We start from the raw sequence: 55,639 nt of genomic DNA on the forward strand, positions 1-55,639 counted from the left end.
AGGGGTTCGGCGGAGACCGGACGGTGCGCAGCAGCGGCCCTGGCGGAGTGGGGCTCGACGACTGAACCGCGCAGCGGGTCAGGAGCCGAAGGGGGCCATGTGTAATATTCCGGAGAATTTGCTGATCGGGTTTCACTGCCCGGGCCGGCCCGCAAACCCGGGCAAACGGAGCCTGCTGGCCTTCACACCCTGCAGATCAGCAAATGACAGGATTTCCGGCAGATACGGCGTTGTTTTTACCCTCACATAATTTACCCGTATGAGTCTGCTGTTGTTCCGGACTCCGGGCGTAGATGCAGCGCCGCACGCGCTGTCACTTCAGCCCGTCAGCCCGCAGGGATGACAGGGTTTTCAGCGCGCGAACAGGCGGAGCTGTAACCCCGCCCTGCTGTTACTGTTTGTCGCCCTGCCCGCCCTGAAGAATAAAATGACCGCATAAGTACACGGAACACTGGCGGGTTGCGGATTCACACAATTCTTCCACCACTTTTGCGGTAGTAACCGGGCTGAGTCCCAAATCACGTCGTCTGGTGTTGATCAGGGCTTTGTACTGCCGCAGGATATTGCGTGTTTCGGCTGATAATTGCATTACGTCTCTCCTCTTCTTTCAGGTTACCGGGCGGCAGCGCCGCCCGCGGTCATTCAGTCCAGGGCACGCCAGATGGTTGCGCTTTCCGGGTGAGTGTCAGCAAACGCCATCAGTTGATCATGGCGGCGGCAAAAGTGGCGACACAGTTCTTCGTGGTCATGGTTGCTGTGGTGCCAGCTCCGGTGATTAAGAACCAGCGCAGTGAGGATGATCCCCGCCACTTCCCCGCTGACGGTCTGCTCAAACCAGTTTTCCGCATTGCAAAACGTCAGGCTCTCCATGTCGGGCGCCATAAATCCGCCCCCGTCCGGCAGACGGTAAAACTGCCAGAATCCCCCCACATAGTCGGGACAATAGCGTCTGGCATAGGCATAGATGGATGCCTCGGACGTTATAAAATCGCCGCCAAACACATCCGGTAAGAAAGTCAGACGCTGCGCGCCCTCAAGACGAACGGCATCACAACGAGTCAGGGTCTGGTTCATACATCCTCCACGGTTAACATATTCTCGGTTCCGGCATCGCCGTGACGACACAGAAGACCGGCGAAAAGCGGAGGACGCAGGGGCGACGCCGCAAGCCGCAGCGCAAAGCCTTCACGGGCTGAATGCACCGTGAAGGGTGCGAACGGGTGAGGACGGCGGCGAAGCGAACCCTTGTGGCCGATGCGGCCGGGCTACAGTGAAGTCACGGCGCATGCCGCCACCGCACGGTATGTCAGAGGAGTTTTACTGCCCCGACGCGGCCCGGCGGGCTGCGGCGGATAAAAGCGGAAGGCACTGACATCCTTTTTCGCAGTGGATGGCCACTGGCAAGCCGGGGGCATTCCCCCGGCTCGCTATCAGGCAGCAAGCGCCTCTTTCAGCCGGTACACGTCGTTTCTCGCCTCCTGTACGGCCTGCGGCTCGGGCCGGCCCGCCTCCCATGCCTGACCCGCCCGGTGCTCCAGCTCACACTCATAGTCCTGCAACACGCGTGTGAGCAGGGCCGCCGGCACGCTTACCTGCCGGTTTGCTTCTTCCCGGTGTTGCGTCAGCATGTCATTCACGCTGACCTGTGTGACGCCCTTAATCTGGTACACAGCCATATGCGTGTCACCGATCGCTTTCATTATCCTGCGTGCCTCCTCTTCAGTCGGGAACTGGTTGTGTTTCCGGCACGCCGCTAATACCGCGTCCGTTGTCCAGACCAGCAGGGTCAGCGGTTCACAGGCAGTGAACATGTTTTCAAGCTTCACACAAAGTTCTTCACGGGTTCCGTACATGTTTTTACTCTCTTATCGGGTTAACAGGCCGGGCATCGCCCGGCAGGGTCAGTCAGTCCTGAAAGGTTTCGTCCAGCACCAGGGCTTCGCGGTACGCTTCCAGTAAAAGGGTGTTTATCCGGCGCAGGGTCTGCGCGGCCATACGTTCAGCCAGCGTGGCCGCATCGTGCCTGTGCTGAGATTCGAGGCGGTTCAGCAGCATCCGCACATCACACATGGCATTGCTGAGGGTGGCGACGTCCGTGCGCAGATCCTCAAGTCCCGCATAGTTCATGCTGCCTCCGGATAGTCGGGATAAAAGGCCCCATCATTTGCGGCCGGCATTCTTCTCGACCTTTCAACCTGCGCCAGGCGACGAACGCCGGCGGCGTGATACTCTTCAAGCATCTCGATCCCGATATAGCGCCGGCTGGTTTCGGCGGCCGCCACGCAGGTGGAGCCGGAACCGGCGAACGGATCCAGAATAATGGCGCCCGGTCGGGTCAGGGATTCAATAAGCGGGCGCAGGCTCTGCACCGGCTTTTCAGTCGGGTGGTGACGGTTGCCCGTATATTTCCAGGGGATCACATCCGGGATGGGACGGTCCGGCGTCTGTGGCCGGCCCTTCGCCAGCAGGTAGGCACTTTCGTGGGCATAGCCGACAAATGTTGATTTCGACGTATACGATTTTGCAAAAACGATATGCCCCACAATCCGGAAGCCAGCCGTTTTCCAGGCATTAAGAAACAAATCTGCCCGGTTCCAGGCGTAGAAGCTCACCATCAGGCTGTCGTTTTTCAGGACGCGATACATCTCATGACAGGCCGGTTGCAGCCATTCCGGCGTGTTGTCGCCGGCAAGGGTACGCCCGGTGCGATCCTTATAGCCGACCAGGTACGGCGGATCGGTCAGAATAAAATCCACTGCACGCGACGGAAAACGGGACATGACCTGCACGCAGTCACCCAGGATAAAACGGGACATGGCACTCTCCTCTCTGATATACGGCACCCTGTTGCGCCGTGCCGCCACAAAAACCCGGCGTAAAGCGGAGGGCGCAGGGGCGATGCCACAGGCCGCAGCGCAAGCCTTTCACGGGCTGAATGCACCGTGAAAGGTGCGAACGGGTGAGGACAGAGACGAAGTGAACCCTTGCGACCGTAGCGGCCGGGTTAGCGTGAAGGCACGGCGTTGAATATGCCGCCGGCAGGCGGCCATAAGGCGGAGGGAACCGACATCCTTCGGTACCGGTTCTGATAGCTTATGAGTCCAACAGGGGGATATTCAGTGATGGCAGATTCGTGCCTTTTTCTGGCATGTTTGCCTTCGATTTCAGGACACCCGCCTCCCCGGAGGGTGTCCTTCTTTTTCGTCAGCGCCCCTTCACCCTGTCAATGGCAAACTGCAGCGTGTCCCAGTTAAATCCGATTCCGGCATCGTGGCTGTGGTCGCAGATACGCATGGCTTCTGCAATTTCCTCTTCAGACAGACTTTCATCGAGCGTCAGAAAATCGTCTGCAAGCCAGAATGTCCCCATACACAGCGCATCCTGCGGATACTGCTGTAGTCTGGCGATGAGCGCCGCCACCGTCATATCATCGTGGCAGGCAGGTAGCGACGGCAGCACGCGATCGGCGATGTCGTTCCAGCACCAGTCATCGCCCTCCGGCATAGGTTCATGCAGGGTCTGTGATTCCACGCCCGGGAGCCGGGAAAGCTGCTCCTTAATCTCGCCCATGCAGAGTCGCTCACTACTGGCATCCTCGCTCCCCAGATAATGGTTGTTGATATATACGGCAAACTCGCCATTAATGAGTTCAATACAAGTCAGTCTGAACATAGTTGTGTCCTCAGCATCCGGCACCCTGTTGCGCCGTGCCGCCACAAAAACCCGGCGTAAAGCGGAGGGCGCAGGGGCGATGCCACAGGCCGCAGCGCAAGCCTTTCACGGGCTGAATGCACCGTGAAAGGTGCGAACGGGTGAGGACAGAGACGAAGTGAACCCTTGCGACCGTAGCGGCCGGGTTAGCGTGAAGGCACGGCGTTGAACACGCCGCTGGCAGACAGCAGGAAGGCGGAGGAGACCGGCATCCTTTATTTGGTCACAGTCTGCTATGTGCCAATAGCGGACGTTGTTAAGCTCATGCAGTATGGATTCACGAAGAACAGACGTTATATTTTGTCCTGATTGACACGGGATGAAAGCTCCTGATGGCTCTCTTTTCGCTCGCTGTAACGATCCGCAAGATAACCGGTTTGTCCCTTAAGCAGCAGTGTGATTTTAAACAGCTCCTCGGCTACATCGACGATGCGGTCGTACCATGACGAAGGTTTCATTCGGCCGTTTTCGTCGAACTCTTGCCATGCCCTGGCTACGGAAGACTGGTTGGGTATCGTAAACATCCGCATCCAGCGGCCCAGAATACGCATCTGGTTCACTGCATTGAAGGACTGGGAACCACCGCAGACCTGCATTACCGCAAGTGTTTTGCCCTGCGAAGGACGAACCGCGCCTTCACTTAAGGGTATCCAGTCAATCTGCGCCTTCATAACTGCGCTCATAGCCCCGTGCCGTTCCGGAGAACTCCACACCATCCCGTCACACCATCTGACCAGACCGCGCAGCTCGGTGACTTTAGGGTGCGTGTCCGGCGCATCATCCGGCAGGGGTAAACCGGAGGGGTTAAAGCGTTTTACCTCCGCGCCCATCGCCGTCAGCAGGCGACCAGCTTCTTCCGCGGCAAAACGGCTGTAGGAGCGCTCTCTTACTGAGCCATACAGAATCAGAATCCGTGGTGGCTCCTGCAGGTGCAGACGTTCAGCGATGTGTTGATCAAAGCATTCGGTGTTCAGGGCAGGAAATTTTTCCATTTTTCTCCTCCGGACAGACCAGATGATTTCAAAGTTAATACATATGATTTACCATATGTATATTCTAAAGGGAATGGAGTGACAAATGCTACAACCTGTTCAGCTTTTCAAAATCCTGTCGGATAAAACACGGCTCACCATCGTCATGCTTCTCCGGGAGTCCGGTGAACTGTGCGTCTGCGATATCTGCGCGGCCACCTCTGAATCACAGCCAAAAATCTCGCGACATATGGCTATCCTTCGTGAGGCCGGGCTGGTACTTGACCGTCGTGAAGGCAAATGGATCCACTATCGTCTGTCACCCCACATACCAGCGTGGGCAGCTGAGACAATCACAACGTCCTGGCAGTGTATGCGGGAGGATGTGCGTGAATGGCTGGATAAATCAGCCTGCACCTCCTGCTGAGGCAGGAAGATATTTACATAATCATATATGATGGAGTCTGAGATGCTTCTGGCAGGGAGTATATTTTTACTGACGCTGGTACTGGTGATCTGGCAACCCAGAGGCCTGAGTATTGGCTGGAGCGCGAGTATCGGGGCAGTGCTGGCGCTGGGAACCGGTGTCATCCATGTCGCTGATATTCCCGTTGTCTGGAATATCGTCTGGAACGCGACAACGGCATTTATTGCGGTCATCATCATCAGCCTGCTGCTCGATGAGTCCGGCTTCTTTGAATGGGCCGCACTGCACGTCTCCCGCTGGGGTAACGGACGTGGCCGCCTGCTGTTCACCTGGATAGTCTTGCTCGGTGCCGCTGTTGCTGCGTTGTTTGCCAATGACGGCGCCGCGCTGATCCTGACGCCGATTGTGATTGCGATGCTGCTCGCACTGGGGTTCAGCCAGGGCACGACACTGGCCTTTGTCATGGCTGCAGGGTTTATTGCAGATACGGCCAGCCTGCCGCTCATTGTTTCTAACCTGGTTAATATCGTCTCGGCGGACTTCTTCGGTCTGGGCTTTACGCAGTATGCTTCCGTTATGATCCCCGTGGATGCGGCAGCGATTGCGGCCACGCTGACCATGCTGCATTTCTTCTTCCGCAGGGATATTCCGGCAACGTATGACGTTTCGCTGCTGAAGAAACCAGCCAGTGCGATCAAGGATCCGGCAACCTTCAGGGCGGGCTGGATTGTCCTGTTATTGCTGCTTGTCGGTTTCTTTGTTCTGGAGCCGCTGGGGAGCCCGGTCAGTGCGATAGCGGCGGCTGGCGCAGCAGTGCTGTTTGTGGTGGCGAAAAGAGGCCATGCCATCAACACCGGGAAAGTCCTGCGCGGTGCGCCATGGCAGATCGTTATTTTCTCGCTGGGCATGTACCTCGTGGTCTATGGCCTGCGCAATGCAGGGCTCACGGAGTACCTGTCTGGTGTGCTGAATCAGCTGGCAGACAAGGGGTTATGGGCAGCGACGTTCGGCACCGGCTTCCTGACGGCATTTCTCTCATCAGTGATGAACAATATGCCGACGGTGCTGATTGGTGCGCTGTCGATTGACGGGAGTGCGGCGACTGGCGTCGTCAAAGAGGCAATGATTTATGCCAATGTGATTGGCTGCGATTTAGGCCCGAAAATCACCCCGATAGGCAGTCTGGCAACCCTGCTGTGGCTGCATGTGCTTGCCCGGAAAAATATGACGATCACCTGGGGATATTACTTCCGGACCGGCATTGTCATGACTGTGCCGGTGCTGTTTGTCACTCTGGCCGCTCTGGCGTGGCGGCTCTCTGTCACTTTGTAATGAGATACTGATATGAGCAACATTACCATCTATCACAACCCGGCCTGTGGCACCTCACGCAACACGCTGGAGATGATCCGTAACAGCGGCAACGAACCGACGATAATTCATTATCTCGATACGCCACCCACCCGTGATGAGCTGATTAAACTTATTTCAGATATGGGAATTACGGTGCGTGCATTACTGCGTAAGAATGTTGAGCCTTATGAACACCTGGGTCTTGATGAAGAGAAATTTAGTGATGAGCAGTTGATTGATTTCATGCTTCAACATCCGATCCTGATTAATCGGCCGGTTGTCGTTACGCCGCTTGGCACTCGTCTTTGCCGCCCTTCAGAAATAGTGCTGGATATTCTACCGGAAGGCCAGAAAGGAGCGTTTACCAAAGAGGATGGCGAGAAGGTCATTGACGAAACGGGGAAGCGGATTAAGTAATCTGCCCACTTCAAAATATCGGACGCCTGTTTACGCTATGCGGGCATCCGATTTTCGCTCATATGGGACAACCATAATCACATCTCCTAACCCAAAGGAGAATGAGCATGACAACATCCCCCTGGAACAAAGGCCGTATTATTGGCCAGAAACGGCCTCTTCAGATCTCTCATATCTGGGGAATCCGTATCAGACTTGAGATGGAAGGAAAAGTACGCGATTTAGCTCTGTTTAACATGGCTCTGGACAGTAAACTTCGGGGCTGTGATCTGGTTAAGCTAAAAGTTTCTGATGTGGCCTATGGGCACTCTGTTTCGGGCAGAGCGACAGTGCTGCAGCAAAAAACGGGAAGCCCCGTTCAGTTTGAACTGACTAAGGGAACCAGAGAGGCTGTAGCAGCATGGATCAAAATGGCTCATCTACGTAGTAGCGACTATCTGTTCCAGTCCCGCGTCGGTTCTTCACGACATATCTCAACCAGGCAATATAACCGTATTTTTCATGGATGGATTGATAAGCTAGGTCTCGACGAGACTCTGTACAGTACGCATTCTATGCGAAGAACCAAGCCATATCTGATCTATAAAAAAACGAAGAATCTTCGAGTGATCCAGCTATTGTTAGGTCACAAAAAACTTGAAAGTACAGTCCTTTATCTCGGTATTGAAGTGGATGATGCCCTGGAGATATCTGAGTCTATTGAAGTTTAATTTGTGAGGGCTGCAACAGCAGCCCTTTGCCAGAAGCGGAATTTTATTACATCTCTATTGAATTTGTTAATGCTGAGCAGGTCAATACATGCAGGAAGTTCCGGCTGTTTCTTTGAAGTTAACGAACCAAGTAGAGTAAGCGTCGACGCGGAAATCGTCTTTGGAAAAAGCTAAGGCATTGACCAGAATTTTTTGATCAATACATAAAGTTAGGGCGGTTTCGAATGTGTGGTTGTATTCTTTACGAATTGCTCCTGCGGCAAGGTTTCTGGGCGGCGATGAACCAAATACGAACATTAGAAAAGAAAAGACGATATTTACCGTTACTATTTCCCTTCATTTTCAAAGCACAGTAAATCAAAAATTAATTCCATATTGTTACTTTTTAGAATGTCAACATCTTTATATATTTTTTCAGACGCCCCTCCTTCATCTTCCCATTCGTTAATGGAATACTGCCATTCTTCTTGCATCAACCTGACATCTGCGGTTGGGATCTCTAAATAAGTTAGCATAGTCTACTCCGGCATCCTATCTTTATGAGGTTTTAATAGTATAGGGTACCCTACACTGTAACGCCGATTAGGTTTGCATATACTCATTAAATATATAAAAAGCACTGTAAGAAAATAATAATCTAAGTCGTGTTATTTAGCTGCAACTTTTTATTTTCCTAAGGGTGTTGACTATACTTAAATAAATAATTTCAAACCGGAGAGTGCCATGTTTAACCATTCACCTGAAAAGTCTGAAAATGAATTTAAGGAAACAGTAAAAGAATACGCTACTAAAACCGATGATGCGTTACGTAGTGGGGCTAACAGCATGAAGAATAAAGTTGAGTCATATCCTGCGACAAGTATTCTCATAGCAGTCGGTATAGGCTTCGCTTTAGGTTTTATCTCAGGAAGAAGATGATTATCTTCGAGATGAAATTTAACTGTATCTCCTTACTTCATGAGTGCATTATTTAACAAAAATAAGATAAGTATTGAAAATATTATAGTCATTAAAGAAATCACCAATTTGTAAAAAGTGAAATCCTCCTTAAAAGAAGCACCGAACTCGGAAAGGAAGTAACTAACCATTATAGTTGCCAGACATATTGCTGGACTAAATATATAACAATCTTTCAATAATTCTTACAAAACAAGAAGCATAAAACATCCAGAGAAAAATCCTCTGCTGCATCGCTTGATGCTTATGAATATGATGCCGATGCCTCCCGGTAAGCCTTTGGGTATCCCTATGACCCGCTGCTTCGTTCGTGCATGATGAACATTCCATTAGAAAATTCATCAGGTTAATTTGCCCTGCCGCTCAGAAGGATTCATCATAAGAGGCAAAATAGCATGAAGGGAGGTAGAGGGCCATCTGTATTTTGTCAATGCACATAGTGTGACCTCCTGATTTGACAGCGATTTTTAAAAGAATGTGTTGAAAAAAAAGCCTGCGGTTAGCAGGCTATAAAGTTTTTTTACTTATTTTTTTTGTTTGTATCTTATAAATAGGGTAGGTACGCAATTAAACATGAAGCAGAGAAGGTAATGAAACTGCTATAAATATTTCCTGGCAGCATCGAGTATCTCCTGCGACGTTAACTGCCTGTCAGAAGCCACGTAAACAACACCATGATCGCCGGTTAATGAAGGAAAGCCAGCGGACATAATCCGAAGATGTGCTTCATCACCGTTCGGATATTCTCGTCTGATAGAGGATATACCCTCCAGAACGGTCATGACTTTACAGGGTTCGGCATTAAAGAAAACAAGAATTTTTATCATATGCCACCATGAATCTGTTAATCTTTTCTCTCAGTGATGTTTACTGGTAGATGCCACTAAGGTAAAAATAAAGACGTGATGCTTTCGGAGGCAGCCTCGCCCCTTACGCACTTTATTATTTAACAAGCAGTTAGCTTCTGTTTTGAAATTTTTATGCAGCAGTCCTGCACCTCATCAAATCGGTCAACACATTCATACATATGCAAAAATATGCTGACCTGATATTAGGATTAAACGGCTTTTATCACATTTAATTTATGGGTATGTCTACTCAGGAATAATCCTTGATCGTTGTCGCAGATCCACAAACATTTATTTATCGCAAAGTATTACGTTTGCAGCAGCAGGACCTTTGTCACCGCTGTGAATGGCGAATTCAACTTTCTGTCCTTCAAATAAAGTTTTAAAGTTGTCGCCGCTAAGCGCAGAAAAATGGACAAAGATATCTTTACTGCCATCAAGAGGAGAGATGAAGCCAAAACCTTTGTCTCCGTTAAACCATTTTACCAGGCCTTTAATTCTTGAGGTCATACTGACTCCCGTTATAAATGATTGTATTGATAGCAAACATATCGTATTAAACGTTTGGACTCAAAAGGAGGGGATATCAGAGATAGCGCCTGGTAATGAGGACTTCCCGAAAAATGTTAAACGTTCGTTTTTACATCGAACTGATGGGATTCATTAAGGCACGGTAAATAATAATAAGCAAATTATATTTTAGCCGTCCAGAGATCCTGCAAGGAAAACAAAAGTGGCAGCGTGCTATTTTCAATGTATACTATTTACGTGTTTTCAATAAGGAATTGACTTGTCCCATAAAATGACCGGAATTGTCAAAAGTTTTGACATTCTCAGCGGTAAAGGCCTCATCATCCCCTCTGATGGCCGAAAAGACGTCCTGCTTCACATTTCAGCCGTTAACTCCCGCGAATCAGAATTACTCATCCCAGGAAGCCGCATAGAATTTTGCCGGATCAACGGTAACAGGGGGCCTGTGGCTGCGAACATTTATCTTTCCTGAATTTCTGTGCCTCAAAATATATAGATTAAAACTTAACCATATGTGATACGGTGAAGCTCATTCATTGAAAGGTTAATGGTCATGTCTGTTATCAATTACGCAATGAAACTCTTCAGCAGTGCGTCTACTGCCACTGCTGCCTGTCCTGTTTGTGGCTTAAAATCAGCACAGCCGTTGTCAAAAATCCGACTCAACCAAGCCATGCTTTGCCCCGGATGTAAAGCTCTGTTTATCTCCCGACGCTAGCTCGACCACAACCGCAGATCAGAGCCCATGTCCTATACTTATGTTAGATTCCGGCAGCTGTTAAATCCCTGATGCCTGACGCCCATCCTGAGAGAACGTTTCTGAACTGATTTCGCAACTGCTCCTGCGTGCTAACGTTGCATCAGAGCAATGCTATGAAAATGAACCCCAAAGTGTGGTTTAACCGCTCCCGTATTCCGAGGAATGCTGCTGAAAACGTAACGTTTTCAGCGAACGATCCTGCCGGTGAAAGTCCTCCGCGGTTAGAACTCTTTTCGACCGCCCAGATGGAGCGCTACGGTCAGAAGCTGGCGCGAACCCATAAATTATCACCGGATAAACATCCTTATTATCTTCTGAAAAGGCTTGGCGACAATGAGGCTATCATCACTCAAAACTGCTATGAGCTTAACGCGGGTAAAAAGACCAGTATCATGCCCGCCGGAGAGTGGTTGCTGGACAATTACTATCTGATTGAAGAACAGATACGCACTGTCCGCCAGCACTTACCAAAAAGCTTTGGTAAAGGACTCCCGTCGCTGATGTCGCCGCTGAATTGCCCACGAATTTACAACATTGCATCAGAGGCTATTGCTCACGGTGATGGCCGCTGGGATGCCGCCAGTCTGACCAGCTATCTCACAGCTTATCAACAGGTGACACCTCTGACATTAGGTGAAGTCTGGGCATTACCGGGAATGCTGCGCCTGGCGCTGATAGAAAATCTCCGTCGTATAAGCGTGGAAGTGGTAAAAGCGCAGCAGGACAGAAATCTGGCCGATACGTGGATAACAAGGATTTTCGAATGCGCCGAGAGTGCGCCTGGTGATTTAATCATGGTAGTTGCCGACATGGCACGCTCCCGGCCTCCTTTAACCAGTGCGTTTGTCGCCGAACTGGTGCGGCGCCTGCAGGGGCATGGTAACGCGCTGTCGTTACCTCTGAACTGGGTTGAACAGAGCCTTCGGGAACAGGGGATCACCTCCGACGTTCTCATACATAACTTTAATCAACAGCTTGCCGCCAGCCAGCTGTCTGTCAGCAACAGCATCGCGGGTCTGCGGTTACTGAGTGAAACGGACTGGGCTGATTTCGCCGAAACGATAAGTGTCGTCGAACAGGCTTTACGTAATGATCCTGCCGGGATCTACCCCCGGATGCACTTCAATACCCGGGATCATTACCGACACGTTGTTGAGGTCCTGGCCAGAGACAGTGGTCTCAGCGAGCCAGAGGTTGCTGACAGAGTACTGCGGCTGTCAGGAAAGAATGCTCCCGATACACCGGAACATCATGTTGGTTATTATCTCGCAGGCGAAGGTCGACAGGCGCTGGAAATTCATCTCCTGGCAGATACTTCAAGTCTCATACGCTTGCGGCACAGTTTCAACAGAATAACCCTGCTGTCATGGCTTGGAAGCCTGGCGTTGTTGACCACCGCAACAACCGCGGCAATTTTGCACGAAACTGCCATGCAGGGCGCACAGTGGCTGTTGATCGCAGTGATACTGCCTTTGATTATCGCTTTAACTCAGTTAATAAGTGATTTACTCAGTGACGCAACCACCCGCTTTCGTGTTCCTCGCCCGTTGCCGGGAATGGATTTTTCAACCGGTATTCCCGCTGACAGCGCCACCCTGTTAGTCATCCCCTGCATGCTGACCAGCCACCAAAGTTTCACTAAGCTCCTTACCAGCCTTGAAGTCTGTTGGCTGGGGAATGAAAACGAAAATCTCAGGTTCGCGCTGCTCACTGACTTCGCTGATTCTGAAAATGAACCCTCGCCAGAAAGTCACATACTGCTGAGACAGGCGATCGCCGATACGCAGGCGCTGAACCGCCGCTATCCCTCCGGGCGGCCACGTTTTTATCTGCTACACCGCCAGCCTGAATGGAACTCCGCTGAAGGAACCTGGATGGGCTATGAACGCAAGCGGGGAAAGCTGGCGTTACTGAACAGCTGGTTACGCCATCCGGGGACACAATTCGTCAGCGTAGCAGACATGCCTACCCACCTTTTACCAGGTCACATTAAATACGTTATTACCCTGGACAGTGATACGTTGCTGCCGCGCGATACGGCACACAAACTGGTCGCGGCAATGGCACATCCGCTGAATACGCCAGTATATGATCCAGTAAGCCAGAGGGTTGTCAAAGGATTCGGCATTCTGCAACCCGGCCTTGCAGAGGAGATACCACGCAACGGTCAGGGGCGTTACGCAGCGCTGCGCAGCAGCATACCGGGCAATAACCCCTATTCGATGATGTCTTCGGATATTTATCAGGATCTGTTTGGGGAAGGATCGTTCGTGGGCAAAGGGATTTACGATGTTGATATTTTTATGCAGGCCACCGCCAACACCTGCCCGGAAAATCTGGTCCTCAGCCATGACCTCCTCGAAGGATGCTATGCCCGTTCGGGTCTGCTGAGTGAGGTGTTGCTCTACGAACAATACCCTAATAATTATTTGTCGGATGTTGCACGGCGTTCACGCTGGATCCGGGGTGACTGGCAACTGCTTAACTGGCTGAAACCACGCGTCAGAAAAGCCGATGGAACCCGAGACAGGAATCCGCTGACCGCGCTTTCTTACTGGAAATTACTTGATAATCTGCGGCGCAGTCTGGTCGCCCCCTCTTTACTGGTATTGCTGTTCTTTACCCTGCTTGGGGTACCCAATCCGGTTTACTGGCTGGGCGTACTTTCACTGATATGGCTATTACCATCCATCCTCTGCATTGCCCATGATCTTCTGCATAAACCTCTGCGTCGCCGCCTGAAGCCGCATCTGTTACTGGTGGGGGCGGGCGCGCTGAAGCGTTTGTCAGGTATCGGGATTAATTTTGCGGTACTGCCACACGAAGCCGGATATTCGTTGAAGGCGATTGCCGTGACGCTATGGCGACTGGGGATCAGCAGGCGTAGCCTCAGCCAGTGGGTCATTCACAGCCACGACAGCAATCAGTCCACACCCGCTTTTGCGCGGTTTTATCAGGCGATGTGGCTGAATGTAGCCTGTGGCGTGACGCTGATAATACTGACCGGACAATTTGCACCACAACTGCTGGGAATTGCGTTGCCGATCGGTATGTTATGGTGTGTGGCACCGCTGCTGATGAGCTGGCTGAGTCGCCAGCCCGTGCGTAAGGTGTTTTCGCCAAATCAGGAACAAAAACAGCTGTTACGCCAGACTGGCCGTGAAATCTGGGCGTTTTTTGAAACCTTTGCCACAGAAAAAGAGAACTGGCTTCCGCCTGATAACTACCAGGAACTACCGCAACCGAAGGTGGCCCATCGCACTTCCCCTACCAATATTGGCCTTTCCCTTATGGCTAACCTGACGGCATGGGACTTTGGCTATCTGCCCGGCGGAGAGGTGCTCCGGCGCGTGTCGCTCACGCTCGACACGCTGGATAAAATGGAGCACTACCGGGGCCATCTCTACAACTGGTATGACACCCGTACGCTGGCCCCCCTCAGCCCACGCTACATCTCGAGTGTTGACAGCGGCAACCTGGCGGGGCATCTGTTGACCCTGCGTGCAGGGCTGTCCGCCATGCGTCATCAGCCTGTTTTAAACAGCCAACAAATACTGGAAGGACTGAACGATACGCTGGGTATTCTGGAAAACCAGTGGGGTCAGAATCCCCCGGACAGCCTGCGGCTGCTGCGCAAACACTACCTGTTCGCGGTGTCGCTCTCTCCGCAGGCATTTTTCAGCGAGCTGAAAAACATGCGCACCCAGAGCAACCATCTGATCACGCAATGTCATCATGGAGCCCCCCTCCAGATGCGCTGGGCAGGACATCTGGAGCATCAGCTGGTTCAGCTTTGCCATGAGTGGTCGCTGCTGCTTGGCTGGTTACCTGCATCCTGGAACAAACAAACGCTGCCGACGCTGAGCGAGCTTGCCCGGGAGACATTTACCGGTAAAGAAACACCCTCTGCATCAGCGACGGGGCAGGCCCGGATGCGACTCAATATTATCACCGAGCTTGAACAGCGGCTGGATGAACATGCCCGGATGGATTTCGCCTTCCTGTACAACGAAGCAACCAGTCTGCTCAGTGTTGGTTATAACTGTGACACAAATACGCCTGACAAGAGCCACTATGATCTCCTGCCGTCTGAAATTCGCCTGACCAGTTTTCTTGCCATTGCGACTAATCAACTTCCTCTTAAAAGCTGGTACGCGCTGGGTCGACTTTTTACCACGATTGATAATGAAACTGCCCTGATGTCGTGGAGCGGATCCATGTTTGAATACCTGATGCCGAATCTTGTAATGCCTACCTGGCCTGGTAGCCTGCTCGATGAGATGAGTCAGTCGGCAGTTATGCGCCAGATCCACTGGGGGAAAGAACGCGGAGTACCCTGGGGGGTTTCAGAGTCTGGTTATCATGCTTTTGATGTTCAGTATAATTATCAGTATCAGGCCTTTGGCGTGCCGGGCCTCGGTCTGCGCAGGGGGCTTGCTGATGACATGGTTGTCGCCCCTTATGCCACATTGCTGGCGTTGATGGTCTCTCCACAGAAAGCCTGTGAGAACCTGTTCAGGCTGCAAAAAAATGGCGCACACGGCGAATATGGTTTTTATGAAGCGCTGGATTATACCCCCTCACGCCTCGCATCTGGTCAGCTCTATGCGGTGGTTCAGTCCTGGATGGCACATCACCAGGGCATGGCATTTCAGGCGTTGGCCCATGTATTGCTTGGGGCCCCCATGACTGAGCGATTTATGTCCAGTACGACCTTCCGTTCAGCGAGTCTGTTGTTACAGGAGCGCGTGCCGGATGCGCTCGATCTCTACAGCCCACGTCGTCATTTTGAATCTCATGAGGGCAGAGTCAAACCCGTTCGCTATGAACCCCGCATTTTCAATGGGGTGGACACGCCAGCTCCGGATATTCAGCTCCTGTCCAACAGTCAATATCATCTGATGTTGACGGTAGGCGGTGGCGGTTACAGTCGCTGGAAAAATATTGCTCTTACACGCTGGCGCAGTGATACCACCCGAGATAACTGGGGAGCATTCTGCTATATCCGCGATATGCAGACGGGCAACGTGTGGAGCAATACCTGGCAGCCGACAGGCAACGCCAGCGAACACGAAGAAGAAGTGATATTCACCGATGCGAGTGCTGAATTCAGACGTACCTTTGGTGGACTCAGCGTCAAAACTCAGATTGTTATCTCCCCGGAAGATGACATTGAACTGCGACGTCTCACACTCATTCATCGTGGACGCCAGCCCCGCTCTCTGGAGCTGACAACCTATGCCGAAGTGGTACTGGCCCCTGATGCCAGCGATCTGGCACACCCGGCATTCAGCAATCTGTTTATTCAGACTGAACTTGAACCTGAGCGTGACGCTATTCTTTGCCACCGGCGCCCGCGCACCCCGGATGAACCGAGTCCCTGCTTGTTTCACATGATGGTGGTGCATGGCGATACACTTCATACCGTCTCATTTGAAACGAATAGGGCAAAATTTCTTGGCCGTGGCAGAAGTCCTGCTGATGCCCTGGCAATAGAGGCTGGAGGAGCGCTTAGTAACACGTCGGGGTCAGTACTGGATCCTGTACTGGCGATACGCCATGCCATCATTATGCAGCCGGGGCAGACGGTCACGATTGATATCATTTATGGCATCAGCGAGACCCGTCAGCAAAGTCTGGCTCTGCTGGAAAAATACCGCGATTACCCTATCGCTGATCGCGTCTTCGAACTGGCCAGGTCTCACAGTCAGGTGGTATTACGTCAGATGAATGCCAGTGAAGATGATGCCACGTTGTTTAATCGTCTCGCCAGTGCAGTGCTTTACCCTGTCCAGGAGCTGCGAGTCGAGGGACAGGCGATCAGCCGCAACCGTCGCGGTCAGTCCGGTCTGTGGGGCTGGGCAATTTCAGGCGATCTGCCGATAGTGCTGCTGAGTATTACCAGCGAAGAAAGTATCGCTGCCGTGACCACTCTGATTCAGGCACACCGGTACTGGAGACAGAAAGGGCTGGAGGTGGATCTGGTGATCCTCAATAACAGTCCCGGCGGTTATCAGCAGGGATTACAAAATCAGATTATGGAGTTAATTTATGCCGGGGCTGAAGCCAGTCTGCTGGATAAAACGGGTGGGCTTTTTGTCCGTAATGGCGAGCATCTCTCCGCTGAAGATAAGTTGCTTTTGATGAGCGTGGCCTGTCTTTATCTTGATGATCGTGCAGGTGGAATTGGTGAGCAGCTTAATCAGCGTATTCATACTCTCAAACCTCCGGCCAGAGCATTCGTACCTCACGCAGTCCGGGAACGTAATCAGCACAAGGAGTGGAATCCCGATGTCGGTCAGTTACAACATTTCAACGGATACGGTGGGTTTTCTCAGGATGGTCGGGAGTATCAGATTGTCCTGCGGGAAAATGCGCTGACACCAGCACCATGGTCAAACGTACTGGCAAATTCCCGTTTTGGCAGTGTGATTTCAGAGGCGGGACAGGCCTATACCTGGTATGAAAATGCGCATGAATACCGGTTGACACCCTGGGAGAACGATCCGGTGAGCGATCGCAGCGGCGAGGCGTTTTATCTGCGCGATGAAGAGAGCGGCGAGTACTGGTCGCCAACGGTTTTGCCTGTTCGCGGACACGGTGATTACCTGACGCGCCATGGTTTTGGTTACAGCGTCTTTGCCCATCGTGAAAGCGGTATAGACAGCGAGTTGACTGTTCTGGTTGCCGAAGACGCGCCGGTTAAACTTGCACTCCTGACGCTCAGTAATACGTCGGGCCGGACACGCAAACTTTCCGTAACTGGCTATGTGGAATGGACGCTGGGTGAATCCCGACCTCGCTCGGCTCCTCACATTGTGACACAGGCAGCCAGTGTTCCTGGCGGCTGCGGGGTACTGGCGAACAACTTTTATGGTGATAACGGCGGTGACCGTACTGCATTTTTTGCCGTCAGCGGTAATGACTGTTCGCTGACTGGTGACCGCCGGGAGTTTATCGGTCGCAACGGCTCGCTGCACGCCCCGTCTGCGATGAAACTGCTCAGGCTATCAGGTAAGACGGGCGCCGGCCAGGATCCCTGCGGGGCGGTGCAATCTGCCGTCAAATTAATCGACGGCGATCAGAGGACCTTTATTTTCATCCTTGGCGCTGCTGAGAATCATGCTCGCGCTCAGGAGACGCTTGCCCATTATATGAACGAAGATGCGGTCCGCCAGGCGCTGAACCGGGTTCATATCCACTGGCACAATATGCTCGATAAAATTGTGGTTAACACCCCCGACACGTCCGTAAATTTACTGGTTAATGGCTGGCTAATGTATCAGACAGTAGCCTGTCGTCTTATGGCCCGCAGTGGTTACTATCAGTCTGGTGGGGCATTTGGTTTTCGCGATCAGCTGCAGGATACGCTGGCACTGAGCCATGCTGCTCCGGATCGAATGCGTGAACAGATAATGCTCTGTGCATCACGGCAATTTATCGAGGGTGACGTGCAGCACTGGTGGCACCCGCCACACGGAAACGGTGTGCGTACCCGCTGTTCCGATGACTACCTGTGGCTTCCTTTTGCTGTTTGCCACTATGTTGAAACGACGGGGGGTATGGATGCACTGGAAACACGCATTCCTTATCTTGAGGGACGGCCGCTTCAGCCGGGTGAAGAGTCAGTCTATGACACGCCGGTCATCAGCGGCACCGAAGAGACACTCTGGTTACACTGCGTCAAAGCTCTTCAGTATGGACAGCGGTTCGGGGGGCACGGCCTGCCGCTGATGGGGGCAGGTGACTGGAATGACGGGATGAACCAGGTGGGTATCGAAGGCAAAGGTGAAAGCGTCTGGCTGGGCTTCTTCCTGTACGATATTTTGCAGCGGTTTGCAGCGCTGGCGGAGCGCAGGATGGATGAGAATGTCGCCTCTATGTGCCGTGCACAGGCCCTGCGTCTGCAAAGCAATCTCGAAGCCCATGCCTGGGATGGTGAATGGTACCGGCGCGGGTATTTTGATGATGGTACTCCCCTGGGGTCGAAAGCCTCTCAGGACTGCCGGATCGATGCGATTGCGCAGAGCTGGTCTGTATTGTCCGGGGCCGCAGACCCGGGACGGTGCGCAAAGGCCATGCAGGCGCTGGATAAGCACCTTGTGGATAACGAAGGAGGGCTGATCAAACTGTTAACGCCTCCTTTCGACGGACACGGCCCGAATCCGGGCTACATACAGGGGTACCTGCCCGGCGTGCGGGAAAACGGAGGGCAGTATACGCATGGCGCCATCTGGGCAGTGATGGCCTTTGCCCGAATGGGGAATGCCGAACGAGCCTGGCAACTCTGGTCAATGCTCAACCCTATAAATCACACCCTGAATGCGGACTCGGTCGGGATTTATAAAGCTGAGCCTTATGTCATGAGTGCTGATGTCTACAGCGTCGCTCCCCATACCGGACGTGCAGGGTGGAGCTGGTATACCGGTTCCGCAGGCTGGGCCTGGCGTTTACTTACCGAGGAATTACTGGGGATAAAACGTTCCGGCACTGACTTTAGTGTTCATGCCAGGTTACCGGATGCGTGGTCGTCTTTTTCTATGGCATATCAGTATGGTGAAAGCCATTATCAGATTAGTGTTTCACGCGGCGATGCAGAATATTGCGTGACGCTGGATGGTGTTCTCCTCCCTGATGACAGAATACCGCTGAAGGATGATAGACAAAACCATACGGTTGAGATCATTCAGAACTGACGCTGATCCCGGAGGTGCATTAACGTCTGCCGTTAATGCGCTGATTATCCCTGAGAACGTCAATCGCTGTCTGCATGGCGATTTTGTCATCCCTTTTTTTTTGCCTGCCCTGCATGACCTGAAGGTATTCCAGCAAGGTTCGGGTATTAATCGGTCGGCCCTGTTTACCCACAGCCAGCACGGCTTCGCCAAGAATAATTTTTACTGGCGGTAGCTGGGACGGGTACCAGTCAAGGGTGTCTTCTGATTTCATTATAAATTTCTCATGGAAGGGTATTATATCATAAATCGGACGTTCAATTTTCAATATCTGCTATCGTGATTCAGTCATAAATCAACATAACTTAACCCGGCTGTTTTTAGAGTAAAGCGTATAATAATTAATGTATTCCTCAGAGAGTTATTTATGTCTTATACAAATGGGCTCAGGTATTTTAAAGAAAGACCGGTTCATGTTGCCTGCCCGGTATGCGCACACAGAGCCGATCAGAAAGCAGGTAAACTAAGAAAAGATGCGGTTCTTGAGTGCCCTGCCTGCGGACTGTTGTTCAGACCTTCAGAATGCTGGTGTATCGGCGGCTGATCAGCTTCTGCCACTTAACGTCAGTGATGTCGGGAAATGACAACATTTCTCCTGTACTGCAGTTGTCGAGGGTATGATAATGAAATCTAAAAAATCTGTTTTTATTGAAGGACATATCCTGTCAAACAGCTGTCACGGGCAGGCCGGTCAACCTTTCTGTATTCACCGGGTCAGGTTTAGTAATGGTAAATATGCGATTATTCGGATGGCATCCGGGATATGTTTCAAACCAGGCGAAATTATTCAACGAAACGATTGTGAGTGGTTTTATAAACTTACCAAAATTCGGCTTTTTTCTTTTGAGTACCTTGACGATGATGAATCAAGAAGACAATTCCTTGAGTATCAATGATAAAACCATGGATTTATAACAGAATAAATTTGCTGACTTACAATTCATTCCTAGCTCTTTAAATCCTTTACCAGGCATTGCAAAATTATTTTTTCTGAATTTAGATGGGTTTAAATTGTCTAAAACAAAATGTATCGCTAAAGACAAATTGCCTCATTGTTTTCCTTTTGCGTTATAACCTTCATTAGCATTAAGGAAATTTATGGCACAGACTTTTACTCATAATTTACTTCATCCTCGCCACTGGCTTACCTGGTCTGGTTTGGGTCTGCTGTGGCTTCTCGTTCAACTTCCTTACCCGGTTTTACATATTCTGGGCTCTGGCCTTGGAACAATATCCAGACCCTTTCTGAAACGCCGGGAAGGGATTGCGATTAGAAATATCGAACTGTGCTTTCCCGAGATGACACCGTTTGCCCGGAGCCAGATGGTCAATAAAAACTTTGCTTCTCTCGGGCTGGGACTGATGGAAACAGGAATGGCCTGGTTCTGGAGCGATGCGAGAGTCAAAAAATGGTTTGATGTCGAAGGGCTTGAAAACCTGACCGGTGCGACAAGAGGAGTAATGGTTGTCGGGATTCATTTTATGTCCCTTGAGTTGTGTGGAAGAGTAATGGGGTTATGCCATCCTATGATGGCAACGTATCGCCCACACAATGATCCATTAATGGAATGGGTACAGACAAAAGGGCGTATGCGTTCAAATAAGGCTATGATTAATCGACGTAATTTATCAGGTTTTGTTCATGCGCTAAAAGCAGGTGAAGCCGTTTGGTTTGCACCAGACCAGGATTATGGGTCTAAAGGAAGCGTTTTTGCACCTTTTTTCTCGGTAAAAAAAGCAGCCACGACGAACGGAACGTATGCTCTGTCAAAACTCGCTGGTGCACACTTGATCACACTTAGCATGATTCGACGTAGCGATAAAAAAGGTTATCACATGTATATCAGCAATCCGTTGTCAGGCTATCCAGGGGAAGACAAGGTCGCCGCAGCGGCTTATATGAACAAGATCATCGAGCGTGAAATTCTCCGTGCTCCTGAGCAATACCTGTGGATGCATCGCAGGTTCAAAACGCGTCCTGAAGGCGAAGTCTCTTTATACAAATGAACAACTCTACTTGTCATGAGCCAGAATCTATCTTTCTTGCCACTGCGTATTTGTAAAAATGCGATAAGGAATTTTCGATCGGATTCATGTTAACGATGGCTTGACTGACAGCCAAAGTTAATCAATTGAACCGGTTTGGATTTGAAGGTCCGTTTTTCGCTCATAGCGGACATAAGCTTGCGTGTCAGTCCGCTTTGTGCCAGTAGCAGACCCTTCGATTGTGCAGAACTGTGATGAAAGGGAAAAACTCATACCTCTTCCGTTTTGAGTATGCGGATATGATGCGCAGCACCTGCAAAAATGACCGTACATCTGCCTTTGTATCGGGTATTCCCGCAACCGCCCTGTATGTTATGTGCCCCCATAATACCGCAGCGGGAAAACAACAAATCAATTAACTCGCTGTTTTCACCTATTTTTCCGGAAAGAGCAGCCCATCTGAGTAGCAGGTGAGTTCCCCAGTGACGGTCCTCTGTTGGAAGTTCAATGGCCAGCTCATCTGGCAGGGTGTCCCTCAGTCGTGCCAGGATTTTTGGCTGCGAAGAAAGAGAAGCATCCAGGTCTGCCACTGGCAAATGGTCAGGGAATTCGCAGGTATAGACTCTGGGAGTATGAACAGGAAGACGCGATATCATATGAGCGTGGTAATCGGCACCGTCAAAATTATCAATAAACCAGAACGCCAATCCTGTACCTTCGCCTGTACCAAAAAACTGAGGGTCAAAGCTGTCAAATAACGCGCGTGAACCGTGATAAATTCTCACAATAGCTCCTGTCTGCTACCTGTAAATCAGATCGTTAATAATCTCGTTGATTACTGTTTTGACTACTTTATGTATGCAGGAATCCGCAGCATAAGGCATTAATTAGAGAAATTTTGCTTGAGGTTAAATTGTGATTTACATCACAATTTAAAACCCTATAATCGCCGGAAAATTGAGCATTTATTTTGACGGCAGGGATGAGGTGTCTTCCTGCCGTTTTTTTATTCCGTACTTATCGCGCGGGAGCTGCACCAATACGACGCAGCGCGTCCTGCACTTCATGTAATCCAAAAATATCATCCGGAGGCGGGGTTTTTCCGGCCAGCTGGCAGAACGTAAAGGCGGCATTGGATGCAGTTAACCGCTCGCGGTGCAGCGCCTGCAGGGCCACCACAACCAGCGTTCGGTCTTCATCTTTCAGTTCTTCGAGTCGCATACTGTTTCCTGTAGGTTGATGTTCATATCATGACCGTCCTTTTGCCGTTTTATTGTCAAAGGCCAGGATAACTCCGAGGCACATCAGACAGGCGTAGGCGATCTGCAGCACAATGGTCACCGGCAGGGGCATCGCATCGACGAGTAATAACGGGACGACCAACGCCACGCCCAGCAGGACCATTCCCCTGCCGGTCTTTTTGACGAGGTCCGCCCACTGGTCCTCTGGAACGTTTCTGGCACGCAGAACATGGCAGATCATGCGTTCAGCATGGTGCTTTACGAGTGACATAATGGATTTACCTTATTTATCCTTCGCGCCACCAAACATGGCCCGGGCATTGCTCAGGGTTTCATTGTCATCTTCCCGGGGCGCGGGCGGTGCACTGCCCTGCCCTTTTGCTGGCGTCTGCGCTGCCGGTCGGCGGTTGCCGAACGATTTCATTTCTTCCGGGAAAACCGCCTGCATCAGCAGAACCATCTCCTCGAACGTGGTCGATTCATTCAGCTGGGCTGCCAGCAGATGCGGCAGCCTTTCATCCTGTTTTCTCAGGGCAAAGCCGGACAGAAGCGCAGCACGCCAGACGTTCCCCCGCTCACCCTGGGGCAGCCTGTCTGTTTCATCGCAGACGTAGCGCTCAGCAGCGTTGCTTTCGGGGTTCAGGTAAAACGTAATTTTTCTACGGGTGTCCGGTTTATCCATCTCATTAACCAATTGCGAACATGCCATTGACCAGGTCAAACTGGGGATCTTCGCTCAGGTAAAACCTGTCATCGCGCACCCCACAAAATTGTCTGACCGCACTGGCGATGAGTTCGGCACCGCCACCAATTACCATAACATGAGAATAACTTTCAAAGCTCTTCACGGCATCGATCACCCGGTTCACAAGACGGTGATGTGAATCGCGAAGCGCTTCCTGCACGACGGCCAGTCTGGAGGCATCGTTAATGCGCTGCCGCATAAAATTCTCGTCTTCGCGGTGGATGATGAGTTCGTCAGCAAGATAGCTGCTGCCCCGCGTTCTGGCCACTGCCATCGCCGCCCTGACGTCCTGCGTCATCAGTGATACCCCCAGGCCGGAGTCGCCAAAGATACGCGAAATCCCCCGCATTTTGGCCCTGACATGTGAAATATCGAGCGTGGTGCCTCCCAGGTCAACAATGAGCAGTGAGTCAAGGTCGTCCAGTTTGCTCACCACATCAAAGCCTGCCGGAATGGACTCAGGCATGACGCGCACACTGCGAACGGTGAAGGCCAGTCCGTCATTCAGGGTGACCGGCCGCATCAGGTTTTCCTCTTTGCGCCGGATATTCTCAGCACAGGGTTGATTGTCACGGTTGTAATACTCCGCGAGCGGCAGCGTCACGACAATGTCGACCTCCCGGGGTTCAAGTCCGGTCTGCAGCAGCGCATGGTGGACGGCAATGACGTTCACATCACTGTACTGCCATGCAATGTTGGTCGTGACCAGCGCATCGGCGCTGATGGGATCGAAGGTGTAGTGCTCTCCATTGAGCGAATAGTTAAAAACGCGCTGGCCCCCAAAGCAAACCGCCCACTCACGCTTGAAACTGTTCGGACTGATCGCCCGATGAACTTTTTCTCCGTCCTGCCACATCAGCTTAATGTTGGTTGATCCATCATCGATGAAAATTTTCATATAACCTCACGGTAATTTCAAATACAAAATCAGGTTTTTATTTGAGAAGTATAAGAGAACAATTTGAAATTTACACAGTGCGATGGGATTTATCAAGAATAATTTAGAGAAAAATTAGAGAATAATAAGGGGTGAATGTGGGATGTGTTAAAAAAGGGCATTCTGCGCTCGAAGTTGATCGCTTACGGTAAAAATACTACTGTATATAAAAACAGTATAATTAAAGTCGTGAGGGATACATGAAGTTACAGTTGCTTAGGCCGGGGAAAGAGATTCCGCCGCAAACGCATCCTTTTTTTTCAGATCTGGCCAGCTGCGGATTTCCCAGCCCGGCCCAGGATTACGTTGAGTCAGATCTGGATTTGCATGACTACTGCATTCGTCATCCGAGTGCGACCTACTATCTGCGCGCGAGCGGCGACAGCATGTCAGATGGTAGCCTGTTTAACGGGGATCTTCTGGTCGTCGACTGCGCGGAAAAACCTCAGCACGGCGATATTGTTGTGGCCAGCCTGCAGGGTGAATTTACCGTGAAGCGCCTGCTGCTGAGGCCGAGACTGATTCTGCAGCCTATGAACGCCGGCTGGGCACCTATCTACCCCGACCCCAATGAGCTGGAAATTTTCGGCGTGGTGACCCACATCATCCACCGGACACGGGAGATGTACTGATGTTTGCCCTCGCTGATGTGAACAGCTTCTACGCCAGCTGCGAGCGGGTATTTCGCCCGGACCTGAAGGGTAAGCCTGTTGTGGTGCTCAGCAATAACGACGGCTGCGTAATCGCCCGCAGCGCGGAGAGTAAAAAATACGTGCGTATGGGTACCCCGTGGTTCCAGATGAAAAACGAAAGCTATCCGGAGAAAATTTACGCGTTCTCGAGTAATTACGAGCTTTACGCTTCAATGTCGGCCCGCGTAATGAGCTGTCTCGAGGAACTGGCACCTCGCGTGGAACAATACTCAATTGATGAAATGTTCTTAGATATCAATGGAATAAATAAATACAATAACCTGGAAGATTTCGGTCGGCAACTGCGTGGGCACGTTTATGACTGCACCCGGCTGACGATCGGCGTCGGTATGGGTCCCACTAAAACGCTGGCCAAATCTGCTCAGTGGGCCTCAAAGGAATGGAAACAGTTCAGGGGCGTACTGGCCCTGACCCCGGGTAATCCGGCCAGAACGCGGAAATTGCTCTCCCTGCAGCCTGTGGAAGAGATCTGGGGCGTCGGAAACCGTATTGCGAAAAAGCTGCATGTTCTGGGAATCAGGACGGCGCTGGATCTGGCTCTGACGAACCCGACCTTTGTGCGTAAAAATTTCTCTGTTGTGCAGGAAAGAACGGTACGTGAGCTGAACGGTGAGAGCTGTATAGCCCTCGAGGAAGCCCCTCCCACCAAACAGCAAATTGTCTGCAGTCGCAGTTTTGGCGAGAAAATCACGGAAGCGGATTCGCTCCGCCAGGCCATTTGCCAGTATGCGGAACGGGCGGCGGAGAAGCTCCGGGGGGAACACCAGTTCTGCCGGCATATTTCTGTCTTTATCAAAACGTCTCCGTTTACCGTTAAAGAGCCTTACTACGGCAACGTGGCTACGGAGAAACTGCTTACGCCCACTCAGGATACCCGGGACATCATTGCGGCCGCCACAACGGCGCTGGAGCGTATCTGGAAGGATGGCCACCGGTATGCCAAAGCCGGTGTGATGCTGAATGACTTCACAAGTTCCGGCGTGTCACAGCTGCAGCTGTTCGACGAACGTCCGCCCCGACCTCATAGCGCAGAACTGATGAAGGTTCTCGATGGTATTAATCATTCTGGCCTGGGCCATGTCTGGTTTGCCGGACGAGGCATTGCACCATCCTGGCAGATGAAACGCGATATGCTGTCCCCTGCGTACACCACTCGCTGGAAAGATATCCCGATAGCAAGGATTAGTTAAATTTCGCCTTTAAGAGTGAGCTAGCAGTGCTCGCCGCAGCCGAACGACGGGGCGAAGCCCGCGAGTGAGCGAGGAAGCACCAAAGAGACGAACTAACAAACATTACTTACGCGCCTTAGCTAGAAAATACCCATACAAATGCTTGACTGACTATAGGTTGGTACCACAGTCCCAGTTGAGTGGTTAGGACCACGGTCCCAGTTGGGTGGTTGGGACCACGGTCCCAGTTGAGTGGTTGGGACCACGGTCCCAGTTGGGTGGTTGGGACCATGGTCCCAGTTGAGTGGTTGGGACCACGGTCCCAGTTGGGTGGTTGGGACCATGGTCCCAGTTAAGTGGTTGGGACCACGGTCATGAGGATCGTAAATTAGAAAGATAGTTATGAATAATTACTTTTTTACTTAATAGCCAAATGCTCAAGCATTTCTTCAAACTTCCCAATGTCTTTTTCTGAAAGCTTAGAGCGATCTAGGCTAATGATTAATTTATTGCCTTTATACTGCGCTGATGCTCCCGGAATGAAAACGCGCTTTTCAGGGGTCTGATTTAATTTTTTGCTGGGATCTTTTAGTAAGGCTGTAAGAAAATGGATTATTTCATCAGCCTCAAGTACCACACCTGCCTTTCTTTTTTCTGAAAGTTCATAAGCCCCTTCGAGTAAACGAGCCTCGTTATCAGCAAAAATTTTCTGTAAATTTTCACCAGCTCTGGCAGAAAGCTCGCCTGGATGAGAAAAAAGGGCGATGACATCTCTTGGTAACTTAGAGGAACTGATGCATCTGGTTATGATTTTCCTTGAAATATTTTCAGCGTCAGCCAGAGCAGAAATATTCCCATTAAATTCATTTTCTAATCGCTGAGAATATCGCTTACCTCTTTCATAAGCACTTGTCGGTCTATAATCGTTTCCAAGCTTGCATAAAGCATCCATCTGTTCGTCATCAAGGGCACCGACGAGTATGCGATACTCAGTTGATGTAAGAATGGCAGACATGCGACGGCGGCTACCATCGGCAACCTCTATATGTCCCCCGACCTTACGACCAAAAGCCGGATTTTGTTGGCCAGTTAGTAAGAACGATGGTATGAGATCGTCCAATGCCTCCTCTGTTAAAAATGCCTGATCACGTTCATTACCAGCCCAGACCTTTGTAGAGTTTGCTACATCTACACCTGGTATAGTTTCAAGAACAAACTTTACATCTCGGCCACACACGGGAAGGGTAATAGTATTACCCTTTGCCATAGCGCCCACTCGAGCAATGAGCGTATCAACCATAGGAGCAGCTGGAGCTGTTGCAGTAGTTGCAGGAGCGACTAAAGGATTAGATTTAGGAATAATAGGTGCACGTTTCATTAACGGATCTCCCAACGTGGTTTAATGAGACGATCAAATATTTCATTACAAACCGGCTCCCAAATTGCGAGTGCATTCCTCCATGCTCCAGTAGAAGAACGCTGATCTATGGCTTGTTCGAACACTGTTCTCATTCGGATCTGTCCTTTACCCACTTCATCCGTTTCACGTACTACGTTCTTAAGAACCATGCTTCCCCATGCATCCCTAATTTGCTCTTCCATCCAGGGCGACTGGGAACCATTATTATTGTTATATTTAGTAAGCAAGATCCTGACATCTGGCTCGAAGCCCTTAAGGTCCACGTTCTTCAGCAGATCCCTGAGCATGTCGAAAAACTGAAGAGCAGAGGTATAGTCAAAGAGTTCAGCGGGAGTAGGGACTAACAATACGTCAGCAGCACAAACAACGTTGATTGTGCCGATACCAAGGTTAGGAGCACTATCAATGACAACCACATCATAATCATGCGCAACCGTTTCGATGGCTAGTCTTAGCATCATATGAGGGTCTGTCGGCAGCTTACCATCGTCGTAACGCCCCATAAGCTCAGTTTCAATACGATGCAATGCGAGACACGAAGGAATAATATCCAGACCAGGCCAGCAGGTTGGTTTTATGGCATATAAAGCATCATCTCGTTCACCGAGATAAAAGGGGAGGAGCGTATCTTCAGAGTGAATATGTAAATCGGGAACCCAACCGTGATACATCGATGCCGTACCTTGCGGATCGTTACCTTCAACTAACAGTACACGAAGCCCTTTCAAAGCCAGATCCTGAGCAAGATGAACGGAGACAGATGTTTTATAAACCCCACCTTTATGAGCTGCAACACCAATAACCGGAGGCAGGCTTTCATCAGGACGACGGAGACGGGTACCAAACACATCTCGCATATGATTTATTTGTTCAATGGTATAGCCAACGCGCTGCTCTACGCGCCCTCGTAATTCCATATCTGGATGAGGCAAGCGCCCTGCTTTTTCAGCGTCACGAATAGCCTGGGATGACACACCGATCAGATCGGCAGCTTCACCAACTCGCCACCGCCGGGTGATTTTCCTTGCTTCAGGGCTATCATCATTAAATTGAGCGATAGCGATGGCTTTCGTCATCTCATGACCAGCGGTAATGCATTGATTTAGCGTATCCATTAATCCCATATGAAGTTCCTTTCAATTAACTTTGCATCATTCTATTAAATCTTGAGAAAACAAGCAAAGCAACATAAAACATGCAAACCATCTAGAAAAGTGCAAAGCACATCAAATTTTGCAAAGTTGATAACTTATTAAACAGAATCCTTCAATAAAATGAGGTGACTACGATGGTTTTACGTTCAGGAGGCCATAGCTAACTATCAACCCCCTCAAAAGACAGGGCATCTTTGGTACGTTCAGATTGGTCTTTTCATAAGCTCGACATACGATGTATCGAATAATTAGCACTCACTGCCTTAAAAAGACGAGGTATCCCGGGGTCACTTGTTAAGTCCAATTTCTTGATATGCATCAGATCAGATGTGAGCTATTTTTATGGTCACTTATACGTATCGAGAAGCGCGTTCTGTGAACGCATTAATCATAAAGGTGGGTCATAGCATGCATAAGGTGTGTTGTAACATGCTATGAAAAAAGATCGTTAAAGGACCTCAAAAAGGTGGGTTGGAACATGTTAAAGGTGGGCAGCGATATGCAAAAGGTGTGTCACAGCATGTAAAGATACCCCTGCTGCTCAAAAATTAGCCTAACAAAATACGCTCAAACGCAACTGTGCCACGATAACATGTTATGACACACCTAAAATCATGATACGACCCGCCAATGCTGAATATCCTGCATAATGCGACCCACCTTCTATGATGCCAATTCTTTGAGTTTTTTGTTTCGCTTATGAATCAACACCGTTAGAGTTCGCCCATCTTTCACAATAGAATATTCAATGTAGCCAATAACTTGTAGTTGCTTAAGTGCAGCCTTGATCAGCCGGTTCTGCTCCTTTACTGGAGAGGTCAGATTTAAACGTTCGATGATGCGATCAAACCGGATTGGGGCAGGGTTATCAGGCAGACTGGCGATATAGGTATAGAGCGTCTGAGCAACCTCTTTACCTTTAAGCATATGATAAGGACGTTTACGCAGAAGGATGTTGTAGTCGATCTGATACAGCTCATGCAAACGCTCATCGGCTTGAAGCGTGATCGTATCGGATTCTCTGGTGTACTTACCGCTCTTAAGAAGCTGAGTGAAAAATTTATCTCCAGTTTTCTTGCTGTTAAACTGAACTGTCTTGGTACCGATCCTAGTAAGTGCATCGAAGATGGTGTCACGCAGGCGCTTGTTAAACTGACGTGAGTCGTACTGACACAATGCGGCGAACTCAGTGAAAGGCAGCTCGATAGTGTTCGATTTCAAACCGTATTTACTGAAGGCACCAATAATGCCCATCCAGACACTAAAGTCCGTTGATATGTTAAGTCGCTCACCAAAGATCCTGACTTCGTCATAACCTTCCTTACGGGCGAATTCAAGCTGAGAAAATGACGAAGAAACATCAATACCGGACTTCTGCCCCTTGGGTATTGCTCTGCTGCCAGGAACAAAGACACCCAGGCGCAGTAGAATAGCTGGTTGAACTGAAGAATTACTTGTGACTGTTAATTGATGTACCTCTCCTTCATTTGTAATTTGAGAGGGGATAAAATTGTTATCAGTCATATAGTTATGCCACTTAAGTTGGAATCCATTCAAGGTTATCCACAAAGGGTGGATAGTTCGGTATTTCACATGCTACGACACACCATTTTGCATGTTATGACACACCAAGAGCATGATGTCACCCACTTTGATCATGGTATGGCACACTAATCACATGTTGTGACACACTTACTGCATAATGTGACACACCCAAATCTTCTGTATGCCTTGTCTGGCGTGGCCTGTAGCGATCTGGGATCTGTTTGGGACTGTATGGATCCATTTAGGATCTTCAATAGGATCGTATTATTGGATCTAGCTATGTATATGTTGATAACTTTTAAATCAGAGAGGATGAAAGAGGATAGATAGCATCATGCCAGTGACAGTATTCATGTGCAGAAAGACATGATTACATGTTATGACCCACTACATAGAAATGTGGGCTAAACATAATTGCCTTAGCTTGATCACGTTGATCTGCAAGTGGCTACGCTATCAGTGCACTTGTAATCGCCACAACTGCATAGTCCAATGCGAACACACAATGAATATTCGGCTTATCCTGTACATTGCAGGTTAATGAGCACGTGGCCGTCTATAGACGCGTCACACTGGCATGCAAAAATACTTTCTACTTTGGACGTGTTGGCACTATCGGAAAAAATATCCAGAAAATACTTCTGATGATCGGATTTATTTTTATTGATTTAATAGCATATCGTGACTCTTTTCTGAACAGGGGAAGGGTTAGACAAGTCCACCAAGCGATTCAGGCTGCAATCTTAATATTAAGATTGGCCTTTCAATAATGCCACCGCCTCGATCCCTGGCATCTGGAACTGAACCCGGTGCCGTGCAGCTACATCCAGTGCGAACACCTTCGTATAGACTTCAGTAGAGCTGATCGACTTGTGTCCCATCAGGCTTTGTAGCACCTTCAGTGGAATACCTGCATACAGCATGTGCATAGCGTAGGAGTGGCGGAACGTGTGCGGCGTGACCGGTATGGAGAACGTTACTCCGTCGGCAGCGGCCGATTCTACCGCTTCATTCAGCCAGGTCCGGACAGTGCGGTCAGTGATCTCCCAGATGCGCGCTTTTTCGTTTCTGCCGGTGCGTTTATTACGGCGCTCCAGCGGAATTTTCAGGGTGGCCACCATCATTTGTAGCTGGCTAACGTACTGATGATCTGACAGCGGCACCAGGCGATGCGCCTGGCTTCCGGCCGGTGCCCGACCAGCCGTCCGCGCGGCTTTCTCCGCGCGCTGTTTCAGGGTTGCCAGCTGTACGAACGGCAGTGATGACGTCAGCGAAAAATCGGCCCGGGTGAGCGCCAGCGCCTCGTTGATTCGGGCACCGGTATTCCACAGTGTGGCCAGAAGCATTTTGCGGTGCAAATCAGGCACGTAATGGAGCAGGGCGCTGACCTCCGGTGCCAGCAGATACCTCGGCATTTCTTCATGCACCATTGCCATCTGGCGCAGCGCCAGTGCGGCCGGATAATCGATGGCGACGGGTAACGAGGCCGCCTGCGACGGGAGGGCGGGAAAGTTATTCATGGTCACTTGGTTATCCTTCATGATCGTCCGTGTGGGTCTTCTTTTGCTGGGCATTCCTGGGAGCATAATGTCGCTTGACCTGATGAACGAGCCAGGACAGCAGCGTAAACGGGGCGCGGATGGCCCGGATAAGCAGCATATGGGGCTGCCGGCGGGTGAGACGAGCTATCTCATTACCTTTGCCCTTAAGCGCACGTGATTTCGCCTCAATATCCAGCCTGTACCTGTCGTTGTCCTCAACAAGTGAAAGCACGCCCTGTGCAGCAGGACGACATCCGGTTTCGCACGGCTGCCTGCCGGCAGCTTCAGTTCATTAACCGTCAGGGGAAGCGACGTTCTGCTGCCGGGCGGAAAGCGGAACCCCATACCGTGCCAGAAACGGTCACGCCGAGCGTGGTTTACTGCATCTACTTCGTCGCCCGGGTTAGTCCTGATTGTTTTCACCGGCGTATCAGGCGGCAGGGTTTTTGCCCAGCTGACCAGCTGCTGCATGCACCACGAACCGAGTCCGCGGCCCTGCAGTTCTTCCTCCAGCATAACGTAACCGTTGGTCAGATCCAGCTCGGCAGTATTGGTATAGAGGCTGACGTTGAAGCTGGCCGGAAAGGATAATGTACCGCCGCGCCAGAAGAGTTTCAGCTCACATACCCGGCTCTTCAGATGACGCGGACCGCGGTTCTCTATGCCCTCAGGGAAATACTCATCTGAGATGGTCCTGATGGCCACAAGAGTCAGGGGCCGGGGATAGCATGCCCCGTCCTGCTGTTTCGGCAGGGTGATCAGCCAGGCGTTTTCGTCTTCGCGGTAACGCGTTGTTGCGGAAAGGTGCTCAGTCATGGTCAGCGATGATTCCGATAGTCACTGGAGGAGGTGGATGACAGCAATGAAGGTCACCGGCCAGGGGACGGCGGCCCGGGATGAATCCTTAATGGGCCTGCCACGGCGAGAGGTCGGGCAGTGTGCCCACGACACGGTATTTGCCCGGATATTGCAGCTGGCTGCCGCCGCGCGTCCATACCGTTACCACAATGTCTCCGCCCTCTTCAGCCTCCGGTAGCAGGCGATCGGACTGCTCCAGAAGCATGTGCACCACGAACGGTGCATCGCTGCCGTTTTCAAACAAGTGTTCCAGCGCGCCACGGCCTTCAGGCTCGCCCTTGCTGATGATAACGTACTGCGCGCCATGCATCTCCTTCAGGAGCGCTTCAGATGCATCCGGAACCATTAAGCGAGCGGCACCGGCGTTCCAGCTCAGAAAAAGATATCCGGCTCTGTCCTGCTCTGACTGCCAGTAATCCGTGTGTTTAATGGCCTGTCCTTCATTCACTACAGAAATCATGTCTGAAAACTCTTTTAATAATGTCAGAGGGTGAAATCATTATTTTCAGGTTAGCTGCGTCTTTGTTTTCGCTCATGACGCAGAACGCGCAGCATTACGGGCTGCGCTGACCATGCTGATTTATTGAGACGGGAGCGCGGAAGTTTGCAGAGTCTGCGCAGGAGTCTGGCAAGGTGTATGGCTTTCAGCCCCATCCGTGAAGACTCAAACTGCCGTGCACTGAAGTAATATTCGCGATCCGGAGGCGACGAATTTTCCCAGCCATCTTCGATTGCCCGCATTGCCTCATTGCGCATTACCGGCAGCTCCCGGATACGATACATGAGATCTGCCGGTAGGCTCCGCCAGTCACCGGACACCGTTTCAAAATTAAGTGGGACGGGAAAACTTGTTTTAGCCACGCGCTCCTCTTGTCGGTTAGGTTCATAAAACGGCTCACCGTCATCACTGGCAACAGCTGCACAGTCTTCGGCATACTGCTCCAGGAGAGTAATCAGTTCCGTCGCGATAAACAGCCGCTCCCGTTCCAGCTTATCGTCTGACGCCTGTCTCTCACGCTGGAGCGTGAACCGGTGCGTCAGCCAGATACCCGTCAGTGTAATACCGCCGGCCAGCAGACCAGTTATCAGCCCGGTAGCCACGTTTCCCCAAATACCAGTCCCTTGGGTTATCAGCTGCACGGTAACCGGATGGGATATCGCAGTAGCTACGCTATCTGCCGTGGCCTGAATATTTTCCACTGATCTCTTACCCCTTTATATTTCTGAGAAATCCCGCCCAGATATTCACCTCACAATATCTGACGATCCTAGTGATAAACATCCGCCTGGCGCTCAGTACCCTTGCACCATTCAAATAAATAGACGTTCCTCAGTTACCCAGAACGTACTTTTGACTTGAATCAGGTTTGCCCTCTTGGGGCTGCACTTCGTCCACTGACGGTTTAGTCCTCCACCGGATATTGCAATCTTTTTATTCCGCCGCAAATACAGAATCCCGAAAGGCCAGCCTGAAGGGTCATCAGGGTTACCATTGCCGCAGTCTATCCACACACTGCCTTTACCGTACCGGGCAATCAGTTCACCAACCATTATTGAAAGCCGGATACTTTTAATCTTCATATTATCCCCTGAGAAATTATCCCAAAAAGAAACCATCACCCACCTAAGCACCTGGCAGTAACGCCGAATGACTTTACCTGCCGTCATCATTTTCAGACTGATAATAAGCCTGCGTATAGCAACTTAGTTAAATTACCGGATGGCCGTTTCGGTGAGATCCGATTTACTGGGATATAGTCAATTTCCGGAAGTGTACCACGGCGGGAAAATAAGCAAAGCAGCCTTCCCCTGACGTGAACCAGGCCGGAAGTACAATAACAGAATGCCGCTAAGGCCCCGTCACGTCTGGAAGTATAGGGCATAAAAATTTTTCGTTTCACGAGAATTCCGGAGGTTAGGCTGAAGATCCGGGACTTGGGGTTTTCGGATCTGCGAAGAAGATGAGAGGGACAGAGGCAGGACAGGCACTAAATAAAGAAGATTGTTGTGAAATCTGGGTTATTGTCTTTCAGGAAGGAAAAGGCGCTGATTTTTGCCCTGAGTGGACAAGTCATACTGACGGCGAATTAGCGACGAAGCAGCAGGCATCATTTTCACTCTGAACGTCCTTCCAGCCCTTGTCAGCGTGTCCGGTCATTAAAATCCGCTTTGTGCCAGGAGCGGAACTTGCTTACATCATGCTATGTTAGTTTTCTGGGAGCAGGTCAAAGATGTTCACCGCGCCTATGCTTCAGCAACACCTTCCAGAACTTTTCAAGGAATAGAGAAATGGCTCGTAAGTATGTTTATGGTGATAAACCAATCCGCACAACAACCGCTGAGATAGTTGAAAACGAGTTTGCTGGAAAGGCTACGGCTGCTCAGGTCGATGCAATTTTAAAGGATAGATTTCCACATTATAAAGACAATACTTATTTGAATCTGATAGTTAACGCAGTTAACTGCAATCGTGGTCACTGGAGTTTTAACAGGACTGCCAGACGAACAGATGATGCCACCCATCGCCACCATGAATATGATCGACTTTTCAAGCGCGGAAACGTTTTCGAGGTCTATGATTCCGCACTTCATGGTGTGTTTGAAATTTATGAAGCTTCAGACGGCAAATGGCTAACACGTCCGGTTAAAAGTGAGTTTGAAAAGGCCATAGAAACAGCGTCTCAACTTACCTCAGAGCAACGTAGAGAGAAGCTGGCTACAGCCAACACCACGCCAGAAAGGGTCATTATAAAGAGCTATACCTTCAAGCGTAATCCCCTCGTTGTAGCAGAGGTATTAGCCTTAGCTGGAGGTAAGTGTCAAAGCTGCCTACGTGACGCACCATTCAAGCGGGAAGATGGTAGACCGTATCTTGAAGTGCATCATGTGGAGTGGCTTGCTAACGGTGGAGAGGACTCTGTTGAAAATGCTATTGCACTCTGTCCGAACTGTCACCGCGAAGCACACTACGGCACGCTTGTGTTGAAGCCGATTAACATTAAGTAGTCTTCTTATAACCCTCAACGTCTGCTCCTCGCTCTAAGCAGCCCTTCAGCGCCTCGTCAGTTATGTACCAATAGCGGACGTTGGAAACAAAAAAACTATCCGACTGGGTAACATGAAACAGTGACAAGCGATGACGATTAACTAAACTGCTGCCGCCACTGCCTGACATGGTCGATCAGGGCGCGGAGTTTTGGCGCAATATTGTGACGTTGAGGGAAGTACAGATAGAAGCCTGGAAATTGTGGAAGAAAATCATCAAGCACTGATATAAGTTGACCTGTTTCAATATATGGCCTGAATGTCTCCTGCGTGGCAATTGTTATCCCCCCACCGGCAAGAGCCAGCCTCAACATCAGACGCAGATCATTAGTAGTAATCTGTGGTTCAATCGCCAGGTCGAAAGCTCTCCCGTTCTCCTCAAATGGCCAGCGATAAGGCGCAACATCCGGGGATGAACGCCAGCCGATACACTGATGATGTAAAAGATCAAGCGGATGAACCGGTGCGCTAATGGCTGCGAGATAGGATGGGGATGCAACCACCATTTCACGTTGCTGGCCGGTCAGGGGAACGGCAATCATGTCTTTTTCGATTACTTCCCCAAGTCTTACTCCGGCGTCATAACCTGCATCCACAATATCAAATTCCTCGTCTGTCACAACAATATCAATCATCACGGCTGGATTGGCTGCAGCAAACGAAGCAATTAGCGGACCGGAAAGAAATTCTTCTGCTATGGAGGTTACCGCGATCCTGAGAAGTCCACGCGGCACGCTGTCAGAAGCAATATCTTCGAATGCAGCTTCAATACTGGATAAAGGTAATGACAGTGATTGACGCAGTCGTTCCCCCGCTTCCGTCAAATTCACAGAGCGCGTCGTCCGCATCACAAGCATTGTGCCGAAAGCATCCTCAAGCCGCCTTATACCCTGGCTGACCGCCGAGCGGGTAACTCCCAGCCGGGCTGCGGCTGTGGTGAAATTTCTCTCTTCAGCAACGGCGATAAAAACAGGTAAAAGGTTGAGATCAATTTTCATTGTTTAATTCTGCTAACTACTGAGTCCAGTAGAAGCAGGATACTGGAACCAAACCTAAAGTTCTATCATCTGTGTGAACTCAACTGAAGGAGCACATCATGGATAAAGTTATATTAATTACTGGCGCATCAAGCGGTATCGGAGAAGGTATTGCCAGAGAGCTTGGAAATGCAGGCGCGAAGGTGTTATTGGGTGCTCGCAGACTGGAGCGTATCGAAGCCATTGCAGCAGAAATCAGCAACCACGGCGGTATCGCTGAGGCGCGGGAACTGGATGTCACAAACCGAGTTTCCATGGCTGAGTTCGTACAAACTGCGCTTGATTACTGGGGCCGTGTTGACGTTCTGATTAACAATGCGGGCATCATGCCACTTTCACCGCTTGCAGCCGGCAAGCAGGATGAATGGGAACGTACAATTGACGTTAATATCAAGGGCGTGCTGTGGGGAATTGGCGCTGTACTTCCGGTGATGGAAGCTCAGGGTTATGGTCAGATAATCAATCTTGGCTCTATCGGCGCCCTTTCTGTTGTGCCAACAGCCGCCGTCTATTGTGCCTCCAAGTTCGCAGTAAGGGCTATTTCCGACGGGTTACGGCAGGAAAATTCGAAAATCCGCGTGACCTGCGTAAACCCCGGCGTTGTGGAAAGTGAGCTTGCCTCAACCATTACACATGCGGAAACCATGGCGGTGATGGATGCCTACCGAACTGTTGCACTGAAACCCGCTGATATTGCCCGGGCCGTACGACATGTAATTGAGGCCCCTGAAAGTGTTGACACAACCGAAATAACCATCAGGCCGACAGCCTCAGCAAACTGAAGCGTATGACAACGGAATAAAGTAAATATATGCAATTATTATTTATTCAATGCATCTGGAAGGAAGCCTGCTGAATGAAATGATCATTCACAAGGCAATAATGAATTCATTACATCATTCTCAATTAACAGTTATATTGTATTAATCACAGAAACCAAACTGGCGCAGGGAGAAATGAAAAGTTACATTACTCCCTCTTTTGAATTAATCTCTCAACGTTTATCAACAGGTATACCATCATGAATAAAATATATTATTTAACTGCGGCAACAATTTTGTCTTTATTATCTTTCAGCACTATGGCCCAAACCGTCACTGCAGTCGATTCAACCATCGAGGGCGCTGAGGAAAAAATTTCCACACTGGCAGCTAAAGAGGGGAAATCATATGAAATCCTTGGAGCTTCTTTTAAAAACAGAGTTTATATGACAGCAGAGTTAACTCCTGTTAATAAAAAATAAAGCTTTCACACACGCTGGAAGCTTTCCGTGACTGGTGTTGTTCAAAATGTGTCGAAAAACCACTTCCATACAATCATTTATCTCTAAAACGCATATGCAAAAAACAGGTAAAGCATGACAGAACAGCATATTTACACAGGCCTCTGGATAACCGAAGATGGATTCATTCGCCATGAGCTTTTACCTGAGGGACGTTATGATGAAGCCCGGGGCACTCAATCCAGTGCTTATCAGGGCGACTACGACATTCGTGGAAACAGGATCTACTATCAGGACGATACCGGTTTTACAGCTGATGGGGTTTTTGTCAGTACTGACGAACTTCATCATGCTGGAATGGTATTATTCCGTCATAAATAAAGTTATGACTTCAGGACAATCATAGGAAAATAGCTCTCAACATAGCATTTGGATGCATGCCTACTTATGCCATGGGCCATTATGGCAATGGACTGCCGATTAATTAGCGATTGTATATACGGCATGCAATAATGCACTTGCATAACAGTGATATCTTTCTTATGTTTATGCTCACAAATTGTACCCTCTTCAAAAAAACATGTACCATTCACACACCATTTAAAGCATTAATTTAATGTTACCGTCAGATTCGGAGAGAGGTTATTGTTCGTATTAACGCAGATGGCGTTGTAGCTAATAATCAGATATCAATCGCATCTCGCTTATATCCGGCCTTCCATGCGATGAAGATGTCCATCCGGGACCAATAACAGACGTTACTGACATCATTTTTTATCGCAAGGCACGTTATCTAAAATTACCTTGCTGACAATTCTGCTTTTCATGAGGTAAATCCGGTAAAGACTGCAACCCGTTGTTAGTGCGAATGATATTGATAAGCTCACGCAGAGCGGGATGGACGTATCGACGAGAGCTGTAATACATGTGAAAAGGATCGCCATATGCAGAATGCATGGGCATGACATTGATAAGAGTCCCCTCTGTCAGCTCTGCCTGAACACGCGATTCCAGCACATAAGCCAGACCAATCCCGGCTTTGGCCGCTGCAATTGTTGTCGCCGTGTCTTTCAGAGTGATAGAACCCGGTACACGCATACTGAAATTTCCTTCAGGCGCATCAAACTCCCAGCGGAAACTGGCATTATTTCCAAGTAACAGCTGTATACAGTTATGCGCGGATAATTCAGTTGGCCTGTTCGGTGTTCCATAACGATTTACATAATCAGGTGAACCCACCACTATCCAGCGCTGAGAGCCGGTCAGGGCCACGGCGACCATGTCCTCGGGCACCAGATGCCCATACCGCATACCTGCATCAAATCCTTCGGCGGTGATATCGACAGGCCGGTCTTCTACGACAACAGTCAGCCGGACGTCAGGCCACCTTGTCGCAAACTCTTTCAGGGATGGCGAGATCAATTGTGCAGCAGCGTCGGCAAAGACGTTAATACGCAATACACCAAAGCGTCCACGGCCAGGCGCGTTGACAGTATCCAGCGCAGAAGAAATCGTATCAAACCCGCTCGAAAGCTTTTCGGCTATCTCCTGGCCCAGCGCCGTTGACGATACCGATCGGCTGGTCCTGTTTAGCAGTCTGGCTCCCAGCCGGGTTTCAAGTCGCCTGATGGCATGGCTTACGGCTGAAGATGACAGACCCAGTTCAATGGCGGCGAGTTTAAAACTTCGGCACCGTAAAACAGTCACGAATGCCTGAAGATCAGCGAAATCAATACGCTCCATTTATAAGATGAACCTCATTAATCGATTCAATGAATCTGGCACATCTTTTAGCATAAGAATTCAGTGCCCGTAAACGCTAAGCTTTGTGATTACAGTCATATACGCAGGTGATTAAAGCCGAAGCGTACATTACAGTTCAGCCAGTGAGGGATACTCGTGAAAAAAAGAATTCTTGGTAAAACCGGTAAAAGCATATCTGAAATTGGCTTCGGAGCCTGGGCTATTGGAGGGACCTGGGGGGAAGTCAGCCTGGAGGATGCCAGAAGTGCTTTGCACGCGGCCCTGGACGCGGGTATGACCTTTATCGATACCGCTGACGTTTACGGTGACGGACGTTCTGAAAAAATCATTGCCGAGGTATTAAAAGATCGGGGCGGCGAACGTCCTTTTGTTGCGACTAAAATTGGCCGCCGTCTTTCCCCCCATGTAGCCTCGGGTTACACAGAAAAAAATCTCAACGAGTTTGTCGATCGTTCCCGCGATAATTTGCAGACAGAAACGCTGGACCTGGTTCAGCTGCACTGTCCGCCAACCGAAATTTATTACACGCCTGAAGTTTTCGCCGTTATGGATGAAATGATGAAGGCAGGAAAAATTCGCAGCTATGGGGTTTCTGTTGAAAAAGTGGAAGAGGGGCTTAAGGCACTTGAGTACCCGAACGTTTCATCTATTCAGCTGATTTACAACATTTTCAGGCAGCGTCCTGCTGAGTTGTTGCTGCGTGAGGCCAGGCGTCGGGAGGTGGGGATCATTGCTCGCGTCCCGCTCGCTTCAGGCCTGCTGACCGGCAAAATGAAAACGGACACAGTATTCTCAGCCGATGACCATCGATCTTTTAATCGTAATGGCGAGCAGTTTGATAAGGGCGAAACCTTTGCCGGTGTGCCTTTCGACGTTGCACTCGATGCCGTGGAGGAAATACGACGCCTAGTACCTGGTGATATCACAATGGCCGCATTCGCCCTGCGCTGGATTCTCATGAATGAGGACGTTTCTGTCGTGATCCCTGGTGCCAAAAACAAGGCTCAGTCAGAGGCTAATGCGCAGGCAGGTAATATCAATGCTCTTTCAGATGAAGTGATGACCGCCCTGCAAAAGATTTACCAGCAAACAATATCCCCATGGGTTCATCAGCGCTGGTAGTTACCTTTTTTAAATTTACACTGAAAACAGAAAGTTCAGCTGAGTGGTGTCTGCGGATGCAATACGTCACGGCCTGTTTCGCGCTGAGCAAAAAATTGATCTGTCCCGGCTGAAACCTCTGTAGATACAGGTCGCCACCGGACTTTGTGATAAATTCAGCCCACAGGGCGGGACGCGATAGCCTGTCGGATCTTTTGACAGGCATTTATGAATAAGAAAAAGGTAACGGACCGGCGTGAACTCATGAAGGACAGGGCGGTGCTCCGGGAAATTATCATAGCCATAAGGGCGATGATGAAACCCGGCAGTTCGCTGCCTGCAAAGGCGATGATCCACGTGCTGACTTACCCTTTTCTTTTTCTGCGGTTGCGCTAACCTGTGCGGCTCGCTTTTATATAGATGCTGTCACGCACGATGCAAAAATTCACGCTTCTTTTACTCAGCCTGGTGCTTCTGGGTCCGCTGGGCATTGATCTCTACCTGCCTACCCTGCCAGACATTGCGCTGGGGCTGAACACGCCTGTGACCACGATCCAGACAACCATTCCCCTGTTTTTGCTGGTAATGGGTTTAGGTCAGATTGTTGCGGGTCCGTTGGTTGATAATTTTGGCCGTAAACCTGTAGCCATAGCCGGGATCCTGCTTTATCTGCTGGGCAGTATTCTGGCTGCCACTGCAACCGGCTGGCCGCAGTTCCTTAGCGCGCGTATTGTTCAGGGTTGCGCGGTTTGCTGTACCGCCGTGGTGGCGTTCAGCGGCGTCAGGGATCGCCTTGAGGGCGAGGAAGCGGCACGAGCCTACGGATTTCTTAACGGTGCCCTGAATATTGTTCCTGCACTGGCACCGATGCTGGGTGGTTTCCTGGCCGGTGCGTTTGGCTGGCGTGCCCCCTTCTGGTTTCTGGCCAGTTATGTGCTGGTCATTGGCCTGATGATCCTGCGTTTTCTGCCTGAAACACGTCCGGCCGGAACGCTGGCAGTCAAAGCACTTCCGCTTGTCCAGTACGCCAGAATCCTGCGTGAACCCCGCTTCCTTGCTTTTACGTTTGCTAATGCGGGTGCAATGGGCATGGTGCTGACCTACGTGTCGCTGGCTCCGCAGGTGCTGATGACCGAAGGCAAACTCTCTGCCCTGCAGTTTTCCATAGCCTTTGGCGCTAATGGCTTCTGGATTATGCTGGGCAGCGTGCTGGTAAATAAAATCATCCGCAAACTGGGCCGGTCCATCTGTCTGGCTTTTGGTAGTCTGGCAATGGTCTGTGGTGCTGTGACGATGCTGGCAGGCATGGCCATCTTCCCGGCAGAGATGCAAACCAGCTGGGCGTTATATATGTTCCCGGTGGCTATTTCGGTAGCCGGTCTGGCCTTTACGGTTGGCCCGGCAACCAGCTTTGCGCTGGAACCTTATAAACAGCAGGCTGGCGTGGCTTCGGCCCTGGCGGGATTTATTCAGATGGCGGGCGGCTCCTCTGCCGGTTTACTGGCGATGGCTCTGCCGGTAAACGAGAAGCTTGCGCTGGGTGCGATGATGATTATTGGTGCCGTACTGGCAGCGCTGGCGTGGAAATGCAGCAGGAATGTGCGCGGTACGCTTACCGCGCTTAAAACCAAATAACCCCGACCGGTACCCGCGGAGCAAGCGCACACGTCAGCTCATTACCAACGGTACCGGCAGCGTACGCCTCCTCATCAATCAGGACCTTTTTACCCCACAATTCCGCCTTGTTGCCGATACCTGCCTGTTGGTAAGGGATCAAATCCACAGTAATCATATCCACTGAAACTGCCCCAGCCCCCTGCGTTCTGACCCCATCAGTCCAGACCGGAGGGACCTGTGGGCGCGTGGCGGGTATTCCTGCCAGAACAACCGATTCTCCGCTTTTTCTTCAACGCGGACATAATCCTCAAGGCAAACCCGCTTTGTGCCAGAAGCAGACTCAGAAATACTCAGGTATGTCCTGAACACCCTGAACATCTAACCCTGTCAAAGGAGGTTTTTCGTTCATTACGGGAGGTTAACCTGTATTTAATTGGCATACAGGGGCATCTTAAAAGGGTGTGAAAGTGGGATTAACGGACAGGCGGGGCTGTCATTTTGTGCCAGCAACGTGCATGTATTATCATTATGCCAGGCTCCGGTACCGGCCGATAGTTCAGCCTCGGTTAACCTGGCACCACCTTTATTTTCTACCGTGGACAGGAAGTCAAAACTTCAGTTGAAGCGTATCGGCAAACTGGCGGTAATACAGCTCGATGAGTTTCTGTCCATTGTCCGGGGAGAACAGATACAGGCGCATGAGACCCTCAAAAACAAGGGACAGGCGCTCTGTCACTGCATGCGGATCGAGTCCGGCAGATATCTGGCCGCTGCTCTGGGCCGCGCGTATCCTGCTATGGACGCTGTCAATCAGGCCAGCTTCTGAATCACGAAGGAGTTCGGCAACATGTGTGTTACGCGCACCTTCACTGGCGATTTCAGCACGTAAAACCGCCACCGCGTGTCCCTCGGGTGTGAGGAAAATCTCTGCCAGCAGTTCTTCAATCGCCTTGCGACTGAAATCAGTACTCCAGAAACGGCTTATCAGATTGTGATGCCGCTGCAGGTCGAGTTCGATAAGCGCCGTGATGAGGACGTCCTTGCTCGGAAAGTACTGGTAAATGTTCGCAACGCTGACCCCTGCAGCCGCACCAATCTCGGAAATGGATGAGGCGTGAAACCCGCGTTGTATAAAGCAGGTTCGGGCCCCGTTGAGGATCTGGGTCATGCGTTCTTCACGCGCATGCTCATTCACGGGACGCCCGCGCAGGGGCTTGTCTGCATCAGTTTTCATTTTCACATTTTATTCCATTCAGGTAACACAAGGACGACACCGGAGTGGTGTCGTCCTCAGTTTGCAGGTCAGGTCAGCCGCGCAGTGGACGAACTGGCGATACGAGGCGATAAACGTCAGAGTGACGCCGGCGTAGCCTCAACGCTCGCATAGACCTTGATTTCCTGAAACTGCTCAATCGCACGTGGCCCGCAGAGGACGCCGATACCACTTTGCTTGAAGCCGCTCTGTTCGAAGTGCTCGGACATAACGCCCCAGCAGTTTAGCCAGATATGACCGGCTTGAACAGACTTGCCAACTCTCCGGCCACGCGCCGTGTCGTCTGAGAACACCGACGCGGCGAGACCGAATTCGGTAGCGTTTGCGCGCATGATTGCATCAGCTTCGTCATCAAAAATCTCGAAAGTCTGGACCGGACCGAAGACTTCAGACTGGATGACATCAGTGCTCAGGTCCTGTACTTCGATCAGGGTGGGGCGGTAGAACGCGCCTGAGGCCAGAGGGCCTTCATTCACGGGGCCGCCGCGCACCAGAATGTTTGCATACGATCCTGCTGCCGCGACCACGGCATCAACGCGCTGAACACTGGCCTTGTCGATCAGCGGACCAAGCTGCGCCTGCGGGTCTTCGCTTTCGCCGAGCCGGACATTCTGATAAGCCTCGATCAGTGCAGCGCGCAACCGGTCGGCGATGCCACGCTGGGCCAGTACCCGTGAACCGGTACAGCAGAACTGACCATTCATCGCGACCAGTGCCATGACGATCTGCGGTACAACCACATCCAGGTTTGCATCATCAAATACGATCAGCGGCGCTTTGCCGCCCAGTTCCAGATTCAGACGTTTGAGCGTTCTGGCGCCGTTGGCGGCAATGAGGCGGCCTACCTTAGTGCTGCCGGTATAGCTGATCATGTTCACCAGAGGGGAGTCGACCAGCATGGAAGCGCCAGTACTCCCGGTTTCGGTGATCACATTCAGTACACCCGGTGGCAACGATTTGACTGCAGCGATTGCCCGGGAAAACAGGGCATTGGTAAGCGCGGTCTGGTGCGGCAGTTTCAGCACCACAGTACATCCGGCAGCCAGGGCGGGAGCGACAGCGCGCACTGACAGTATGATTGGTGAATTCCATGGCGAAATAACACCCACAACGCCAAGAGGTTCGGGATCGGAATGGAAATGCATTCCCGGAGCGGCTTCAAGGGCGCGCCCGCCGGTCTGCAGCAGTGCCGTGGCGGCACCATAACGCAGCCACTCCACCGTTAATGCCAGCTCCCACTGAGTCTGCGCCAGCAGCTTGCCCCCTTCGCGCGCCAGCTGGATTGCTATCTCGTCCACCCGTTTTGCGACCTCGTCGGCCAGTTCAAACAGGGCACGTGAGCGCAGGGAGCGTTCTCTGGACCAGCTTGTCGTGTCAAAGGCAGTACGGGCGGCTTCGATCGCCTGACGTGCTTCGTCAGTGCCGATGTCCAGGTAGTTTCCCAGGGGCTGACCTGTTGAAGGGCTTATCGCCTGTCTGATCGTGCCTCCGTTGTTCCAGTTACCGTTGATCCAGTTTCCTGCAGCTTCAGTCATATTCGGGTGTTCCATGATATTTCCTTTCCGGGTATCCCGCGGATTGAACGATGCAGACACGGTGCGGGTAATCCCTTGTCTGCCTGGTTGACGCCGAAGCTAAAGGCTGCCCGTTTGCGTCGCGACAAATATAAAAGTAAGTGATCATTTATATAAATGCAACGTTATTTTACAGCGCTCAGATATTATGGGATTAACACTGCTGGCGTGGACGGGACTCGTCCTGGCGAGGATAGATGGTGATGGAACGAATACGCATCGCCGTGGGGTGGCAGCTCAAATCTTTTGCCGCCCGGTACAGATGGGCTGTAACTGCCCCAAATGTGAATCTTTGAGTAAGCGAAATTTTTACCAGGTTCAAACGAGGAGATCATGCTCAAAAAGAGCATGCATTCTGCGCGTAACGGGCTTAAATCCGGCCGGGGATCCCGGATTTCCGCCCCATTCATGACGGGGAGTCAGGATGCATCCTTCACCCCGCCGCTCATAACATTTTTGACACTGCTCCGGCCATCGCTGTTGCTCTGCGTCAGAGCAATTTCCTCTGGGAAAAATGGACGGCTGCCGCAATCTTCTGGTGTACCGCTGAATTGCCGGACTGTGCTTCCCGTCCGTGCCACACCGGCACTAAGCCTTACAAGTCTTTCAGCAGACTAGCCGACAGTTGCCGAAGCAGATTTAACTCTTCATCGTTCATCTGCATGGTACATCTCATCTTACCAGGCAGATCCAGCAGAGCCTCTTTCATCTCATTCGCCTTTTCAGTAAGAACGACATTTTTCATCCTTTCATCTCCGGCGACAGCCATCCTTTTCAGAAACCCCTTCGCCTCAAGTTTTTGTACAAGCGGCGTCAGCGTTCCCGAGTCAAATAATGTCTTCTGGCCAAGCGCCCGTAACGGGATATTGTCCTGCTCGTAAAGGGCCATAAGCACGACAAACTGTGGGTAGGTCAGGTCAAACTCTTTCAGCAAGGGCCGATACTGGCGGATTAGCGCGTTTGTTACCGAATACAAAGAAAAGCATAGCTTTTCCTCTAAGATGCTGTTTTTTTGCATTTAATTTTCTCCATGCAAACACACCAGAATTGTTTAAATAATATCTGCAATAAAGAATATTGCATGCAAGCTAAATTCGCAAAAGTTAAATGCCGGTAACAAGGCGATGCGCATAATTTTACTAAGGCCCGGTCATAAAAGCCGGGTCAGATGTCCTGAATTTTGCCTTATTTGCATTCTCCCTGTGGCATTTTCCGGGCAACCGGTTTGTTTTCTGCTCAGCAGCGAGGGCCGGGCATGTCTTTGAATACCGTGATTATCTCATGCTTACTGACCCCTTCTCATGAACGCCAGCGACGTCATTCACATAACACCCGAAAAAGGCACATAAAAAAACCATTGTATTTATATAAGTGATCGTTTACTTTTATATTCAACGTAAACGAGAGACCACTCGCTCAGACGTCAGCCAGGCAGACAAGGGATTACCTGCCCCGGGTCTGTGTCGGTTAATACGCCACATGTCTTGAGGAGAGATAGCAAGGAACGTCCGGATTTCAACGAAACTGCGCAAAACCGTATTGACTGAGTCAGCCCTAAGACCGGCCAGCCGCAGGGCAGTTAGCAAAACACTGGCTGTGAAGAGAGGCAGCTGGCGGCAGAGCGGATCAGCAGGTAAATCAGGATAACAAAATGCAGCATCTTCTAATTAACTGTTTTTAAAGACTTAATTAACTGAAGACCAGGATGTTCAGAAAAAGTTATTTAAATAATGTTTGACCGAAAGAATATTGCGTGCAAGTATTATCTACACAAGGAAAGTGCCAACAACAACCGGCACTCAACCGAATCATACAATCAACACACATCTAACGAGGCTTAATCATGAAAACCGTATCAGCTGTCCTGACTTCTGCTCTTTTCGCATCCGCCACCGCTGTGGCTTCCGAAAAACCAGTTAACCTTCCTGCTCCCACAGCCGGCGTGCAGGCATTTCTCAACGTACTGAACGCCGGTGACGGCAAGCCTATGGAACAGATGACCCCGCAGGAGGCCCGTCAGGTGCTGATCGGGGCACAGAAGGGCGTTACGCTGCCATCTGCGCAGGTTGCAGAAAAAATCATCACGGTAAACGGGCAATCCATTAAACTGAAAATCGTGAAACCGGACAACGCGACCGGCACCCTTCCTGTATTCATGTTCTTCCATGGTGGCGGCTGGGTGCTGGGAGATTTCCCGACCCATGAACGTCTGATCCGGGACCTGGTTCGTTCATCCGGCGCTGCGGCGGTATATGTGGACTACACGCCGTCACCGGAGGCCCACTTCCCTGTCGCGATTAACCAGGCGTATGAAGCAACCAAATGGGTAGCTGAACACGGTCAGGAAATTGGCGTCGATGGCAGCCGTCTGGGCCTGGTCGGTAACAGCGTCGGGGGGAATATGGTGGCCTCCGTGGCGCTGCAGGCTAAACAGTTTAACGGACCGAAGATCCGTTATAACGTGATGCTGTGGCCGGTAACGGATGCGAATTTTGACAGCACATCCTATAACCAGTATGAAAACGGCTATTTCCTGACGAAAAACATGATGAAATGGTTCTGGGATAACTACACCACTAACGCGTCAGACCGTAATAATATTCTTGCCTCGCCACTGCGGGCCACCACGGAACAGCTGAAAGGTTTCCCGCAAACCTTAATCCAGACAGCGGAACTGGATGTTCTGCGTGACGAAGGTGAAGCGTTCGGTCGCAAGCTCGATGCCGCCGGCGTACCTGTGACCGTGACACGCTACAACGGCATGATCCATGACTACGGGCTGCTGAACCCGTTAAGTCAGGAGCCCACCGTCAGAACCGCGCTGGAGCAGGCGGGCGCAGCGCTGCAGAACCACCTGAAATAATATCCGCATAAGGTATAAACAGCGCGGCCAGAGGCCGTGCTGTTTTGTATGAACCTGGCGCCTGTCTTCGCTAATTCCGGCTGAAAAACCGCTACCGGGCAAACCCGGTTACGCAGCCATGTTATCTTTGCTGTAAGTCCCCGCATCCATCTTGATGTCTGAATTCTGCTTTTCGCTCATAGTCGACCTGTAACACCGTGAATATGTCCGCCTGGTGCCAGAAGCAGACGCTATTGGCGTCGTATCATGTTATTAACCGTGAGCAGTTCATGAGGTATACGGTTCGCGCCATGTGGGAGTCTGACAACGAAGATTCCTCAGGGTCAATCGAAAGGGGGCACACGCGTTTTCAACACCACTGCACGCTTCATCAACCGAAAAATATAGCCGCAGCTGAGCGACGCCAGCGTTAGTGGTGTGTCGCAGACCTTTTTCCCACAGCTTCGGGAGACCAGTACGGCGCAGGCGGCTGACTATGAGCTTATCCCGCGTGGTATTCACTAAGACGCGCTGAATGAAGACCTGTCACTTGCAGCTTGATGAGTCCGGAAGCCTTCCAGGCCTGAAAGATCAGTTGGCTTCGCCCTGCAGCCGGTGCCGATAATGTTTCAGGACACGTGTGTCACGATCTGGTTTTAAATGAAGCCACGCAGCCCAGCAAATTTTAGCGACTCTCATTATCATGTCGTTCAGCCGCTCGCGCGTATTCGCGGTTCGCGTTTCCCCATTCGCAAAGCGGTTGTAATGCCCGCGCAAGCGTTCTTCCGAAATCGGTGATCTCGTATTCAACTCTAGGCGGTACTTCCCTGTAATCATGCCGTAATACAATGCCATCCGCTGTTAAATCCTTGAGCTGTTGTATCAGGACTTTTTCACTGATGCCCCCGGACAGACGTTTAAGCTCGCCAAACCGGCGTGGGCTGAACTGCAGATGAAACAACAGGACAGGTTTCCATTTCCCTCCGATATAACGAAGGGCTACATCAAGGCCGCAGACGGGTTCCATTCACTTTCTCCTTATACATACCTTTTGGTAGGTACTATTATAACTGAATGCATACCGTTACTATGCGTTTTCGCTCCTCAATCTGGATATAAAATTATGGGTAAGCTGGAAGGAAAAGTTGTCGTTATCACCGGTGCCAACAGCGGAATTGGTCTGGCATCGGCTAAACGTTTTGCGGCTGAAGGCGCGCAGGTTTTTATGACGGCCCGGCGTGCGCGTGAGCTGGAAGAGGCGGTAACTGAGGTGGGGCATGGCGCAACCGGCATCGCTTGTGATATTTCAAGGATGAATGAACTCGATGCCCTGTTTGAAGAAGTTCAGCGTAAGGCTGGTCACATTGACGTACTGTTTGCCAACGCCGGCGGGGGGGATTTCGCCTCTCTTTCAGCCGTGACCGAAGAACATTACACTCGCATCTTCGATACCAATGTTAAAGGTACCCTTTTTACCGTACAAAAAGCGCTGCCTTTACTGAAAGAGCGGGCATCCATCATCCTGACGGGGTCAACGAGTGCGACCACCGGCGTGCCTGAGTTCAGCGTCTACAGCGCCAGTAAGGCGGCCGTGCGAAATTTTGCCCGGGCGTGGATCCTTGAACTGGCTCCCCGTAAGATTCGGGTTAACGTACTGGTACCGGGCGCCACGTCAACTCCGGGCTGGCATGGTCTTTCGCCTGACGATAATTTCAACCGTGAAATGATACGCGCCGTAGAAGCCACCACTCCACTGGGACGCCTTGCTGAACCTTCGGAAGTGGCAGCCGCGGCACTGTTCCTGGCTTCAGATGACAGCAGCTTCGTTAACGGAAGTGAACTGTTTGTTGACGGTGGCTCAGCACAGATCTGAATATCATTTATATCAGAGCAAAATTTCATAAAGTCCGGTCAAACCGGACTTTATTGTCGGTAAATTAAGAAAATAATCCACCAGGAATAAGATAAGTACCGCCTGACATCCGGTTGCATGAACGCCGTAAAACCCGTATCTGAATCATGGCGACCCTATTTGCTCTGATTCAACGTCCGCAGATAACAACAGCATGATAACCATTTCAAAAAAGCAGGCACACAACTATTGTGGCATCTGACAACGGTGTCGAACATCTTTTAGTGCCGGATTATCGTACAGAATGCATGAAATGTTATATCCCACGATGCGAAAATATATTGTGCGCATTATTGCAGCGAAATTATCTTAATCTTAAACTTTCAGAGCCTGATACCGCACAAAAAGCTTAAAGATAAGGTGCATTTCAATTGCCATTTATCCCCTGACTGTTATGGTGTTCAGGCAATCAACATACGAAGCACATAAGCATAAGAAAAGTTTTGACTCAAAGTTGCCCCACATCGGGGCTTTTTTTCAGCATTATTATCGCTACCGAAACTGGCAGTTAATCCGGAACGGCTTATTTACTGCTCAGGAAGTCATCCTGCTGTGTCTGGCGCTGTTCAGGTTTTCAGAAACGTGCCCGGTAATAATGCCCCAAAACCAGCAAAACTATGTATATATATTTTTTTAGTAACGATATTACTCATATGGAAAAAAAGAGAATCTGCAATCACCTCTCTATTCGTTATCAGTACTCCCCATCCTCTCCTTTTTATCTGGTTTACATTTATGAATGGAGGAGCGGGAAGTATATTTCTTCCGTTGCGTCTAACAGCAAAGAATCGTTATTCAAACAACTTAAGGAATATGCTCAACTGAATGAGCAGGAACAAGCCCATCTCCGCAGATTTATCCTCTGAATATTGTCTGTTTCACCACTTTCACAGACTCATGAACCTGTATGCAGTTCGCCTGCCACGATTGTTACGAGCCTGCCAGCCGGGCAGTTATCTTGTGACAATTTCAGACCCGGTTCTGTGAGTGGAATGATCGCGCGGAAAATTTTTTGAGCCACACTTATAACAGACATATTTTTCTTTTTTGGATTGTCCAACAGAGGAGGAATGTATGCAGTCAGTAAGTGAGAAGGGTGTCGTGTCTTCCCGGGATTTAGATTTTCTTGCCCGTAGCTTTGCCCGGATGCATTTGCACGGCCGACATCTGTGCACGGATGCAATAACCGGCAACATGGATGAAGACTGCCGACTGTGGTTCCTTGACCGTTATGACTTTTACGTTGAACAGCTAAAAGATAAGGAGTTGCAGGAGTAACCCCAGGCCGGGTGGTGTCAGCTGCCCGGCATTCCCTTTAAAGGAATGCGTTGTACCAGGCCTGCCAGCGTTATGCGTAGAGCCGCAGCTGGCGCAGGCCATTCGGCAGTTTCTTTATCAGCCTGCAGGGCTGTCGCTACTGGTGCCCGCGTTACCTGCCCTGTACGGTTCCAGCATCAAATCCGCTGATGAAGCTGGCTGTGTTGGTTGCCCGCTGGCGCAGCTGCACAGAACGCTCATAAGACTCGCTTAGGCAGTGTCGTCCCATATAGCACGTGAGCAGGCGTTCAGGAATGATCGGCTCACCGGAACAACCACACAGGCCATCCCTGACCGGCTCTGCGGACGTGACGCGGAAATAAAAATAGGCCTGCTTTTCAGCAGGCCCAATGAGTTTGAAATCGAATTAGGTAGGCATGTTACCCTGCCATCATCCATATGACGTCTGTGTCGGGCAGCGTCACTTCCCGATCAGGATACCGAGTGGGGGCTATGGCCTGGTTACAATTTAAGCATAGCACTGGTTTCGAAGCGGGTAGAAAAAAAAGCCTGCCCGGAGGGACAGGCTCAAAAAGCACTTACCAGGTTCTGATACAGTTGCCGGGTGCCTCCCTGTGGCTCGTTACCGGTTATACGAGCCGCAAGCATATTTACATTACATCAACCGGATTGCCCCGCCGCACAGGGGGATCCACCCTTGTTAAATCTAGTTGGGTTCATAGCGAAACGCCAGTTCCCATGTCAGTCAAAGAGGCGGCGATAGCGGACCCTGTAATACTTCAGCCTCGCCGTCATCGCAGATATCGAAACCCCGGGTCAGTTGCCATATCCCCCTGACAATCCGCCCCGTTTGCAGGTCTTCCGTTTCGCCATCGGTGTAGTAAGCCACCTGAACCCTGCCGTTATGCCGTATCCAGTAGAAACCTTCTGTCATAAGTCATGCCTTCTCTGAATTCTGATAGCCATATAACACACTCTTAATATTAACGGGTATTTGCGCATGAAAACGGGGATCCAGAGCACACCGCGCTGTACCGCCCGGAAGTGCGCTTGGCGTACGCGGAGCGGCAACAACGGGCCCACTGTCAGCCGGGCCATGAACCGGTGCTGAAGTCACTCCGTTATGGCGGTTCGCCCGGACGGTATTTATGAAGCATACGCTGAAGCCAGTGGAGTTCCCCGGCACGTACGGAAGCCCTGTCAGGTAAAGCCATGCCCTCCCGGATTTACCGGTGTAGTCCTGTCCGGGCAGCGCAGGAGACAGCCCGCAATGCATGACTGCCGTTATAACCCTTTAATCAGATCCGCCAGATAACCGTTACTGACGCAGGATAAAAGGAATCTGGCGTTGCTGTTGTGATTGTGGTGCCGGTAATAAAGCGACCGGATTTCATTATATTTTCCCTCTGCCAAAAGGTTCTGCAGTTCCGCGTGCCGGGCCGCATGGTAAGCCAACCACCGGATATGCCCGGCCAGGTTATGTTCACGATCGACACGGGATTCTATCTGGCTCATGACAGCTGTCAGTTCGCTATCGGATGCAGCAGAGATAAGCGCTCCCGCAGCTTCATGATGCTGCTGCAGTTTAAGGCAACTGCTCCGCAGAAAACTGAGGTCCTTCAGTTGCCCCGGAACGCCGTTATCATAAAGGCGTAAGCCCTCATGCCAGACACACCAGGCGACGTGCTTATAAAGCGATTGCATATCCACAGACATAGTGCTCCGGTCGCGCCCGTTAAAATTAATATATGCGCCATGCGGCGGGAAAAATCAGTACTACGTACGCCTGAAAAAGCCCCGGCGGTCCCGAAAATAGCAGATTAAGCATGTGCTCCCGCTTATTTCAGATAAAAAACACCTGCCGGCATTTATGAGTATTTGCGAAGGGAACGTTATATATCCTGTACTGAAGCGGAGCCTGAGGTGAGAATTTGTGACTCAGGGAGTGATTTCCTGTAGGGCTGTACGTTATCCTGTCAAAGCATTTTCTTTATAATATATATTATTTAGTAATGTAACTATTGTGAATCGCAAGGAGTTGATGCTTTTCAGCCCGGATAATGCAGGAGAAAAATATGCCCTCCATACTGCTGTTTATTGAGGATCATGCACCTCGTCGTCTGGAGATAAGCGAATTCAGGACGCGTATAAGCTATTTGTACCCTGACAATGTGGCACGGGAATTACCCGTAAAAGTGATTTTCGGCACATTTTTAGACGGTAAAGGCAGCGCCGTACTGGTTGCTGCCGACAGGCTGGTCACACGCGATGAAATAGCCAGGGCGCACAGGCGTCTCATCGCCTGGCCGGATTTAGCGAAAACAGGCTGACCGGGTCCCGGCGAAAGGCCGGGTAAACCTTTTATAATAAGCGTATGCAACGTGGCAGCTCTGAAAGAGTCCTGTTCATTAAAGCCGACAATCCAGGCTACTTTTTTGGAGATAGCCTGCCGGGTTGCCCGTAACAGAAACAGTAAGCCAGCCCCCGACGGGACCCGAAGTAAAGTCCCCCGGTCCGGCAACGCCGCGACCGGCTGCAGAATTGCCAGGGTTTATGAAGAAATTAAAGCCCGAGGCGCAAATTTCATAGATACGGCTTTCTGAACGTTCTTTATGTGAAGCTCCTGTCAGAGAACAGGAGAAGATACCCATAACTAAACTCCGGGGGCATATATACTTATACCGGGCGAAGTTTCCGTAAATCCTAACCCTCCCTTCAGGATAAAAAATGGAAGATGAACTGAAATTATTAAACAGCATCCACGACTTACGGGCAGCAGCCCGCGAAATGCCCCTGGAATTTCTGGAGATGGCGCTGAAAAAATTCAGGCTCGTTGTGAGGGAACGCCGGGAAAAGGAGTCAGCCCGGCAAAAAGTGCAGGATGAGCGTAATGAGAGACTGGAGAAGCTACGCCTGCTGCTACCTGAAAAAGGCATCGATCCGGCAGAACAGGTAGCCAGCCCAGAAAGCGATAATAAGTCTGTAAAAGTACGGACTCCCCGTATGGCCAGATATCGATATCAAAATGAAAACGGCAAAACCAGAACCTGGACGGGACAGGGACGAATGCCAAAGGTCATTGCGGAGCAGCTGGCTGCAGGCAAGTCACTGGATGATTTTCTTGTCTGACCAGGCCTGAATCAGTTATTTGCCTGTCTCAGTGTCGGAAAAAATCCGACAGGCATCTCCGTCCATCCTGCTGTATATCAGGGATATATACCGGTTAACATCAGTGGGCGGTTAGAGATAATGATAAAAGACCTGCAATAATGTTCCTGAGACTCCTTGCATGGTTTTTGCTTTTCCCGAAATTACAGGTGAATCCCCGCGCCCCGGCTTCTTAATTTTCTTCTCTAATCAAACTGATATGTCATTCAGATATGCCTGTTTCTGCTAAGTCTGTAATGCTGATTTACCGGAGGCCCGGGCAGTAATGTCAGGGAAATAAATTCTATAATGAAGGGGCGGAAATAACAGGGATCCAAAAAGTGCCAGTACCCGACATCTGAGTGGCACTGGCCAAAATCTGAACCATATTATTAGAAGGAGATTATAGTAATTTAAGTCAGGGATATTCCAGCCCCATTTTTTCATGTTGTCAGTACATGACTGAAAATGCGTTATATTCTTCTGATTAAGAAATATCTCAAAATAATACCGGTACTTTCAGTGTTAAATTATTTCACAGCAGGCAGACAAGGCGCTTAAATTCCGGTTATCAGGCATGCTAAACCGGGCGTTCTGATTCTGGATGCCCGCGCACAGTTAACGCTGTGTGCGACCTGTAAAAATGACGCCTGTGTCCGGAAAAACAAGCGAAAGCGGGAAGGGTTGTATGCCGCTCCTGGCTGTCTGCTCTGCCATGCCATGGAGAGGCAGAGAAGGGATCCCGGGCGTCCGGGCCTGCTTCATGAAAACCTGACCCGGCAGGGCTGACGGACCCGGCTATAGACCGCTTACCGGAACATGCCGTGCTTCAGGAAGCCAGTGATTTCAGATGAACTCGCCTTCGCCGCGGTAAGGGGCTGGCAGCAATACCGGACAAACGCATTGTCCGCCTGAGCCTTCCTGCCGTTAATTTCCGGCTGTATGTTTATTTTTTCTGATGACGGCCCGTCTGAAAAACAAACAGTTCTTCCACAGCACCCTGCAGCATGCGCGTTTCAGCTGCGTGTGACGAAACACCGCTGTGCTGAACAGCAAAAGCCTCATTAATTTCATTCTTCAGTTGCGCACGAACGTTAT

60 protein-coding genes and 1 pseudogene (1 of these 61 cut by a window edge) are annotated in these 55,639 nt (G+C 50.5%); 27 read left to right on the top strand and 34 right to left on the bottom strand.

Features of this window, described 5'->3' with window-relative positions; all coding sequences use genetic code 11:
• Positions 1-391: 391 nt before the first annotated feature.
• From V7Q49_RS18460 to V7Q49_RS18480, 5 genes are all read right to left on the bottom strand, one after another.
• On the bottom strand, positions 392-589 hold the full coding sequence (locus V7Q49_RS18460) for a hypothetical protein (protein ID WP_148569895.1): 198 nt from the start codon (positions 587-589) through the stop codon (positions 392-394).
• Positions 590-642: 53 nt separating this feature from the next.
• Positions 643-1,074 (bottom strand): antirestriction protein, encoded by a 432-nt coding sequence (locus V7Q49_RS18465; RefSeq protein ID WP_234115809.1) that lies wholly within the window; start codon positions 1,072-1,074, stop codon positions 643-645.
• Positions 1,075-1,430: 356 nt separating this feature from the next.
• Complete coding sequence (locus V7Q49_RS18470) at positions 1,431-1,853, bottom strand: DUF1380 family protein (RefSeq protein ID WP_234115808.1); 423 nt, start codon at positions 1,851-1,853, stop codon at positions 1,431-1,433.
• A gap of 52 nt (positions 1,854-1,905) precedes the next feature.
• The gene (locus V7Q49_RS18475; RefSeq protein ID WP_148569892.1) at positions 1,906-2,127 is read right to left on the bottom strand and encodes a hypothetical protein; all 222 of its coding nucleotides are present in this window, start codon (positions 2,125-2,127) and stop codon (positions 1,906-1,908) included.
• Positions 2,124-2,816 carry a DNA methylase gene (locus V7Q49_RS18480; RefSeq protein ID WP_333854243.1) on the bottom strand — a complete coding sequence of 231 codons (693 nt, stop codon included), beginning with the start codon at positions 2,814-2,816 and terminating at the stop codon, positions 2,124-2,126. The genes V7Q49_RS18475 and V7Q49_RS18480 overlap by 4 nt, the downstream gene beginning before the upstream one ends.
• On the opposite strand from V7Q49_RS18480, the gene V7Q49_RS18485 reads away from it, so the two are divergent.
• Complete coding sequence (locus tag V7Q49_RS18485) at positions 2,815-2,946, top strand: hypothetical protein (RefSeq protein ID WP_262364825.1); 132 nt, start codon at positions 2,815-2,817, stop codon at positions 2,944-2,946. The two genes, V7Q49_RS18480 and V7Q49_RS18485, sit on opposite strands and share 2 nt — an antisense overlap.
• 258 nt (positions 2,947-3,204) lie before the next feature.
• On the opposite strand, the gene V7Q49_RS18490 is transcribed toward V7Q49_RS18485, so the two are convergent.
• Positions 3,205-3,672 (bottom strand): hypothetical protein, encoded by a 468-nt coding sequence (locus V7Q49_RS18490; protein ID WP_333854245.1) that lies wholly within the window; start codon positions 3,670-3,672, stop codon positions 3,205-3,207.
• Positions 3,673-4,004: 332 nt separating this feature from the next.
• On the bottom strand, positions 4,005-4,703 hold the full coding sequence (gene arsH / locus V7Q49_RS18495) for an arsenical resistance protein ArsH (protein WP_333854246.1): 699 nt from the start codon (positions 4,701-4,703) through the stop codon (positions 4,005-4,007).
• Positions 4,704-4,788: 85 nt separating this feature from the next.
• Here arsH and V7Q49_RS18500 point away from each other — a divergent pair, with 85 nt between their 5' ends.
• The 4 genes from V7Q49_RS18500 to V7Q49_RS18515 all read left to right on the top strand — a co-directional run bounded on the left by V7Q49_RS18500 (position 4,789) and on the right by V7Q49_RS18515 (position 7,589).
• Positions 4,789-5,109 carry a transcriptional regulator gene (locus tag V7Q49_RS18500; protein WP_023479906.1) on the top strand — a complete coding sequence of 107 codons (321 nt, stop codon included), beginning with the start codon at positions 4,789-4,791 and terminating at the stop codon, positions 5,107-5,109.
• A gap of 42 nt (positions 5,110-5,151) precedes the next feature.
• The gene (locus tag V7Q49_RS18505; protein ID WP_333854252.1) at positions 5,152-6,441 is read left to right on the top strand and encodes an arsenic transporter; all 1,290 of its coding nucleotides are present in this window, start codon (positions 5,152-5,154) and stop codon (positions 6,439-6,441) included.
• Positions 6,442-6,453: 12 nt separating this feature from the next.
• On the top strand, positions 6,454-6,879 hold the full coding sequence (gene arsC / locus V7Q49_RS18510) for a glutaredoxin-dependent arsenate reductase (protein ID WP_023479704.1): 426 nt from the start codon (positions 6,454-6,456) through the stop codon (positions 6,877-6,879).
• A 107-nt stretch (positions 6,880-6,986) separates the two neighbouring features.
• A complete protein-coding gene (locus tag V7Q49_RS18515; protein WP_023479883.1) occupies positions 6,987-7,589 on the top strand; it encodes a site-specific integrase in 603 nt (200 codons plus the stop codon).
• Between the two features lie 326 nt (positions 7,590-7,915).
• Here the strand turns inward: V7Q49_RS18515 and V7Q49_RS18520 are convergent, their stop codons facing one another.
• Complete coding sequence (locus tag V7Q49_RS18520; protein ID WP_023479866.1) at positions 7,916-8,104, bottom strand: hypothetical protein; 189 nt, start codon at positions 8,102-8,104, stop codon at positions 7,916-7,918.
• Positions 8,105-8,312: 208 nt separating this feature from the next.
• Here V7Q49_RS18520 and V7Q49_RS18525 point away from each other — a divergent pair, with 208 nt between their 5' ends.
• On the top strand, positions 8,313-8,507 hold the full coding sequence (locus tag V7Q49_RS18525; protein WP_023479757.1) for a hypothetical protein: 195 nt from the start codon (positions 8,313-8,315) through the stop codon (positions 8,505-8,507).
• A gap of 638 nt (positions 8,508-9,145) precedes the next feature.
• Here the strand turns inward: V7Q49_RS18525 and V7Q49_RS18530 are convergent.
• Both V7Q49_RS18530 and V7Q49_RS18535 read right to left on the bottom strand, forming a co-directional pair.
• A complete protein-coding gene (locus V7Q49_RS18530; protein WP_106995986.1) occupies positions 9,146-9,373 on the bottom strand; it encodes a hypothetical protein in 228 nt (75 codons plus the stop codon).
• Positions 9,374-9,685: 312 nt separating this feature from the next.
• Entirely contained in the window at positions 9,686-9,904 is a 219-nt protein-coding gene (locus V7Q49_RS18535) for a cold shock domain-containing protein (protein ID WP_106995985.1), read from the bottom strand.
• 280 nt (positions 9,905-10,184) lie between these two features.
• Here V7Q49_RS18535 and cspF point away from each other — a divergent pair, with 280 nt between their 5' ends.
• The 3 genes from cspF to V7Q49_RS18550 all read left to right on the top strand — a co-directional run bounded on the left by cspF (position 10,185) and on the right by V7Q49_RS18550 (position 19,381).
• Positions 10,185-10,397 (top strand): cold shock-like protein CspF, encoded by a 213-nt coding sequence (gene cspF, locus V7Q49_RS18540; RefSeq protein WP_106995984.1) that lies wholly within the window; start codon positions 10,185-10,187, stop codon positions 10,395-10,397.
• An 81-nt stretch (positions 10,398-10,478) separates the two neighbouring features.
• Complete coding sequence (locus V7Q49_RS18545; RefSeq protein WP_217266360.1) at positions 10,479-10,643, top strand: YnfU family zinc-binding protein; 165 nt, start codon at positions 10,479-10,481, stop codon at positions 10,641-10,643.
• A 155-nt stretch (positions 10,644-10,798) separates the two neighbouring features.
• A complete protein-coding gene (locus V7Q49_RS18550) occupies positions 10,799-19,381 on the top strand; it encodes a GH36-type glycosyl hydrolase domain-containing protein (protein WP_333854260.1) in 8,583 nt (2,860 codons plus the stop codon).
• A gap of 19 nt (positions 19,382-19,400) precedes the next feature.
• Here V7Q49_RS18550 and V7Q49_RS18555 read toward each other — a convergent pair whose 3' ends face one another.
• Entirely contained in the window at positions 19,401-19,634 is a 234-nt protein-coding gene (locus V7Q49_RS18555) for a hypothetical protein (protein ID WP_032992301.1), read from the bottom strand.
• A 153-nt stretch (positions 19,635-19,787) separates the two neighbouring features.
• Between V7Q49_RS18555 and V7Q49_RS23575 the strand changes: the two genes are divergently transcribed.
• From V7Q49_RS23575 to lpxP, 3 genes are all read left to right on the top strand, one after another.
• Entirely contained in the window at positions 19,788-19,964 is a 177-nt protein-coding gene (locus tag V7Q49_RS23575) for a YnfU family zinc-binding protein (RefSeq protein ID WP_213076229.1), read from the top strand.
• Positions 19,965-20,043: 79 nt separating this feature from the next.
• Entirely contained in the window at positions 20,044-20,316 is a 273-nt protein-coding gene (locus V7Q49_RS18560) for a hypothetical protein (protein WP_280713838.1), read from the top strand.
• Between the two features lie 202 nt (positions 20,317-20,518).
• Positions 20,519-21,427: a kdo(2)-lipid IV(A) palmitoleoyltransferase gene (gene lpxP / locus V7Q49_RS18565; RefSeq protein WP_280713837.1), complete on the top strand. Its 909-nt coding sequence runs from the start codon at positions 20,519-20,521 to the stop codon at positions 21,425-21,427.
• Between the two features lie 248 nt (positions 21,428-21,675).
• Here lpxP and V7Q49_RS18570 read toward each other — a convergent pair whose 3' ends face one another.
• From V7Q49_RS18570 to V7Q49_RS18590, 5 genes are all read right to left on the bottom strand, one after another.
• Positions 21,676-22,191, bottom strand: coding sequence for a hypothetical protein (locus V7Q49_RS18570; protein ID WP_333854262.1), 516 nt, complete (start codon positions 22,189-22,191; stop codon positions 21,676-21,678).
• Positions 22,192-22,423: 232 nt separating this feature from the next.
• A complete protein-coding gene (locus V7Q49_RS18575) occupies positions 22,424-22,627 on the bottom strand; it encodes a hypothetical protein (RefSeq protein ID WP_148569878.1) in 204 nt (67 codons plus the stop codon).
• Between the two features lie 27 nt (positions 22,628-22,654).
• Entirely contained in the window at positions 22,655-22,918 is a 264-nt protein-coding gene (locus V7Q49_RS18580) for a hypothetical protein (protein WP_262660922.1), read from the bottom strand.
• A gap of 12 nt (positions 22,919-22,930) precedes the next feature.
• The gene (locus V7Q49_RS18585) at positions 22,931-23,329 is read right to left on the bottom strand and encodes a plasmid partitioning/stability family protein (RefSeq protein ID WP_333854264.1); all 399 of its coding nucleotides are present in this window, start codon (positions 23,327-23,329) and stop codon (positions 22,931-22,933) included.
• 4 nt (positions 23,330-23,333) lie between these two features.
• Positions 23,334-24,290 carry a plasmid segregation protein ParM gene (locus V7Q49_RS18590; RefSeq protein WP_333854266.1) on the bottom strand — a complete coding sequence of 319 codons (957 nt, stop codon included), beginning with the start codon at positions 24,288-24,290 and terminating at the stop codon, positions 23,334-23,336.
• 239 nt (positions 24,291-24,529) lie between these two features.
• Here V7Q49_RS18590 and umuD point away from each other — a divergent pair, with 239 nt between their 5' ends.
• Together umuD and V7Q49_RS18600 are read left to right on the top strand one after the other, a co-directional pair.
• Complete coding sequence (gene umuD / locus V7Q49_RS18595) at positions 24,530-24,961, top strand: translesion error-prone DNA polymerase V autoproteolytic subunit (protein ID WP_234115802.1); 432 nt, start codon at positions 24,530-24,532, stop codon at positions 24,959-24,961.
• Complete coding sequence (locus V7Q49_RS18600) at positions 24,961-26,232, top strand: Y-family DNA polymerase (protein WP_333854268.1); 1,272 nt, start codon at positions 24,961-24,963, stop codon at positions 26,230-26,232. The genes umuD and V7Q49_RS18600 overlap by 1 nt, the downstream gene beginning before the upstream one ends.
• A gap of 397 nt (positions 26,233-26,629) precedes the next feature.
• Here V7Q49_RS18600 and V7Q49_RS18605 read toward each other — a convergent pair whose 3' ends face one another.
• The 4 genes from V7Q49_RS18605 to V7Q49_RS18620 all read right to left on the bottom strand — a co-directional run bounded on the left by V7Q49_RS18605 (position 26,630) and on the right by V7Q49_RS18620 (position 31,871).
• Positions 26,630-27,589 (bottom strand): ParB/RepB/Spo0J family plasmid partition protein, encoded by a 960-nt coding sequence (locus V7Q49_RS18605; protein WP_333854270.1) that lies wholly within the window; start codon positions 27,587-27,589, stop codon positions 26,630-26,632.
• Complete coding sequence (sopA, locus tag V7Q49_RS18610; RefSeq protein ID WP_148569871.1) at positions 27,589-28,755, bottom strand: plasmid-partitioning protein SopA; 1,167 nt, start codon at positions 28,753-28,755, stop codon at positions 27,589-27,591. The genes V7Q49_RS18605 and sopA overlap by 1 nt, the downstream gene beginning before the upstream one ends.
• A gap of 693 nt (positions 28,756-29,448) precedes the next feature.
• The gene (locus V7Q49_RS18615; protein ID WP_333854273.1) at positions 29,449-30,309 is read right to left on the bottom strand and encodes a RepB family plasmid replication initiator protein; all 861 of its coding nucleotides are present in this window, start codon (positions 30,307-30,309) and stop codon (positions 29,449-29,451) included.
• Between the two features lie 770 nt (positions 30,310-31,079).
• The gene (locus tag V7Q49_RS18620; protein WP_333854275.1) at positions 31,080-31,871 is read right to left on the bottom strand and encodes a site-specific integrase; all 792 of its coding nucleotides are present in this window, start codon (positions 31,869-31,871) and stop codon (positions 31,080-31,082) included.
• A gap of 46 nt (positions 31,872-31,917) precedes the next feature.
• Here V7Q49_RS18620 and V7Q49_RS18625 point away from each other — a divergent pair, with 46 nt between their 5' ends.
• Positions 31,918-32,049 (top strand): hypothetical protein, encoded by a 132-nt coding sequence (locus tag V7Q49_RS18625; RefSeq protein ID WP_333854277.1) that lies wholly within the window; start codon positions 31,918-31,920, stop codon positions 32,047-32,049.
• On the opposite strand, the gene V7Q49_RS18630 is transcribed toward V7Q49_RS18625, so the two are convergent.
• The 4 genes from V7Q49_RS18630 to V7Q49_RS18645 form a co-directional block, all read right to left on the bottom strand.
• On the bottom strand, positions 32,016-32,687 hold the full coding sequence (locus tag V7Q49_RS18630; RefSeq protein WP_333854280.1) for a hypothetical protein: 672 nt from the start codon (positions 32,685-32,687) through the stop codon (positions 32,016-32,018). The genes V7Q49_RS18625 and V7Q49_RS18630 overlap by 34 nt on opposite strands.
• An 88-nt stretch (positions 32,688-32,775) precedes the next feature.
• Positions 32,776-33,189, bottom strand: a complete 414-nt coding sequence (locus V7Q49_RS18635; RefSeq protein ID WP_333854282.1) for a hypothetical protein — start codon at positions 33,187-33,189, stop codon at positions 32,776-32,778.
• A gap of 50 nt (positions 33,190-33,239) precedes the next feature.
• A complete protein-coding gene (locus V7Q49_RS18640) occupies positions 33,240-33,929 on the bottom strand; it encodes a hypothetical protein (protein WP_333854284.1) in 690 nt (229 codons plus the stop codon).
• 111 nt (positions 33,930-34,040) lie between these two features.
• Positions 34,041-34,310: a hypothetical protein gene (locus V7Q49_RS18645; RefSeq protein WP_333854286.1), complete on the bottom strand. Its 270-nt coding sequence runs from the start codon at positions 34,308-34,310 to the stop codon at positions 34,041-34,043.
• Positions 34,311-35,018: 708 nt separating this feature from the next.
• On the opposite strand from V7Q49_RS18645, the gene V7Q49_RS18650 reads away from it, so the two are divergent.
• Complete coding sequence (locus tag V7Q49_RS18650) at positions 35,019-35,735, top strand: HNH endonuclease (protein WP_204231779.1); 717 nt, start codon at positions 35,019-35,021, stop codon at positions 35,733-35,735.
• Between the two features lie 137 nt (positions 35,736-35,872).
• On the opposite strand, the gene V7Q49_RS18655 is transcribed toward V7Q49_RS18650, so the two are convergent.
• On the bottom strand, positions 35,873-36,772 hold the full coding sequence (locus tag V7Q49_RS18655; RefSeq protein ID WP_204231780.1) for a LysR family transcriptional regulator: 900 nt from the start codon (positions 36,770-36,772) through the stop codon (positions 35,873-35,875).
• A gap of 98 nt (positions 36,773-36,870) precedes the next feature.
• Between V7Q49_RS18655 and V7Q49_RS18660 the strand changes: the two genes are divergently transcribed.
• From V7Q49_RS18660 to V7Q49_RS18670, 3 genes are all read left to right on the top strand, one after another.
• Positions 36,871-37,593: an SDR family oxidoreductase gene (locus tag V7Q49_RS18660; RefSeq protein WP_204231781.1), complete on the top strand. Its 723-nt coding sequence runs from the start codon at positions 36,871-36,873 to the stop codon at positions 37,591-37,593.
• Between the two features lie 239 nt (positions 37,594-37,832).
• A complete protein-coding gene (locus V7Q49_RS18665) occupies positions 37,833-38,054 on the top strand; it encodes a hypothetical protein (RefSeq protein WP_204231782.1) in 222 nt (73 codons plus the stop codon).
• Between the two features lie 114 nt (positions 38,055-38,168).
• Positions 38,169-38,414 carry an Atu4866 domain-containing protein gene (locus V7Q49_RS18670; protein WP_204231783.1) on the top strand — a complete coding sequence of 82 codons (246 nt, stop codon included), beginning with the start codon at positions 38,169-38,171 and terminating at the stop codon, positions 38,412-38,414.
• A 408-nt stretch (positions 38,415-38,822) separates the two neighbouring features.
• On the opposite strand, the gene V7Q49_RS18675 is transcribed toward V7Q49_RS18670, so the two are convergent.
• Positions 38,823-39,776 (bottom strand): LysR family transcriptional regulator, encoded by a 954-nt coding sequence (locus V7Q49_RS18675; RefSeq protein ID WP_333854291.1) that lies wholly within the window; start codon positions 39,774-39,776, stop codon positions 38,823-38,825.
• A 156-nt stretch (positions 39,777-39,932) separates the two neighbouring features.
• Between V7Q49_RS18675 and V7Q49_RS18680 the strand changes: the two genes are divergently transcribed.
• From V7Q49_RS18680 to V7Q49_RS18690, 3 genes are all read left to right on the top strand, one after another.
• The gene (locus V7Q49_RS18680) at positions 39,933-40,919 is read left to right on the top strand and encodes an aldo/keto reductase (RefSeq protein WP_262660954.1); all 987 of its coding nucleotides are present in this window, start codon (positions 39,933-39,935) and stop codon (positions 40,917-40,919) included.
• Positions 40,920-41,126: 207 nt separating this feature from the next.
• Positions 41,127-41,294, top strand: coding sequence for a hypothetical protein (locus V7Q49_RS18685; protein WP_204231875.1), 168 nt, complete (start codon positions 41,127-41,129; stop codon positions 41,292-41,294).
• A 39-nt stretch (positions 41,295-41,333) separates the two neighbouring features.
• Positions 41,334-42,533, top strand: a complete 1,200-nt coding sequence (locus tag V7Q49_RS18690; protein WP_333854294.1) for a multidrug effflux MFS transporter — start codon at positions 41,334-41,336, stop codon at positions 42,531-42,533.
• Here the strand turns inward: V7Q49_RS18690 and V7Q49_RS18695 are convergent.
• The 4 genes and pseudogenes from V7Q49_RS18695 to V7Q49_RS18710 form a co-directional block, all read right to left on the bottom strand.
• Positions 42,520-42,766 (bottom strand): annotated as a pseudogene (locus V7Q49_RS18695) (alanine racemase C-terminal domain-containing protein); the annotation flags it as partial. The gene V7Q49_RS18690 and the pseudogene V7Q49_RS18695 overlap by 14 nt on opposite strands.
• Positions 42,767-43,122: 356 nt before the next feature.
• Positions 43,123-43,749 carry a TetR/AcrR family transcriptional regulator gene (locus V7Q49_RS18700; protein WP_223263938.1) on the bottom strand — a complete coding sequence of 209 codons (627 nt, stop codon included), beginning with the start codon at positions 43,747-43,749 and terminating at the stop codon, positions 43,123-43,125.
• Between the two features lie 116 nt (positions 43,750-43,865).
• On the bottom strand, positions 43,866-45,338 hold the full coding sequence (locus V7Q49_RS18705; RefSeq protein ID WP_262660952.1) for an aldehyde dehydrogenase family protein: 1,473 nt from the start codon (positions 45,336-45,338) through the stop codon (positions 43,866-43,868).
• Between the two features lie 619 nt (positions 45,339-45,957).
• Positions 45,958-46,380, bottom strand: a complete 423-nt coding sequence (locus V7Q49_RS18710; RefSeq protein WP_032616499.1) for a MarR family winged helix-turn-helix transcriptional regulator — start codon at positions 46,378-46,380, stop codon at positions 45,958-45,960.
• An 825-nt stretch (positions 46,381-47,205) separates the two neighbouring features.
• Between V7Q49_RS18710 and V7Q49_RS18715 the strand changes: the two genes are divergently transcribed.
• On the top strand, positions 47,206-48,225 hold the full coding sequence (locus tag V7Q49_RS18715) for an alpha/beta hydrolase (protein WP_032616498.1): 1,020 nt from the start codon (positions 47,206-47,208) through the stop codon (positions 48,223-48,225).
• Between the two features lie 664 nt (positions 48,226-48,889).
• Here V7Q49_RS18715 and V7Q49_RS18720 read toward each other — a convergent pair.
• Positions 48,890-49,231 carry a winged helix-turn-helix transcriptional regulator gene (locus V7Q49_RS18720; RefSeq protein ID WP_204231757.1) on the bottom strand — a complete coding sequence of 114 codons (342 nt, stop codon included), beginning with the start codon at positions 49,229-49,231 and terminating at the stop codon, positions 48,890-48,892.
• A 96-nt stretch (positions 49,232-49,327) separates the two neighbouring features.
• Here V7Q49_RS18720 and V7Q49_RS18725 point away from each other — a divergent pair, with 96 nt between their 5' ends.
• Complete coding sequence (locus tag V7Q49_RS18725) at positions 49,328-50,077, top strand: SDR family NAD(P)-dependent oxidoreductase (RefSeq protein ID WP_204231758.1); 750 nt, start codon at positions 49,328-49,330, stop codon at positions 50,075-50,077.
• Between the two features lie 1,113 nt (positions 50,078-51,190).
• Positions 51,191-51,394, top strand: coding sequence for a hypothetical protein (locus V7Q49_RS18730; RefSeq protein ID WP_032611702.1), 204 nt, complete (start codon positions 51,191-51,193; stop codon positions 51,392-51,394).
• Between the two features lie 745 nt (positions 51,395-52,139).
• On the opposite strand, the gene V7Q49_RS18735 is transcribed toward V7Q49_RS18730, so the two are convergent.
• Positions 52,140-52,328 carry a hypothetical protein gene (locus V7Q49_RS18735; RefSeq protein WP_032611703.1) on the bottom strand — a complete coding sequence of 63 codons (189 nt, stop codon included), beginning with the start codon at positions 52,326-52,328 and terminating at the stop codon, positions 52,140-52,142.
• Between the two features lie 350 nt (positions 52,329-52,678).
• Positions 52,679-53,110: a hypothetical protein gene (locus V7Q49_RS18740; RefSeq protein WP_204231759.1), complete on the bottom strand. Its 432-nt coding sequence runs from the start codon at positions 53,108-53,110 to the stop codon at positions 52,679-52,681.
• Between the two features lie 359 nt (positions 53,111-53,469).
• On the opposite strand from V7Q49_RS18740, the gene V7Q49_RS18745 reads away from it, so the two are divergent.
• Positions 53,470-53,724 (top strand): hypothetical protein, encoded by a 255-nt coding sequence (locus tag V7Q49_RS18745; RefSeq protein WP_032611744.1) that lies wholly within the window; start codon positions 53,470-53,472, stop codon positions 53,722-53,724.
• Between the two features lie 397 nt (positions 53,725-54,121).
• Complete coding sequence (locus V7Q49_RS18750) at positions 54,122-54,523, top strand: H-NS family histone-like protein (RefSeq protein ID WP_032611705.1); 402 nt, start codon at positions 54,122-54,124, stop codon at positions 54,521-54,523.
• 964 nt (positions 54,524-55,487) lie between these two features.
• Here the strand turns inward: V7Q49_RS18750 and V7Q49_RS18755 are convergent.
• Positions 55,488-55,639: the 3' portion of a sigma-S stabilization anti-adapter protein IraP gene (locus V7Q49_RS18755; RefSeq protein WP_077227709.1), read on the bottom strand. The gene runs 124 nt beyond the window's last position; only the last 152 of its 276 coding nucleotides appear in the window; its start codon lies off the right edge, out of view; it ends in the stop codon at positions 55,488-55,490.

The sequence above is a fragment of the Leclercia sp. genome, from assembly GCF_036780805.1.
Taxonomy (GTDB): domain Bacteria; phylum Pseudomonadota; class Gammaproteobacteria; order Enterobacterales; family Enterobacteriaceae; genus Enterobacter.

What these genes read in the sequence shown, in the direction of transcription:
- V7Q49_RS18460 (WP_148569895.1), bottom strand. Translation starts at nt 589, where the DNA reads ATGCAATTATCAGCCGAAACACGCAATATCCTGCGGCAGTACAAAGCC.
- V7Q49_RS18465 (WP_234115809.1), bottom strand. Translation starts at nt 1,074, where the DNA reads ATGAACCAGACCCTGACTCGTTGTGATGCCGTTCGTCTTGAGGGCGCG.
- V7Q49_RS18470 (WP_234115808.1), bottom strand. Translation starts at nt 1,853, where the DNA reads ATGTACGGAACCCGTGAAGAACTTTGTGTGAAGCTTGAAAACATGTTC.
- V7Q49_RS18475 (WP_148569892.1), bottom strand. Translation starts at nt 2,127, where the DNA reads ATGAACTATGCGGGACTTGAGGATCTGCGCACGGACGTCGCCACCCTC.
- V7Q49_RS18485 (WP_262364825.1), top strand. Translation starts at nt 2,815, where the DNA reads ATGGCACTCTCCTCTCTGATATACGGCACCCTGTTGCGCCGTGCCGCC.
- V7Q49_RS18480 (WP_333854243.1), bottom strand. Translation starts at nt 2,816, where the DNA reads ATGTCCCGTTTTATCCTGGGTGACTGCGTGCAGGTCATGTCCCGTTTT.
- V7Q49_RS18490 (WP_333854245.1), bottom strand. Translation starts at nt 3,672, where the DNA reads ATGTTCAGACTGACTTGTATTGAACTCATTAATGGCGAGTTTGCCGTA.
- arsH (WP_333854246.1), bottom strand. Translation starts at nt 4,703, where the DNA reads ATGGAAAAATTTCCTGCCCTGAACACCGAATGCTTTGATCAACACATC.
- V7Q49_RS18500 (WP_023479906.1), top strand. Translation starts at nt 4,789, where the DNA reads ATGCTACAACCTGTTCAGCTTTTCAAAATCCTGTCGGATAAAACACGG.
- V7Q49_RS18505 (WP_333854252.1), top strand. Translation starts at nt 5,152, where the DNA reads ATGCTTCTGGCAGGGAGTATATTTTTACTGACGCTGGTACTGGTGATC.
- arsC (WP_023479704.1), top strand. Translation starts at nt 6,454, where the DNA reads ATGAGCAACATTACCATCTATCACAACCCGGCCTGTGGCACCTCACGC.
- V7Q49_RS18515 (WP_023479883.1), top strand. Translation starts at nt 6,987, where the DNA reads ATGACAACATCCCCCTGGAACAAAGGCCGTATTATTGGCCAGAAACGG.
- V7Q49_RS18520 (WP_023479866.1), bottom strand. Translation starts at nt 8,104, where the DNA reads ATGCTAACTTATTTAGAGATCCCAACCGCAGATGTCAGGTTGATGCAA.
- V7Q49_RS18525 (WP_023479757.1), top strand. Translation starts at nt 8,313, where the DNA reads ATGTTTAACCATTCACCTGAAAAGTCTGAAAATGAATTTAAGGAAACA.
- V7Q49_RS18530 (WP_106995986.1), bottom strand. Translation starts at nt 9,373, where the DNA reads ATGATAAAAATTCTTGTTTTCTTTAATGCCGAACCCTGTAAAGTCATG.
- V7Q49_RS18535 (WP_106995985.1), bottom strand. Translation starts at nt 9,904, where the DNA reads ATGACCTCAAGAATTAAAGGCCTGGTAAAATGGTTTAACGGAGACAAA.
- V7Q49_RS18545 (WP_217266360.1), top strand. Translation starts at nt 10,479, where the DNA reads ATGTCTGTTATCAATTACGCAATGAAACTCTTCAGCAGTGCGTCTACT.
- V7Q49_RS18550 (WP_333854260.1), top strand. Translation starts at nt 10,799, where the DNA reads ATGAAAATGAACCCCAAAGTGTGGTTTAACCGCTCCCGTATTCCGAGG.
- V7Q49_RS18555 (WP_032992301.1), bottom strand. Translation starts at nt 19,634, where the DNA reads ATGAAATCAGAAGACACCCTTGACTGGTACCCGTCCCAGCTACCGCCA.
- V7Q49_RS23575 (WP_213076229.1), top strand. Translation starts at nt 19,788, where the DNA reads ATGTCTTATACAAATGGGCTCAGGTATTTTAAAGAAAGACCGGTTCAT.
- V7Q49_RS18560 (WP_280713838.1), top strand. Translation starts at nt 20,044, where the DNA reads ATGAAATCTAAAAAATCTGTTTTTATTGAAGGACATATCCTGTCAAAC.
- lpxP (WP_280713837.1), top strand. Translation starts at nt 20,519, where the DNA reads ATGGCACAGACTTTTACTCATAATTTACTTCATCCTCGCCACTGGCTT.
- V7Q49_RS18575 (WP_148569878.1), bottom strand. Translation starts at nt 22,627, where the DNA reads ATGCGACTCGAAGAACTGAAAGATGAAGACCGAACGCTGGTTGTGGTG.
- V7Q49_RS18580 (WP_262660922.1), bottom strand. Translation starts at nt 22,918, where the DNA reads ATGTCACTCGTAAAGCACCATGCTGAACGCATGATCTGCCATGTTCTG.
- V7Q49_RS18585 (WP_333854264.1), bottom strand. Translation starts at nt 23,329, where the DNA reads ATGGATAAACCGGACACCCGTAGAAAAATTACGTTTTACCTGAACCCC.
- V7Q49_RS18590 (WP_333854266.1), bottom strand. Translation starts at nt 24,290, where the DNA reads ATGAAAATTTTCATCGATGATGGATCAACCAACATTAAGCTGATGTGG.
- umuD (WP_234115802.1), top strand. Translation starts at nt 24,530, where the DNA reads ATGAAGTTACAGTTGCTTAGGCCGGGGAAAGAGATTCCGCCGCAAACG.
- V7Q49_RS18600 (WP_333854268.1), top strand. Translation starts at nt 24,961, where the DNA reads ATGTTTGCCCTCGCTGATGTGAACAGCTTCTACGCCAGCTGCGAGCGG.
- V7Q49_RS18605 (WP_333854270.1), bottom strand. Translation starts at nt 27,589, where the DNA reads ATGAAACGTGCACCTATTATTCCTAAATCTAATCCTTTAGTCGCTCCT.
- sopA (WP_148569871.1), bottom strand. Translation starts at nt 28,755, where the DNA reads ATGGGATTAATGGATACGCTAAATCAATGCATTACCGCTGGTCATGAG.
- V7Q49_RS18615 (WP_333854273.1), bottom strand. Translation starts at nt 30,309, where the DNA reads ATGACTGATAACAATTTTATCCCCTCTCAAATTACAAATGAAGGAGAG.
- V7Q49_RS18620 (WP_333854275.1), bottom strand. Translation starts at nt 31,871, where the DNA reads ATGAAGGATAACCAAGTGACCATGAATAACTTTCCCGCCCTCCCGTCG.
- V7Q49_RS18625 (WP_333854277.1), top strand. Translation starts at nt 31,918, where the DNA reads ATGTCGCTTGACCTGATGAACGAGCCAGGACAGCAGCGTAAACGGGGC.
- V7Q49_RS18630 (WP_333854280.1), bottom strand. Translation starts at nt 32,687, where the DNA reads ATGACTGAGCACCTTTCCGCAACAACGCGTTACCGCGAAGACGAAAAC.
- V7Q49_RS18635 (WP_333854282.1), bottom strand. Translation starts at nt 33,189, where the DNA reads ATGATTTCTGTAGTGAATGAAGGACAGGCCATTAAACACACGGATTAC.
- V7Q49_RS18645 (WP_333854286.1), bottom strand. Translation starts at nt 34,310, where the DNA reads ATGAAGATTAAAAGTATCCGGCTTTCAATAATGGTTGGTGAACTGATT.
- V7Q49_RS18650 (WP_204231779.1), top strand. Translation starts at nt 35,019, where the DNA reads ATGGCTCGTAAGTATGTTTATGGTGATAAACCAATCCGCACAACAACC.
- V7Q49_RS18655 (WP_204231780.1), bottom strand. Translation starts at nt 36,772, where the DNA reads ATGAAAATTGATCTCAACCTTTTACCTGTTTTTATCGCCGTTGCTGAA.
- V7Q49_RS18660 (WP_204231781.1), top strand. Translation starts at nt 36,871, where the DNA reads ATGGATAAAGTTATATTAATTACTGGCGCATCAAGCGGTATCGGAGAA.
- V7Q49_RS18665 (WP_204231782.1), top strand. Translation starts at nt 37,833, where the DNA reads ATGAATAAAATATATTATTTAACTGCGGCAACAATTTTGTCTTTATTA.
- V7Q49_RS18670 (WP_204231783.1), top strand. Translation starts at nt 38,169, where the DNA reads ATGACAGAACAGCATATTTACACAGGCCTCTGGATAACCGAAGATGGA.
- V7Q49_RS18675 (WP_333854291.1), bottom strand. Translation starts at nt 39,776, where the DNA reads ATGGAGCGTATTGATTTCGCTGATCTTCAGGCATTCGTGACTGTTTTA.
- V7Q49_RS18685 (WP_204231875.1), top strand. Translation starts at nt 41,127, where the DNA reads ATGAATAAGAAAAAGGTAACGGACCGGCGTGAACTCATGAAGGACAGG.
- V7Q49_RS18690 (WP_333854294.1), top strand. Translation starts at nt 41,334, where the DNA reads ATGCAAAAATTCACGCTTCTTTTACTCAGCCTGGTGCTTCTGGGTCCG.
- V7Q49_RS18700 (WP_223263938.1), bottom strand. Translation starts at nt 43,749, where the DNA reads ATGAAAACTGATGCAGACAAGCCCCTGCGCGGGCGTCCCGTGAATGAG.
- V7Q49_RS18705 (WP_262660952.1), bottom strand. Translation starts at nt 45,338, where the DNA reads ATGGAACACCCGAATATGACTGAAGCTGCAGGAAACTGGATCAACGGT.
- V7Q49_RS18710 (WP_032616499.1), bottom strand. Translation starts at nt 46,380, where the DNA reads ATGCAAAAAAACAGCATCTTAGAGGAAAAGCTATGCTTTTCTTTGTAT.
- V7Q49_RS18715 (WP_032616498.1), top strand. Translation starts at nt 47,206, where the DNA reads ATGAAAACCGTATCAGCTGTCCTGACTTCTGCTCTTTTCGCATCCGCC.
- V7Q49_RS18720 (WP_204231757.1), bottom strand. Translation starts at nt 49,231, where the DNA reads ATGGAACCCGTCTGCGGCCTTGATGTAGCCCTTCGTTATATCGGAGGG.
- V7Q49_RS18725 (WP_204231758.1), top strand. Translation starts at nt 49,328, where the DNA reads ATGGGTAAGCTGGAAGGAAAAGTTGTCGTTATCACCGGTGCCAACAGC.
- V7Q49_RS18730 (WP_032611702.1), top strand. Translation starts at nt 51,191, where the DNA reads ATGCAGTCAGTAAGTGAGAAGGGTGTCGTGTCTTCCCGGGATTTAGAT.
- V7Q49_RS18735 (WP_032611703.1), bottom strand. Translation starts at nt 52,328, where the DNA reads ATGACAGAAGGTTTCTACTGGATACGGCATAACGGCAGGGTTCAGGTG.
- V7Q49_RS18740 (WP_204231759.1), bottom strand. Translation starts at nt 53,110, where the DNA reads ATGTCTGTGGATATGCAATCGCTTTATAAGCACGTCGCCTGGTGTGTC.
- V7Q49_RS18745 (WP_032611744.1), top strand. Translation starts at nt 53,470, where the DNA reads ATGCCCTCCATACTGCTGTTTATTGAGGATCATGCACCTCGTCGTCTG.
- V7Q49_RS18750 (WP_032611705.1), top strand. Translation starts at nt 54,122, where the DNA reads ATGGAAGATGAACTGAAATTATTAAACAGCATCCACGACTTACGGGCA.